The organism is Emticicia sp. (genome assembly GCF_043780375.1).
GTDB lineage: Bacteria > Bacteroidota > Bacteroidia > Cytophagales > Spirosomataceae > Emticicia.
Genome location: NZ_JAYWCU010000117.1, coordinates 1 through 57,671 on the forward strand (window position 1 = coordinate 1; position 57,671 = coordinate 57,671).

Below are 57,671 nucleotides of genomic sequence, written 5' to 3' on the forward strand. Positions count from 1 at the left end.
CAATAATTTTTCAAAAAACATTTATATTTGACCTATTAAAAACTATAATTTTACGCTAAATGGCAACCGAATACTTAGGAATTGATGTGGGCGGCACAAACGTCAAAATGGGCATTGTTGAAGCTCAAACTGGTAAACTTTCAAATTTTTATAGCCATGACACGGCAAGTTGGCGGAAATCGGGGCATTTTGTTGAACGTCTTGGCGATGCCATTTCGGTTCAATTAGTCGAAAACAAGGATGTTCTGAAAGTAGGTATTGGTGTACCTGGGCTTATATCTCGTGACCGCTCAACGCTTGTTGAAATCACGGCAATTCCTGAAATAAATGGTACGCCTATTATTCCTTATTTGAAGGAACGCTTCCCAAAATGTGGTTTTTACTTAGAAAATGATGCAAATGCTGCTGCTTTAGGAGAATATTACTTCGGCGAAGATGATAGTATTCCAGAAGATTATATCATGGTTACGCTCGGAACTGGTGTAGGCGGTGCAGCTATTCTTGACAAACAAGTATTTAAAGGGGGTGGAGGAAATGCGATGGAGCCTGGTCATGTGCCTTCAAAAAACGGAAAAGTGTTGGAACGTAATATTGGCAAAAATGAATTACTCGATTTAGCGAATATGATGCGAAAAACCTATACAGGCAAAACTCAACTTCCTAACGATGGCACGATTTCGACAACTGGTTTAGTTGCTGCTGCTGCTGAAGGTGATGAATTGGCTCAAAAAATATTTAATGAAGTAGGTGAAATGTTAGGAAATGCCTTGGTTTCGATGATCCGCATTTTAGATATTACAACTATCTTAGTCGGCGGTGGACTTTCGGCTTCATTCGATTATATAATGCCATCAATTACCAAACAATTGGAATATTGGTTGACACCTTATTATCTTAACACACTTATTATCAAGAAAGCTACGCTCGGAAACGATGCAGGTTTACTTGGTGCAGCCAGTTTGTGCTTTTAAACCCAATCACTTCCGCAAAAAGAGGCTTTTTAAAGCCCTAAACCGCTAAAACTATGGAACTCTCCCATGCTATCTCCGACGCAGTGCTTACACTTGCCGGAGTATTTGTATTTTTTCAATACTTACGTAAACTCGAATTAGCAACGTGCTTACTTTGGGAAGCCTTCATTTTATCGGTTACGGCAGCGGCTTTTTTCGGAGTTATTCGTTTTTTGGGCTACTCTCAAGCAATCGTTGTTTCTGTATTTTTTCAGCATTTGGCCAGCACAGTTGGTGCATTTTGCTTAGTTTTGGTTAGTTTTTTGTTAGTAGCACGCAAGCCTGTTGAAAAAAACATCGCTTATATTGTTGTGGCGTTAGGGTTTATGGTTTTTGCATTTGTACAGTTTACAGGTAATCAGCAAGTTTTGCAATATGTTTCTATGATTGCGATTCCATTGGTTTTATTAATTGGCATTTTTGGACTTTTTAAAGGTCAATCTGCCATTGGTCAGTGGTTAATTTTAGGCGTAATCGCCTTGGTTTTTGCAACTTATAACAAAACTTTTATGCCAAATTCGATTTTTGACACGACTGATATATATCATTATTTGGTAGCGATTAGTTTACTTTGCTTTGGAGGGGCTGCAAGACATCATCAGATAAAGTAATTTATAAATAAGCTCATACCTATCGTACAAAAAAGGCTTAGATTTTTAAAATCTAAGCCTTTTTATTAAGCCTGATTATCTAATATCTACTCAATCACCTTTGGTACTTGAAAATACTCTCCGTTTTGACTCGGTGCATTTTTCAATCCTTTTTCTCTCGAAAGTTCATTTTTTGCTATGTCTTCTCTAAATACATTCACTTCTTCACTCATGTGTGTAAGAGGTAGCACATTGGTCGTGTCAAGTTCTTTTAGTTGGTCCATCCAATTCAATATCTTCGATAAATCATCAACCATTTTTACGCTCTCATGTTCACTTAGTTCCAAACGGGCTAAATGTGCCATTTTCTCTACTGTTTTTTTATCAATTTCCATTTTTCTCCCCCTTATTTAGTCTTTATGGTTGTTCAACGTAAGTTGAATTGTTTCGTAAACTTGGTTTTTCAAAGCTTCAATATCTGCTTTCGTTTTGCCTATCGTTTCAATGGGTGCATGTACAATCACTCGCAAGCGATGCCAAGAGATAAGCGTGTTTGGCATTACTTTATAATTGTCCAACAACGAAATCGGCACAATTGGAACTTGATTTTCTATTGCCATCGAAAAAGCACCATCTTTGAATGGCTGAACCATGTCTGGAATATTTTTTGAATGAATACCTCCTTCTGGAAAAATCATGATACTTCTACCCGACTTCAACGCTTTAATTGAGCGAGTGAGTGCTTTTATTCGACTACCTTTATGGTCTCTATCAACTTGAATGTGTAGCTTGGCAAACATATATCCGAACAAAGGAATGTTTTTTGCTGAACTTTTTCCCATAAAAGCAAAGAAGTTTTTAATGACAACGCCCATCATGGCGATATCAAGGTAACTAAAATGATTGGCACAAAAAACATACGCTTTTTTGTTGTCAAGTTTGGCTTCATAAGTTACTTTGATAGGCATTCCAATCAAAAAAAAGAAAATATTCCCCCAGATTCGGTTACAATAATGTGCAATAGGTTTGCAATCTTCTCGTTGCAAAGCAATAAAAACAATAGGAAACAAAAGTAAAAAAATCAATAAAAACCAAAAAATACACCAACCTGTATAAATCCAAAAAAATATTTTCATACGCTTTTTTTACATCGTAGGGCTTCAAAATTTTGAAGCCCTACAAATATATTATCTATTTAATTTCATTGTGTAAATCAACTGGTTTTGAATTTTTACGCATTCGGATATTAAGCACCTCAACTAAAAATGAAAAAGCCATTGAAAAATAAACATACCCTTTTGGAACATGAACCTTGAAGGCTTCGGCAACAAGTAATGTTCCAATCATCACCAAGAAAGACAAGGCTAGCATCTTAATGGTTGGGTGTCGCTCAACAAAATCACCGACACTTCCTGCAAAAGCCAACATTGCAAACGTTGAAAGCACTACCGAAACACTCATCACAACGATGTTATCAGTCATACCAATAGCTGTAATTATAGAGTCAATAGAAAAAACTATGTTGATAATGGCAATATCAAAAATTGCTCGTGAGAGCTTTGAAACATTCTTTTTACCACTAATATTTTCCTCGCGTCCTTCCAATTTTTGATGAATTTCGGAGGTAGCTTTATAAAGTAGGAAAAGACCACCCATTAACAAAATAATATCTTTTCCACTAAATCCTATATCAAAAGGTAAGCCAATATCTCTTAATGTAAATAAATCTGTTTGCAAGCCCAAAATCCAACCTATTACAAAAAGCAAAGCAATACGAATAAACATCGCCATAATGAGACCAATTCGGCGAGCTGTTTTTTGCTCTTTATGTGGAAGTTTTGAAGAAATAATCGAAACGAAAATGATATTATCTACTCCCAACACAATTTCTAAGAGTGTCAACGAAAAGATGCTTGTCAAAGCTGCTGTTGTTAAAATTTGTTCCATTGAGGTTTAGTTTTTTTGTTTATATGGCGAAATTACCGTTTTTACATCTTTCTGCCAAATTTTGATTAGATAAACGGAAAGTTTGTGGATATTCTAATGTCATATTTGCTGATGAAGTTCACTGTACTTAAATGAATAAAAAGAGTAAAACAAATCAAACTAATACGCTATATCCATAAAAAAAGGCTTATTTCACAAAAAAGTATTATTATTTAACTGAATTTTGGTTGAACAAAGCCAATAAAGTACTTACTTTTGTTACATTCAACCGCTTTATTTTGTTTTTAATGAGACTTACCAAAAATTTACTAACCGAAACATCAACCCTTCAACTTCCTGAAAAAGTCCTTCAATTTGGTACGGGCGTTTTACTTCGTGGATTGTGTGATTATTTTATTGACAAAGCCAATAAACAAGGCATTTTCAATGGCAGAATTGTAGTTGTGAAATCAACTGATTCGGGTGGAGCCGATGCTTTCGCCGAACAAGATAATCTATATACATTGTGCGTACGAGGCATTGAAAAAGGTATTCCGACCGAAGAAAATATTATTTGTTCGGCAATCAGTCGAGTACTTTCTGCTCAAAGTGAATGGAATGCAATTCTTGAAACTGCTCAAAATACCAATATTGAGATAGTTATATCGAATACGACCGAAGTAGGCTTACAATATGTTGAAGAAAGTATCCGTCAAACACCGCCCACTTCATTTCCTGCAAAATTGACCGCCTGGCTTTATGAAAGATTTCAAGCAAAACAAGCTGGTGTTGTCATTATTCCAACCGAACTAATTGTTGGTAATGGTGATAAGTTGAAAGACATTGTTTTGAAATTGTGTGTTTATAATCAACTACCCGCTCGTTTTACGGAATGGCTTGAAAGCGAAAATATTTTTTGTAACTCATTAGTTGATAGAATAGTACCTGGCAAACCAAAGGGAGAAGCTTTGATTGAGCTACAAAATTCACTTGGTTACGACGATGAGTTGCTTGCTGTTGCCGAAACCTACCGTTTGTGGGCAATTCAAGGCAACGAAAAAGTAAAAGAGATTTTGACTTTTGCTGATGCTGATGGAGGAGTGAAAATTGCGAAAAATATTGAGCAATATCGTGAGTTAAAACTCAGAATGTTGAACGGTACACATACGCTCATGTGCGGAATAGCCTATTTGTCTGGTTACCAAACGGTGAAGGAGGCTTTGGCAGACGACATGATTGAAAAATTCACTACGAATTTAATGATGAGCGAAATTGCTCCTGCGATTCCTTACAAAATAGATGCAAAAGTGGCTCAACGCTACGGTAGAGATGTTTTAGATAGATTCAGAAACCCATATTTAGACCACCAATGGATAAGCATTACGCTGCAATATACTATGAAAATGCAGATGCGAAATATTCCATTGTTATTAAATTATTACAAAGAATTTAATACTGTTCCGCAATATTTTACACGAGGTTTTGCCGCATATCTATTATTTATGAAAGCCGTTAAAGTAGAAAATGGCAAATATTTTGGAGAACGTGAGGGAGAATCTTATCCAATCCAATGTGATTCGGCGGCTTATTTTTATGATGTTTGGAAAAACCCTAAAGCAGAAGAAGTAGTTGAAACCGTTTTATCTAATCAAGACCTTTGGGGAACAGATTTAACACTATTGAAAGATTTTGCTGAGAATGTAACGACACATTTATCAAATATGATGACTATAGGTGTAAAAGAAGTTGTTTCGGCCTTAAATGTTTATGCTTAGTACTAGCATTCGTGAGTCAGCAGTTGATGATTTTATTATTAAAAAGCCTCATTAGCAAAAACTAATGAGGCTTTTTTGATAAAAATGCTCTGTATAAGAAACCCCTTGTTCAGAAAATTCTAAAACCCAACCGACTTTAATTTCAAACCAGCCGTTTCTTCTAAGCCAAAAATTAAGTTCAAATTCTGTACTGCTTGACCCGATGCTCCTTTTGTTAGATTATCTATAACGCTGCTTATCAGTAAGTTATCGCCATTTTTTTCTAAATGCAATATACATTTATTGGTGTTTACAACTTGTTTCAAATCAATTTCTTGCTCACTCAAATGCGTAAACGGGTGCGAATTATAATAGTTTTTATACAATTCTTTGGCTTCTTCGAGCGTTCCCAAAAACTTAGTGTAAACATTAGCCATTATGCCACGAGTAAAATTACCTCGGTAAGGAATAAAATTTATCGAGTTTTCAAAGTTTGGTTGCAAACCTTTAATACTTTGATTTATTTCCTGCAAATGTTGGTGCGTAAAGGCTTTATAAATCGAAATATTATTATTTCGCCAACTAAAATGTGTAGTTGCCGAAAGCGATTGTCCCGCACCTGTGCTGCCCGTAATGGCACTTACATGAATATCATCTTTTATCAAACCTGCATTTGCCAAAGGTAAAATAGCCAACTGAATACTCGTAGCAAAACAACCAGGGTTAGCTACTTTTGTGGCATTTTTGATAGTTTCTCTTTGTAATTCGGGCAAACCATATACAAAACCATTACTTTCATCACGAAAATCTGTGCTGAGGTCAATAATTTTTACATTTGCAGGAATATCGTTTTGAGCCAAAAATTTTCTGGATTCGTTATGTCCCGAACATAAAAAGAGGGCATCTATATTATCAAAAGATTGTTCGTCTGTAAATAATAAATCGCTTTCGCCCAATAAATCACCATGTGTGGAATAAATAGGTTTTCCCACTTGACTTTTTGAATTGACAAAACTAATATTTACTTGTGGGTGATCGAGCAAAATACGAAGCAGTTCGCCACCAGTATAACCAGCCCCACCAATAATTCCTATGTTTATTTTCATCTGCAAAATTTTGCCTTAGCAATTGGTTCTTTTAAATTCTAACAACTATTTTCACAAAAAAAGTTAAAAAAGCAATTTTTTTAACAATCCGCAACAAAATTACGCAAGCTATCAGATAAAACTCATATTTTTGAGGAAATTTCAAATCCAAACGTTAATGATACTTTTAGAAATCCCTTGGAACGTCAATCCAATCATTGTAAAATTAGGTAGTTTTGAACTCCGCTGGTACGGACTACTTTTTGCTTCTGGCTTTTTGCTTGGTTACCAAATCATGGCTCACATCTTCAAAAAAGAACGAAAACCAGAAAAAGATTTAGATACCCTTTTGTTTGTAATGATTATTGCAACCGTTATTGGGGCAAGATTTGGACATTATTTCTTCTATGAATTTGATAGTTTTCTGAAAAATCCAGGCACGTTTCTTTTAGAGATGATTACACCTCCCTATTCGGGTTTGGCAAGTCATGGGGCTTTGGTCGGTATCGTTACTGCGTTGATTTTGTATGCTCGCAAGCACAAAGACCAACCATTTCTGTGGATTGCTGACAGAATTGTGATTTTGGTTGCGTTGGCTGGTTTTTTTATTAGAATGGGGAATTTGATGAACCACGAAATTGTTGGCAAAGAAAGTAATTTACCATGGGCATTTCGATTTAATCTTTTCAGTTTAAACCCCGACGACGGCTCGCTTAGAATGACTCCTGAAGGTTTTGCTCGTCATCCTGCACAACTTTACGAAGCACTTTCTTGTTTACTTATTTTTGGAATTTTGTATTATTTATGGAATCATTTTAAAGAAAAAACGCCACAAGGGCTTTTGCTCGGTATTTTCTTGATTTGGGTTTTTGGTTTACGTTTCTGTTATGAGTTTTTGAAAGAAAACCAAGAAGCATTTGAAGATAAAATGACTCTGAATATGGGGCAAATCTTGTCTATTCCAGCAGTTTTGCTTGGTATAGGTATTTTGATTTATACTTTTACGAAAGGGAAAGATAAGACCTTAGTGTAAAAAAACATCAAAATCGTTCCCTTCGACTATGCTTAGGGAACGATTTAATAGTTTACTCTAATGGGGAAGCGGTTCGACACTTCGATTGGGTGGGGCTATAATCGAATAAGCCCCCGTATCATACAACGAAATTAAGTGGATATGTAAACTATCGGCTTGACGCTTAAGATTTTCTACCACGTAACGTTTGTTCGAATCATCAACAATTATCAAACTCGTATGGAACTTCGAGAATGAAGGGTTTAGATTTCTGATTGCATTGTTTGAGAGTAGCACATAATCAGCACCTCCTTCCAAATTTCCTTTAAATTTTTTCTGTAACCACAAAATTCGTTTTCCTCCAAAATCTACAAACGAAACGCCTTGTTTATTGGCATATTGACCTGCGTTTAAGAAATTCTTACTTGACACACCCTGCTTATCATAGTAATTTTTAAGATGAAAATTATAAATTTTCGGACTTTCGAGCAAAGCCGAATCGGCAATGAACGTAGCCGATTTCCCATCAATAATACTAATACCCGATTTCTTAGGAATAAAGTGAAAAGTAAGGTTTTTCTGATTGCTTTGAGAATAATCTTTAAAGATATTTAGGAAAGTTAGAAGGACGAATATCAACAAAGTAAGTCGCAAATACTTGATTTCGGAACGAAGAAAAAACAAACAAATTAGCACTATTGCTGCGTAAAGCATCAACATTTCCGGAATTGAAATGGAGAAACCTTTTAGTGTTGCTAAAGGTAATTTTTCGACAATAAAAATACTTTTATTGAGCCAAAGTAAAGAGTATTTTAGAATGAAAATGATGATTGATGAGAGGATTGGAATTTTAGCAAAAAACAGCAAAGCCAAACCCGCTGGCAAAACCGAAAACGAAAAAAATGCAACAAAAGGATTAGCAATAAGAAAATAGGTAGGAAATTGATGAAAATAATAAACACTCAATGGAAAAGTAAATAATTGTGCCGAAAAACAAACACACGAACCTTCCCAAAGACCTCTAACCGCTGGATTATTTGGCGTAGCTAATTGGTTGAGGTAAGGATGCAAAAAAATGATGCCAATAATTGCCAAATACGACAATTGAAAACCTACATCAATTAGCCAATAAGGATTCCAACAAAGCAGCAAAAGTGCAGAAATTGCCAATGTATTATAAATATTTTGGCGGCGGTCGAGGGCTGTTCCGAGTTGAATAAATGAAAACATCACCGTTGCTCGAAGTACGGTCGAGGAAAGCCCAGTAAAAACAGCATACGCCCATAAAATACTGATAATCAACGCAGTAAAAAAATGTTTGCCATATTTTCCACGCTTTTTTATCCAGCCAAAAATCCAACCTAAGAACAAAAACAAGATGCCGACGTGCATGCCCGATACCGAAAGTACATGAATTGCCCCTGATGCCGAATAAGCATTGAGCAAATCGTTGTCAATGTCATCTCGCAAGCCAACAACCATTGCATTAGCCACTGCATATTCGTTGGGTGTTTGAATACTTGCCTTAAAAACACTATCGGCATATTGATTAGCTTTGTACGAAATTTCAAGAATTTTGGATGGTGGCTCGTGCCCTATTTTTATATATTCTTTTCCCCACAAAAAATGATGGGCATAAATGCCTTTGTATTGCAAAAATCGGCGGTAATCAAATTCTTCTGGATTTTTTGGAGCTTCCACCTCACGAGGCATGTTTTTCAACAAAAACACATCGCCATATTGTGGTCTTTCAGACTCTTCACGGTTGAAATAAAGCAAGACTTTTCCAGTCGATTTTTGCCATTTTCCACTAATTTTGATAGAATTTATAGTTGCTTCTACTTTGTAAGTTTTAGATTTTACTTCAACGTTGGAAGTGATAATAGCCTGATAATGAGTAAATTGAGGAAGATTTGTGAAATGATTTGGCTGGTTGATAGCAGTTTTTTGATAAGTTAAAGCCCAACCAGCCAAAAATAGTAAAAGCATTAAAACTGCTCCACGAATTAGCGGAACGCCGCCCGACGGAACGCCGCCCGACGGAACGCCGCCCGCAGATTTTCGGAAATTAATAGAAATGCCAAAAATGAGCAATAAAACGCCAAACAAGTAATAGATATTTTGGAAAAACAGCGGTACGCCGTCCGACGGAACGCCGCCCGACGATGTTTGCAAATACACAATTATTCCCAAAATAAAAAATAACAAATAACGAACTACTGGAAAAGCGGTAAATTTCATTTTTTGATTAACTTGTCTAATAACCAATTCGCAACAACTTCATTTTCTTCAGGAAAAGTCCAATGACCTGTTTCTTGATATAATTTTAACTCTTTTGGAGAAGAAATTGAGTTATATGCGGCCCACATTGACGTTGGTGGACAAGTTTCGTCATTAAAACCCATCGAATAAATACAAGGTACTTTCATTTGTTTGGCAAAATTGACTACATCATAGTAAGAAGCAGTTTTGATTTTAGCTTCTGTATTATTTTGGGCATTATTTTTATCAAAAATATGAGGCCAACCGCCTGCTCTTCCTTTCAAATAACCAACCATGTCGGCCATTGCAGGATAAGTCGGAGCGGCCCATTTCACACGAGAATCAAGAGCTGCCGTAACAATAGATAAAGCCCCGCCTTGGCTACCGCCTGTTACCGCTAAGTTTGTGCCATCAAATTGTGGCATACTCACCAAAAAGTCGTTGGCACGAACACAGCCCAAAAACACTCTTTTATAATAATAATAATCACGATTATCTAAATTATAAGTATGATAGCCATTCAAAGCACTTGCACCTAAATCAGTATAAACACTCGCATCCATCGTAACAGGCACTCCATGAATGCCAATTTCTAAAGTAATTATTCCTTTTTCAGCAGTTCTTATATCACCGCCATAAGGTCGTACGCCAGCACCAGGTACACGAAGAAGTGCTGGATATTTGCCTTCTTTTTTAGGAACACATAAAATTCCATAAAGTCGAACAGTACCATTTTCACGGTAATTTTGAAGGTTGAGGTGATAAACATTCACGGTTTCGGTGCAACGCTCAGGTAACAAAGTCATTTTAGCATCCATCGGCACTTTGGCGAGATTTGCTTTGGCTTTGTTCCAAAACTCAACAAAATCGCTTGGCATTTCAACGGCAGGTTGAATTTTTTCTGGTTCAAAAGCGGCCGTTGCCAAATTTCGATATTCTTTTCCATCAACTTTTGCTATGACAGTACATCGTAAAAAGCCTGAAGTTGTCATTGTTCCACCATCAAGTTTGATTGTTCCGTCTTTTAAAACTGAACTATCTTTCTTTGTTTCAAATTTTTCAGGACCAATTTGATAGGTAATTTTGGTGTTTTTGAGTGGATTTCCCCATTTTAAAACTGTTACCGAAAATGTGACTTTTTCGCCAATTTTGTAAGTCCAGTCATCGTGGTCGGGGGCAACAATTACTTTGATGAGTTGGGTCGTTGGTTGAGCAAAAACCAAGCTTGAAAAGATTAATAAATGAAGAAGAAAAAAGATTTTTTTCATTGATAGTAAGTGTTTTAGGTTGAATATTATGCGACGGATTTCCTAATCCATCTGAGCAAATAAAGACGGATTAGGAAACCAGTCGTAGTGAATTAATAGTTTTTCAAAAGAATAGGTCTGATAATTTTTGTCCATTCAACATAACCGCTAGGTTTCATGTGAAGGCTATCTCCTATAAAATAATCGCCATTAATGCTTCCATTGGGGCGATACATCGAAGGGCGAATATCGACATAAGTAAAGTTTTTGTGATTTTTGATATAATCATTTATCAACCCATCTGCTTTCTGAACCTTAGCCCAATCTGCCTTTCTTGAAATCGAAGGTTTCATCGAAATATAATAGATTTTGGTTTTTGGCAAACGATTCCGAATTAAAGTTGCCAACTCACCGAAGGCATCCATTACTTGTTCTGGTGATTTTTGAGGTTTTCCCATAAAAAGGTCATTTTCGCAGTAAAGAACTAATATTTTAGGCTTGTAAGGCACAACCATTCGTTCGGAATAATGAATCATTTCAGGAAAAGTAGAAGCACCAAAACCATGATTGATGACAGGAAGCGGAGCAAAATCTTCTTTCATAGTTTTCCAAAGACGAATGCTCGAACTGCCATAAAATACAATCTGACCCTTCATCTTATCAATTCCAATATCAGCATCGACTTTTTCATAATTTTTGATTTCGTTTTCAAGGCGGTCTATTTTATAATCAGGCTCATATCTTTGGGCAATTGGGGTGTAAGTCAGCGTCCTTTGGCAAGCAAAAACAATTGCTAAAAGACTCATAATTAAGAGGAAATGTTTTTTTGACATCGTTGAATTTTATGGTTATAGATTGAAATAGATATTGAATTATCAAAAATAATAAAAACTTGTTAGAATTCAGATTTATTATCAATCATTGCCATGTTTAGAGTTTTCTAATCTAAAAAATCTACTTCTGTAAATTTTATAAATCATTTTTAATCGTGTCTAAAAGGGTTAAATTTGTAGCAAAAACAAAAAATATGAACGAAAACATTGACAAACTTTATAAAATTGCCAATAAAAAAGAACGATTAATTATTGGTTTAATGTCTGGCACGTCAATGGATGGACTTGATGTGGCATTATGTAAGTTTACTGGAAGTGGTGGCGAAACAGAAGTCAAAATCGTGGCTTTTGAAACGGTAAGTTTTGAAGAAGAAGTAAAAGACGAGATAAGAAAAATATTTGCTAAAACAACCATTGATTTTCAGCAATTATGTGTACTAAATCCTTGGATTGGCAATCTTCACGGACAAATAGTAAATGATTGCTTGAAAAAATGGCAGATTTCACCCGAAAATGTTGATTTGATAGCCAGCCACGGACAAACGGTTTTTCATGCACCCCAAATTCTACACAAACTCGAAAAATTTCCTAATGCTACACTACAAATAGGTGATGGCGACCATGTTGCAGTAAAAACAGGTATTATTACATTTTCTGATTTTCGTCAAAAACACTGTGCTGCAGGTGGCGAAGGAGCTCCATTAGCCGCTTATGGCGATTATTTGATTTTTTCAAAAAAAGATGAAAATCGAATTTTACTCAATATGGGTGGCATTGCAAACTTTACATATTTGGCAGGAAATCTTGATGCTAACGAGGTTTTTGCAACCGACACAGGCACAGGAAATACATTGATTGATGCCTATGTGAAAAAATACTTTGGTTTGCCTTATGATGAAGATGCTAAAATAGCAAGTCAGGGAAAAACAAATCAAGATTTATTAAATGCGTTAAAAAAAAATACGTTTTTCAAGAAACCTTCGGGTGGCGTTCTGCTTCCTAAAACGACTGGCCCTGAGCTATTCAATTTAGAATACTTAGTAAATGCCCAAAAACAGAGCAACACAGTAAAACTCTCGCATGAAGATATTTTATCAACACTTTGTAGATTTTCGGCAGAAACAATTGCAGAGGCAATCGTTTCATTTGCACCTCAATCATATCGTATGTATGGAAGTGGAGGAGGAATACACAATCCATTGATTATGAGTCATTTGCAACAACTATTGCCTAATTGTACTATCCAAAAAACTGACGTTTTAGGAATTTCTGGCGATGCTAAAGAAGCCGTTTTATTTGCTACACTTGCCAATGAAGCAATAGCTGGCGGAAAAACAGATTTTGGTTCCAGAAAAGGTGTGCCCAGTGTAAGTATGGGTAAAATTTCTTTTCCTAAATGATTTTCACCAAATTTGTCTATTATTTTAAATGCGAAACATCTGATATCTTCGTTAAATTAGGAAGCCTAATTATTGTCTAACAACATTGTCTAAAATGACTATAAAACTTTTAACTATCAATTTTACCATTCTTTTTAGTGTTTTTTATATTAATACTAATGCTCAAATTTCAATTTCGCATCCTTTAGAGCGAATGATTTTTCAAAGAAATAATTCAAATCAAGCCAATATCAATATTGCAGGAACATATTATTCTTCTATTGATAGAGTTGAAGCAAGGGTTGTAGCTCTACAAGGTGGCACGACTACTAGCTGGACGGTTATTCAAACTAATCCAACAAATGGCTATTTTTCGGGAACACTTTTAGTTACAGGCGGCTGGTATCAGTTGGAAGTAAAAGCGTTTAAAAACAGTATATTAATTGATACTAAAATAGTGCAAAAAGTAGGCGTGGGTGAGGTTTTCGCTATTGCAGGGCAATCAAATGCACAAGGTGGGGCAGGCGTGAGTACACCAGCAACCGATGACCGTGTTAATTCGGTTAATTATTCAAACGATTATTCTAATTATAATAAACTGCCAATTGGTTTCTCGAAAATGGTTGGTGATTCGGGTAAAATAGGCCCGTTTCACTATGTGCCTTGGGCATGGGGTAAGCTAGGTGATTCATTAGCGTCAAGATTGAATGTGCCAATACTCTTTTATGGGGCAGCACACGGCGGTACATCAAGCGAACATTGGGGTAAGTCTGCACAAAATTTACCTTTCAATGGAGAGTTTTTTATACTTCAAGAACTTGGAGCTCCTTATCGTGCTTTAGAAAATTGTGTGGCCTATTACGGGAGTTTAACGGGTCTTCGTGGCATACTTTGGCATCAGGGAGAAAGTGACCGATTTACAGATTTAGCAACGTATTACAACAATGTAAAGCATGTAATTGCTAAATCAAGGGAAAATGGGGAACATAATACATTGGCATGGGTGGTTGCAAGAGTATCTATGAGTAATAATACCACCTATGAGGGCCCTATATTGGGTCAAAATGCTTTAATATCAGGTTTTAATAATGACCCAAATTATCTCCCAGTGCCGCATGTATTTGCAGGGCCAAATACCGATTTAATATCAGGTTCGGCTAATCGCACAGATGGAACTCATTTTGATACTTATGCTGGTCAAATAGAATTTGCCAATGCTTGGAATGCCAGTCTTGATAATACTTTTTTTTCAAACTCAATACCAATGACGGCTTCGCCATTGCTCTCGGTTTCGTTGAGTTGCAATCCATCTAATGCTTCTACCCCTATTTCGCTTAGTGTAGCAGGGGGATATAGTAAATATGCGTGGTCAAATCGCCAGAATACAGCACAAGAGTCAATGGGTATATCTAATAATGCTAACAAGAGGTTTTACAATTACCCACCGGTAGGTTACGAAGCTCTCAACTGGCGAACGTTGGATAGTGTAGCAACAATTACGGTAAGTTCAGCTCGATTTGCTGCTAATGTTAGAAAACCTTCTCGAAAAACACTTTTTAGTCCAGTCATAGATTTGACAGTTTTTTCGTTGCCAACAAATCCAACTTTCTCAACCTCGGCAGCTCAAGTTCGCCCAAATGAGAGTCTTACACTTACCGGAGCAAGTTGTAATGGAAGTTATTTATGGTCAACAGGGGCAAATACAAATCCACTTACTTTTGCTCCGATTTCAACGGCTGCTTACACTATTCAGTGCAAAACATTACATTGTATTAGCCTAATTTCTGCGACCCAAACGGTTACGGTTTCTTCTTGTTTTCCAAATAGCTTGTCGTTAAATGGTTCCGTAAGTAGTCTTGAATCGGCTTATGCAAGCAAGCAAAGTATTCAAAGTATTCAAAAAGTGCAATTAAGTGGTAAGGTAGATTATAATGCCAAAACCAAAGTAGAACTTTTGCCAGGATTTGAAGCCAAATCGGGATCAGTTTTTCGGGCTTTTATTTTAGGATGTAATTGAAAATTTATAGCATTAAAAGAGGCTGTTTCAAAGTATAAAAACTTTGAAACAGCCTCTTTTGTTCTTTAGAAAATAAATTAATCTTCCTTCATATTATTCAAATTGCTCTTATTTTGGCTATAAATAAAATAAACTACTAAGCCAAGTGCCATCCAAACGATAGCGTACAATTGAGCTTTGCCACTTAAAAGATACATTAAAGCAAAATTAGTGATGATTCCCAAAGGTGCAATAATCATCAACATTGGCGTTTTGAAAGGGCGTTCACGGTTTGGCTCTCGTAGGCGAAGAATCAAAACTGCCAAACAAACCATTGCAAAAGCAAAGAGTGTTCCGAAACTTGTCATATCGCTCAATACCCCAATTGGAGTGAATGAAGCGACCAAAGAAACAACCAAACCAACCAAAATCGTACTTTTCCAAGGAGTTTGTAGTTTTGGGTGAATTTGTTTGAAGAAATTTGGTAATAAACCATCTTTAGCCATTCCCAAAAATACACGTGTTTGACCTAACATCATCACCAACATAACAGAAACCAAACCTACCGTAGCTGCTGTGGTAATAATAAATACCGCCCAAGGTTGCCCAACCTTATCAAAAGCATAAGCAACTGGAGCTTTCAAAGCATCGCCTGTAATATCCTTATAATTCATCATACCTGTCAATACCAAAGATACCAAAATATAAAGAACGGTACAGATTAATAATGAAGCAATAATCGCAAACGGAACATCTTTCTTCGGATTAATAGCTTCTCCTGCCGAAGTCGAAACCACGTCAAAACCAATATAGGCAAAGAAAATAGCGGCAGCACCACTCAAAATACCTCTGATACCATAAGCCTCTTGAGAAGTCCCATCTGCATGAGCTACCATTTCAGGTGCTGGAATAAATGGACGCCAATTATCAAAATTAACAAAATATGCTCCAACAATAATTACAAAAAGAATGGCTGCCAGTTTCAAAACTACTATAATATTATTGGTATTGGCGGCTTCTTTAATACCTTTTACCAAAATCCATGTTACGAGCCAAGTTATAAGAAAAGCAGGTAAATTGAAAGAAAAAGCAGCAGGCTCTAAGTTATTGGCAGCAGCATAGCTTGCTGCCGAAAAGGGATCATTTGTTAAATAATAGGGAATCGTTATACCAAATAGATGGAGTAGCTTATTAAAATAACCCGACCAGCTCACAGCCACAGTCATGGCACCCATAGCATATTCGAGAATCAACCCCCAGCCAATTATCCAAGCGAATAATTCGCCAATTGTACCATATGCATAAGCGTAAGCAGAACCCTCTACTGGCAACATTGAAGCAAATTCAGAATAACAAAGAGCAGCAAAAACACAACCGATTCCTGCCACAACAAATGATAATGCTAATGCTGGTCCCGCATGATAATGTGCGGCAGTACCTGTCAACACAAAAATTCCTCCGCCAATAATTCCACCGATACCGATAGCTGTTAGGGTCCATTTGCCCATTACTCGTTTAAGCTGGTTGTTCTTGATGTCTGCTTCATAAGCTGACATTGGCTTTTTTCGCCAAATACTTTTTTCCATAAAGTTTTAGAGTTTGGTTTTTAGATTGTTTACGAATTATATTGCAATATAACGCAAAAAAGGCTTGGATAGCCAAACCTTTTTTGTAAAAAACAAAATATTCTTTTTATAAATCAATATTTTGGACATGATAATTCTTTTTTGTTTCTTCTTTTTCGTGGGTTATCTCGTTCAAGGGGTTCTAGCTGATAAGCTATCGAAATTTCGTGAGAACCACCCGTTGAGAATCCTAAACTCGAAATCGTTACATCATAGCTATAGCCAATTGAAAAATTGTCTTGACGAAAACCTAACAAAAACACCAACGCATCATTATTGGTACGAGTAATATTTTTCTTTTTGATAGGGATACCTCTGTACCAAAGACCAGCCGTTAAAGGCGAATATGTAGCATAAAAACCTAAATCTAATTGGTCAAATTGTCCTTGTCGTTTGTATAAAAAAGCAGGAGAAATATTAAATTCTTTGTCAGCATTGGCAGCTCCCGAATAAGGGTTTGCCAATGGGATTTTTAAACCCCCACTTATACTCAATTTTCGAGGTAAACAGTCACCAGTTGGGCAACCAGGAACCGTAGAGCTAATCCCAGAAGCAAGAAAAGAATAGGCTGGTCTATTAATGTGGTGTAAGCTAACGCCCAACCAAGTTTTGCTATTATAAAACAATGCCCCACCGCTAAAATCCACAAATTTTATGGGTGTAATATTATTCTTGTCGGCAAATGGGTCGCTTGATGGATTTCCTGTAAACCCACGATTAGTATATTGGTCGCCAAACGTAAGTCCTAAATAGTCTAAACTTTTATTAGAATATGTTGCTTGAGCCCCTAAACGCAAGAAATTTTCTTCTCCAATTTGTATTTGGTAAGAATATAATCCACTCACATCGGTACTTTTCAACCGTCCAGGCCCTTGCGAGTCATTGACAACCATAATACCTACACCACTATTTAGCTTTTCCAGATAAAGGTCAACCGAAAAGGCTGCCGTTACAAAGTTAGCATTGATAGAAGGCCATTGATTACGGTAATTGGCAATCAGACGTGGAGCATAAGCCCCTCCCGCAAATGCAGGATTCTGATATAATGGAGCCGCATAAAACTGCGAAAATTGGGGGTCTTGAGCTATGCTATTCATGCACACCAAAGACAGGAGGATAATTCCTAAATAAAGTTTTTTCATTGCTATATTAAAAGCATCTAACGAAATTATTGTTAAGCAAATTTCATTCCAAATCTTTAAAAAATACTTATTAAACAGATTTAATAGCCTATTTTACATTTTTTGTAACGTTTATTTGTAAAACTACGTCTTTGTTGTGTTATTGGTCTTATTATTGATAAATTTTAATTGCCATTCGTTATTTTAATCCTTGATTCAAATAAATTTATTTCAAAGCACGTTTATTTTAAAACCATTATCTTAACTTATCCGTTTATCTAATTGCCTAACAATTAACGAATTATGCGGGGTCGTATTGGCAACAAACTTAAGATTTTTTTTCTAATTGCCGCAATTTCATATACTTCAACCGATTCTTTCGGTCAGTTTTATGTAGGTGGCAAGCTCTGTGTCGGTTCAACGACACCGACAAACCCCTCTTTGCCCCCCACTCAGAATACGGATTGTAGCGAACCAACCGCTTTTTTTGATACCGAAAAAAATGCCACTGCCTGGCTTTGGGATTTCGGTGACCTTACTACTACAGCCGATATTTCGACCGTTCGTAATCCAAAATATAATTATGCAAGACCAGGGAAATATACTGTAACTTTGACTCATACAGTAAGTGGTGTGCTTCAAGCTCCTCTAACAAAGGAAATTACCATTAGTTCTCCACCTACACAACCTTTGTTTTTCAATAAAAAGAAAGGAGATACTACAGTTTGCGATGGTAAAACGCTTAAACTTGACCCATATAAAAGTCAATTGGGAATAGCACCCAAAGGTGCAAAGTTTTTATGGTTTCCTAAAGGACAAACAACACAAACTATTGATGTAGATTCGGCGGGATGTTATTCAGTGGAGGTCTTCGACTCGTTAGGTGCGTGTTCTCGAACAGCTCAAATCAATGTTAAGTTTTGTTTGCAACAGTCTGGAGGCGGCGGTTCAGAAAAATGGTATTTTGGTAAAGGAGCAACTTTAGATTTTCGAACGCAAGGCTCGCCTGTATTACCTAAAGATACGCTTGCAGATTCTGGCGATTTGTTTGGTAAACCCCAACAAACAGACCCTATTTTTATTCCTGCTGATGCTACAAAAAGCAATCCTATCGATTCGCCTGAAGGTACAGCAATGGTCTATGACCCTTTCGGGGCATTGCTTTTTTATACCGATGGCGTAAAAGTTTATGGCAAAGATGATAAGCCATTAGCCGCTTTCCCGCCATTAACAAATAGTGATTTGGGTGGAACAAATACTGCCACACAATCTTCGGTTATTATTCCAAAAAGTGCTTGTAATGAATGCCAACATCACGCTTATTATGTGTTTACAATTAATAAAACAACTGGGTTACTTTCATACAGTATTATAGATACACGACGAAACAATGGTGAAGGTGCCGTGGTAGAAAAAGATATTCCTGTAAACTTTCAAACATCGCAACGACTTACGGCCATAAGAACACAAGACGAAACTGGCTATTTTATTTATTCGCATGATGCAGGAACGAATACTTTTAGGATTTTGAAAATAGATTCGACGGGTACTAAAGAGATTGTACAAAATATTGGCTTGGTTCATAGCGATACTACAAGCCAAAAAGGTTATATGCGACTTTCGGGTACGGGTGCTAAAATGGCAATAGCGGTTTCGATAGGTGGTAAAAATTATATCGAAGTGTATGATGTTGACGGAGCAACTGGTCGGTTGGGGAGTTCCCCAATAACAATAGATTTGGGCATAGCTGCACCACCTTATGTTTATGGTGTTGAGTTTTCGGAAGATGAACAAAAACTATATATTACACTTCGTGGAAACCCAAAAAAAGGAGAAACTTCTTATTTATATCAGCTAAATCTCAATTTAAAAGACCCTGTTCAGATTGCTTCCAAAAAGATAGAAATTGATAAATCAAAAACACAGGCTTATGGAGCTTTGCAAATGGGGCCGATTAGTGGTGTAGGAAAAAAATTTATTTATATGGCTGTTGATGGTAGTCGTATTTTACCATATATCTCAGAACCTGATTTTGTTGGAAATGCCAGTTTTGTTGGTTATCAACCAATTAATTCTGGTTTTGGGGCCGATGTGCTGGGTAACAGTGGTTTTGGTTTTCCAAATGTTATACAAGCTAAACCTAAGCAAGAAGGTGAAGGGCTTAGTGCAACTTATACAGGAACATGCCAAGGATTACCAACGGTTTTTGAAACTGAAGGGGTGTGTAGCCCAATGAAAGGCGAAGTAACTTGGGATTTTGGCGATGGCACAGCAGGAACAGGCAAAAGCACTTCGCACACCTACGAAAAATCAGGAAGATATATTGTTAAACTAACTGTTGTAGTTTATTCCGAAACAGTTATTAGTAAAAATGTAAATATTCCGATTTTAGGAAATACTTTAAAAGAAAAATGTAAAGAGTTTAATGTAACCGATACGCTATATATTAAGCCCTCGCCAGTGCTAAACTTGCCTGATTCGGCATTTGTTTGTGTCATAGAAGGGGCTACTTTATTACTCGATCCTAAGATTCAGCGAGCATATAACCCTATCTACCTCTGGAATCCAACCAAAGAAACAACGCCTACCATTACTATCAGTGCATTAGGCAATTATAGTGTAAAAGCAACCAATAAATTTGCTAATAATACAACTTGTGCTGCCACCGATAAGATACAAATAAAAGAAGGCTGCGAACCTCGTCTTTTTACACCCGAAATTTTCACTGCCAATAAAGATAATCTCAATGAAAGGTTTGAGATTCCAAATGCTCATATCACTGACTTTGAGTTGAGAATCTTCAATCGCTGGGGAGAAATAATTTTTGAATCGAACGACCCAGACCGCTTGTGGGACGGCACATATCATGGCAAAGTTATGGCTCCGATGATGTATGCCTTTGTGGTAAGCTATAAAAGTAAATATTTCCCTTACAGAGAAAAAATAACTCGTCGTGGTGGAATTATGCTAATCAATTAATTCTCACGAAAAAATCGTATATTTGGGCTTCTAAAAAAGTAGAAAACTCCCCCGATTTCATGCGACAAGATTATATCACAGGCGATAACGAAGCCCTTTCTCCCATCGAAAAAGAAATCGAAAAAGCATTACGTCCGCTTTCATTCGACGATTTTACAGGACAAGATAAGATTTTAGAAAACCTGAAAATCTTTGTTTTGGCTGCCAAACAACGAAAAGAAGCCCTCGACCATGTATTACTTCATGGGCCTCCAGGATTGGGTAAAACCACACTTTCTAATATCATTTCTAACGAATTAGGGGCAAATATCAAAATAACATCTGGGCCTGTTTTAGACAAACCCAGTGATTTAGCAGGACTTTTGACCAATTTAGAGCCTTTCGATGTTCTTTTTATTGATGAAATTCATCGCCTAAATCCAGTTGTTGAAGAATACTTGTATTCGGCAATGGAAGATTATAAAATTGACATTATGCTCGATTCGGGTCCAAATGCTCGAAGTGTGCAGATTGGCTTGAATCCTTTTACACTCATTGGGGCTACTACTCGTTCAGGCTTGCTTACATCACCTTTGCGAGCTCGATTTGGCATTAATTCTCGCTTAGAATATTACGATGCTGTACTGCTTACTAAAATTGTAAAACGCTCTGCTCTTATCCTTAATATGCCCATTGAAGATGAAGGTGCTTTTGAAATTGCACGTAGAAGTCGTGGAACTCCTCGTATTGCGAATAATCTATTGCGTAGAACCAGAGATTTTGCCCAAGTAAAAGGCGATGGAAGAATTACGATTGCTATTGCCGAAATGGCATTAACAGCATTGGATGTTGATCAGGATGGATTAGACGATATGGACAATAGAATTTTGCTTACCATCATTGAGAAGTTTAAAGGCGGACCCGTGGGTTTATCGACCATTGCTACCGCTGTGGGCGAAGAAGCAGAAACGATTGAAGAGGTTTATGAGCCATTTTTGATTCAAGAAGGTTATTTAAAACGCACTGCAAGAGGACGTGAAGCCACCGAAAAAGCATTTAAACATTTGAATATCTTGCCAAGATATAAGGCTGGAGAGCTTTTTTAAACTTATTTACTCAAAAAAAAGCATCTTCAAATTGTATTATTTCAAAGTTTTCGCCGACAGTGATTGCAATAATATCAAATCGAACATTTCCGTGCCAATCTTTCTGATAAATGTAGTTTTCTGCAGTTTTGATGATTAGATTGGCTTTGTTTTTGGAAATAGTTTGTTCGGGGAAACCATGCGTAACCTCCGACCTTGCACGCACCTCTACAAAAACCAACCAACCATCTTTTTTTGCAATAACATCAATCTCTCCCTTGCCAAAAGTATAGTTTTGGTCAAGGATTTCATAGCCTTTTTTTGTCAAAAATTTGACAGCCATTGCTTCGGCTTTATTGCCTGTGTCGTTGTGTTCTGCCATTTAAACAATGAGTGTGCGGAACGCTGCCCGTTTTGAATGAGTGAATAATGTAAAAGCATTCCTCTAAAATTCAAGCAAATCAAAACAATCCTTCACAATCAAGGTTAAAGTTCCGCAATGACCGTTTCACCACCGACTGGTTTATCATCAATATTGACCAAAATCTTGGCATCTAAAGGCAGAAAAATATCAATTCTTGACCCAAATTTTATGAAGCCAAACTCTGATCCTTGCTCAACGGCTTGTCCTTCTTTCACATACCAACAAATTCTTCGAGCCAAAGCACCAGCAATTTGACGAAATAAAACCTCTGTTCCATTATGATGCTTCACTACAATCGTAGTACGCTCATTTTCTGTACTTGACTTTGGATGCCAAGCTACTAAGTATTTTCCTGCATGATATTTTACGTAGGTAACTATGCCTGCTATCGGGTTGAAGTTGATATGGACATTCAAAGGCGACATAAAAATAGAAACTTGTCGGCGTGGCCCCTTAAAATATTCTGTTTCAATAACTTCTTCAATTACTACAACTTTCCCGTCGGCGGGAGCAATCACATATTTTGGATTAATAATGGTGGTTCGTGTTGGTTTACGAAAAAACTGTATAACTATGGCGAATAAAAATATACTTACAATTAATAGTAATGTGTGTAAAATGGTTTGTTCAGGCAAAAAATATCTCAAAATAGCATTTGCTATTATTAGTCCAATAATTGTCAATGAAATCGTTCCCGTACCTTCTTTATGAAGTGTCATTTTTTGAGGTGTTTAGTTTTTTAGAACCGCAAATATAATCAAACAATGTTTTTACGTTATCTTCACAGCTCAAATATTTATTATCCGTGTGAACAAGCTGTGGATAAATTGGTGTTTCACGTGGAAAAACTCTTTATATTTTTATGCAAAAACTCTTTTTTTGGCAAAATTGGCTTAAAACCGAACGATTTAGTTTTCTTTCTATTCTAATAATTCTACTTTTCTCAATTACTCTTTTGGGTATTTATTGGATTCGTGGACTCGAAAATGTATTACATTGGGACATTTTGAGCGAACTTGATGAAATTCCAACAGCTTTAGATTCTTTTTCTGACGGAATACAGAACGCCGCCCGTTTAAAATTTACTGTTAATGGCAATGCTTATATAGTAAAAGAACGGTTTTTGGCTTCGGCAATGTCAATAAATATGCTTGCTAATTATGTGTTTTTAGGTTTATTTATTTTCGGATTGAATCTTTTACTTGTTGCTTTTTCGAGCATGAGCCGTTATTGGTTTTTGGGTGGAATGATAGTTTTGGCGGGAGTATTTATAACCTTTCACTTAGAAAATATTTTTAACATTATCAATCAAGTAGCTTTTTTAGGAGCTTTTGGTGTTTTTGCTGGTTCGGCTTTTTATTTTAATACATTCGCTCCTCAAACAAATTTTCTCAAAAAGTTGCTTTCGTTTCTTGTCTTGACAATTATCTCCATTATTTTAGTTACTTTCTCAACTAAAATACCTCAGCCAGCCTTGGCAATTGCTTCTTATGGTTTACTTTCGGCAATTACCTTGACCGCCATATTTATTATATTTATTTCGCATGAAATATTGGCAGGGTTGGTTTGGGTGGTTTCAAATTCGGGCGTAAAAAACCGTAATCATTTGCCACAATTTTTAATCATATCGAGCATTTATTTACTAAATGTATTAATGATTTTTCTTGAAAAATCTCAATACATCAACTGGAACATTCTTTCCATTAATCCTTTGGTTTTATACTTGTTTTCGCTTGTATTGGGCATTTGGGGTTTTAGAAATTATTGCGAACAAGCAAATTTCTTCAATTTTCGCACCATTGGTTCGTGGCTTTTTTTAGGAATGGCTATTATTTCTACGGCAACAATTGGCTTTGCTTTCGCCACAGCCAATGACCCTCTTATCGAAGCAATCGCAGATTTTATATCATACGCACATTTGGCAATGGGTTTGGCATTTTTTCTGTATGTTTTGATCAATTTTGTTCAACCCTTGCAAAAAGGCTTAGAAGTACACAAAATAATGTATAAACCTAAGTTTTTTGAATTAATGCTTTTTCGCATGGCGGCGGTTATTATAGTATTCGTACTTATTTCCTCCAAAAGTTACAATAATTATTATCAAACAAAAGCCGGTTATTATAATACCATTGGTGATTTTTATACTGCCGAAAACGATGCTCCGTTTGCCGAAACATTTTATAAAGAAGCCCTACATTTTGATATCAGAAACCATAAATCAAATTATGCTTTAGCTTCCTTGGCAATAAACTCCAACGATAAAGAAAATACAGGTCTTTTCCTGAAAAATGCTTTAGAGAAAAACCCAAGTCCGTTTGCATATATTGGTTTGAGTAAGGTTTTGCAGGAAAAGGATATGTTTTTTGATGCTTTGTTTTCGATGCGTGAAGGCGTAAGTAAATTCCCTAAAAACCAACAATTGCTAACTAACCTTGCTTTTTTGTATGAAAAAAGTAAGATTACAGATTCCACGCTTCATTATTTGACTTTGGCGAAGGAAAACTGTACACAATGCGATTTGGCAGAAACAAATTTATTAGCCTATCATTTAAAACATGGCAGCCAAAAAACAGAAGATTTGAATAAATTAGTATTTGATAAAGAAAAATCGACTTATTTGAGTCTTCAGGCGAATCGGGCTGCATTAAATAAAAAATTAAAACGTGATGCTTCTACTAATCTTGAACTTGCCCCAGATTCGGCTCTGAATGTGAGCCAATTTGCTTTACTTTATAATTTAGCTTCGTTCAATAATCGCCAGTTTCCTTATTCGAGTAAAGATTTGCAAAACATTCAGCGAAAAGAAGCCAATAATTCATTTTATGAAGACTTAGAGTTTGCGGTTTCGGCGAGGAACTTTTTCAAAGAAAATAAATTAGAGGGTATGAAACAGCTTTCGGTTTTGGCAAATGACTCAACAAAACATAAAGTTTTGTATAATCAAGTGGCGGGAATGTGGTTTTTGCAACAGGGCGTTTATGACAAAGCGGTTGCCTATTTGATTAAAGCAGGAGATTTTTCTTCGGTAGAAATTTTACAAAAACAAGATTATAAAAAAACGATTAACGATTTTCAAATAGCTCAAGCAGCAGAATTATTGGCAAATACCAAAACCAAAGCCGAATTTGATAAAGTTTTAGCAGAAAACCCTCTAAACCCATTTGTTTTAAGCAAAGTTTTAGACTTTTATAATACAACTTTAAAAAAGCCGAATGATGCGTATAACTACATTTTTAAAGCCATTGAGGTGAATGATAATTCCGTAGAATTATGGAAACTTTATACCCAACAATCGCTCAAAATCGGCATGGCTGACTACGCCGAAGATGGTTTATTAAAGTTAAAACAGTTGGCTACTCCTGCCGATTATCAAGCGTTTCTTTCCACCTATCAAGCCCAAAAAGCATTGATGGAAAAAAGTAAGGACGGTTTTAATTGATTCTATAAATTTGGATTCATAAAAACTTAAACGTGCCTTGCTTTCAAATTTTAGCTCCGCACGAAAATCAATAGGGTCTTCTGTATGAAAATTATCGAAACAACCAATATTTCTAAACGCTACATCATGGGTAGCGAAATTATTGATGCCTTAAAATCGGTAACGATTTCGGTCAATAAAGGTGAGTATGTAGCATTTATGGGGCCATCTGGCTCTGGAAAATCTACCCTGATGAATATAATAGGTTGTTTGGATTCGCCTACGGGGGGAAGATATATTTTGAACAACAATGATGTAAGTAGCATGAGTGATAATGAATTAGCTGAAATAAGAAACAAAGAAATTGGCTTCGTATTTCAGACATTTAATTTGCTCCCTCGCCAATCTGCTCTCGAAAATGTAGCTTTGCCATTGATTTATGCTGGGTATTCAAAATCGCAACGCACCGAAAAGGCAATGCTAACCCTCAAAAATGTTGGTTTAGATAATAGAGCTCATCACAAACCGAATGAACTTTCGGGCGGACAACGGCAGCGTGTTGCCATCGCCCGTGCATTGGTCAATGACCCAAGTATTTTGCTCGCCGATGAGCCAACTGGAAATTTAGATTCACGAACTTCGTACGAAATTATGGAGCTTTTCGATGAATTATATTCGAAAGGAAATACAATTGTAATGGTTACGCACGAAGAAGATATTGCAAGATACGCACATCGGATTATTCGTTTACGTGACGGTTTGGTTGAATCTGATACGACAAATTCAAACCCTACTAATCCACGAGAAATGGCAATGATTTTTGCTGAAAAAGTGAAAGAATAACGGGGGAAATCTAAATTTCTATAAATTAATAGTAATTCATCTCTCAAACTCTCAAAAAAATTGAATTTACGCAGTAAAAAAATACTTTTTTCACAAAAAGCTAATTTTTGAAAACTAAAACCTAACATTTATCGTTTATATCATATATCTCTATCTCAATATAAATCTAACTTAGAATGAAAAAAGGATTATTATTTTTTGCTTTAATGCTGACAATCAGCACCTTGACATTTGCACAAAGTCCACGAGTTTCAGCAGAAAGTGCTAATGTAAAAGTTTCTTATGGACAACCATCTAAAAAAGGTCGTGTTGTTTTTGGTGGATTAGAAAAATTTGGAACAGTGTGGCGTACAGGTGCTAATGAGGCAACCGAAATTACTTTTAAGAAAGACGGAAAATTTGGTGGTAAATCTGTGAAAGCAGGTACATATTCACTTTTCTCAAAATTAGGAGAAAAAGAGTGGACAATTATTTTGAATAGCGAATTGAAGCAGTGGGGTGCTTATGGCTACGAAAAAGTTAAAGACAAAAATGTAGTTGAAGTAAGCCTTCCTGTAAAAACATTAAAAGACGTAGTAGAGAAATTAACAATTACTACTAACGATAAGATTTTAACCATTTCCTGGGATACGACAAGTGTTGTCGTTCCTATGGAGTTTTAGGGTTTAGGTAAGTGTAGTAATAAAAAGCCGAGGCACTTGCCTCGGCTTTTTTTGTGAAAGTACAACTGGGCTTACTAAGCCGTCAATATGGTATTACTTCACCCCAATAAATCGCTCAAAAAATTCATAAATGCGTAGCATACGGTCAATTCTTTGGCGAACATTTCCTGTGCGAGAAAGTTCGTGAGTTGCCCCTGGCATTCTTACATACTCTACTTCTTTGCCCATGATTTTCATCGATTTATACATCATTTCGCTCTGAATTGGGCCAGTACGCAGGTCATTTTCTCCATGTTTAATGAGTAACGGAGTACGAATTTTATCAACAAAAGAATAGGGTGAATTTGATTCTAAAACGCCTTCGCTTTTATCATTCCACGGAAAATTGAAATAACTTGGAATCAATCGCCAAGCATTGCCCTCACCCAAAAAAGTTGTTAAATCATAAACACCACGTTGTGCAAATGCTGCTTTGAAACGATTGTCATGTCCAACAATCCAAGCTGTAAGATAGCCCGCATACGAGCCACCCGTAATTACTTGGCGAGAAGTATCAACCCAAGCTAATTTTGCTGCGTCAGACTCAGCAGCAAGTACATCTTCTGCGGGGCCCGTTCCCCAATCTTTAATATTAGCTCGCAAGAAATCTAAACCATACCCGCCCGAACCACGAGGATTGGCATAAACAACGCCATAGCCTTGCGAACAAAAATATTGTAACTCATGCCACATCGAAAACTCCCCCGGCCCCCACATAGCAGTTGGTCCACCATGCATATTAAGCAATAATGGGTATTTTTTGCCAACCTCGAAATTACTCGGTTTCATTATCCAATACTCGATTTTTTGTCCTTTTGTATTGGTATAAATTCTTTTTTCTGGAAAACTCAATGCTTTATTTTTTACCCAATCATTTACAGAAGTGAGTTTTACAGCATTTTTCATCTGTAAATCTGCTACATAAAGCTCATTTGGATTTGCTACTTCGGTTTTTGCATAAACAATTTTATCGGCAGATAAGTCGAAACCAGTAATTCCCGACTCAAAATCTGTTAGTTGCTCCGTTTTTAAAGTTTTGGCATCAAGACGAAACATGGGCTGCCCACCATTTGACTGTGCTGTAAAATAAATAAATTTTGACTCTTTCGACCAAGTAATACCGCTTATAGAGCGGTCAAACTTTATTGCCTGTGGATTACTTCCGTCAGCATTGGCAATGAATAATTCACCTATATTAACACCTTCAGATGTTGATTTAATAAACGCAACACTTTTACCGTCTGGCGAAAACGTAATACTATTGAAAGATTTACCTTTTTCACCCAAAAACATTTTTTTGTTTGAGCCGTCGGCATTCATTATCAATACTTTAGAACTTTGCTCGCGGTCGGGGTGTTGCATGGAGTCTAAATCTGTTGTCACTACCATTCCGCCATTTTCAAGCCACGTCCCACCATTATAACTCATAAAACCCTTGGTGATAGGTATTGCTTTAGCACCTTCTTTTACATCAATCACAAAAATATGGTTGAAAGTCAGTTCGGGCTGAGTTGTTGATTCTCCTTGAAAACTTAGACGATTAAAAACTTTGGCTTTTTTGTCTTCTACATCTTTATCTAAATACGCACGAATCTCTTCGATTGTACCGTCAGGATTTGGTTTTACATTTTTATTAGGTTTCAAAAACTCATTATTCTTAAAACCTGGTTTTTCTAATGACCACGCAGGAACACCCTTTTGAGGGTTTAATAAAGAATCTTTTAAAAGTTCGGTCATTGAAAGTCCAACGCTAAACGAAATCTTTGTGCCATCTTTTGACCAATTAGGGCTTGATGCTCCGTATTTTGAGTCAGTTAGTTGAAAAGCCTCGCCACCATCAAGCGGCATAACAAAAATTTGAGATTTTCCTTTGACATTTCTCGCAAAAGCAATTTGTTTAGAATCAGGCGACCAAATAGCTCCATTAACACTCTCAGGACCTCTTGTTATTTGTCTAACAGATTGATAATCAGTTAAGTAAACATGAACACGGTAATCGTATTCGAGTTTGTTTTCTTCATTTGGCTCAGAGGTTTTGACTGCAAAAATAGCTTTTTTCCCATCTGGTGATGCGGCGATAGTACCAATTTGTTTGATTCGGGTAAGGTCTGTTACGACTACTTTTTCTTTGCCTGTTTGGGCAAAAACTAAGTTTGAGAGGAAAATAAGGGTTAGGAGAATTCTCATATTTGTTTGTTTTAAAGTTTATTTTTAGAGTTTTGGTCTAAAAAGCATAAATGATAATTTGGGCATTAATATAGCTCAATTATTTAATTTTTCGATTGTTTTTATTTCTTTTGTCATCATTGCTTCGAGGTGTTCGAAACGCATATTTAGGTCTGCCATTTGCTTTTTTAGCAAATCATTTTCAGTTGTAAATTTACTTTTCAATGCTTCATTTTCCTTTGCCAATTGTTGAATGGCACTGATACCCAGCATCGAAATTGCTTCATAATCTACTGAACGGAAATCATTTACTTCTCGCCCATACACAAAGATTTTATCCGTCGGATATTGCCAATCTCTGACGGTAAAACTATTGCCCGAAACGGATTCTACAATCGCTTGAATTTTACCGTGCTTTTCGTGAACGAATTCAATTTTATCGTCGATTCTTATCTCGTAGTTTTTTGATAATGAAACAGTTAGCTTTTTATTTGTTTCGTCATAAACAACTTTTTCGGCTAAGGAATAAATATCAGGAATTGTAGAAGTCATTTTCTTGACGGCTTGTGGATAAACCTCCTCGACTTGTTGAGCGATTACTTTTTTGAAAGTTTGATTTCCCCAGTTAGCCACATCTTTGTAGTGATAATCTGTAATTTGTATTTGGCAAACTTTGGCTAAATCTTGCTGATTATTGGATAAGCCAATGATATTTTTGATACGAGCATCGGAAGTGGTAACAGTTTGGGAAGAAACAAAGGAGTTTTTGGTAACAATGTCGTATTCAGAAAGGATTCCAATATCGTGAAAAGCATTTGCTAAGGTTGTAATGCTACTTCCTGTTGCCCAACTAAAATAATGATTAGTGGAATTTGAAAGCGAGGCACTTGTAGTTACATGAAGTGGTGCAGGTGCAGTTGTTCCAATACCTACTTTTCCGTCATTCATCACTGTGAGAGCATTTGAATGAGAACCGTATGTTCCATTTCCAATCATTAGCAAAGCATTTGGAACGTTCACATTATAACTTCCCATTGCATTAGAAGAAGGCCCACTGGCAATTGTGCCCTCTCCCATTGCAGTAGAAGAAGTCCCACTGGCTTTTGTGTTCGTTCCCATAGCAGTCGAGTATTGTCCACTAGCATATGTTTGGTTTCCCAAGGCTGTAGAAACATATCCATCCGCAAGTGATCCACTACCAAAAGCTGTGGAAGAAGTTCCAAGTGCTTTTGTATCATATCCCATCGCCGTGGATAAGTAACCTTTAGCTATTGTGGCTTGACCAGTCGCCAAGGAAGCATTTCCAACATTTATGTAATCCCAATTATTAGGAGAATAAGTATCAAGTGAGCCTACCCTAAAAGCTCCTTTGCTTGGATACCAAATTAGTTTATTCCCAACACCTGTAGTGTCAGATCCCAAAAGCACTGTTTTCCCATAAGCTACATTGAAAGTTGCTTTTGGAGTAGAAGTACCAATACCCACATTGCCAGTATTATTGTTATTGATGTTGTTGCCATTTAATGCCCAACCCGTGCCAGCAGCTGCGTTAGTAATAGGTATCCAAGCCGTGCCATTCCAATATTGGAGTTGGTTAGTGCCGTTGTTATAAAATACTGTGCCACTCGTTGGATTGGTGGTTGTGGTAGCTAAAGTTACAGATTGGGCAGTAGTTAATTGGCTAATTAACAGTAAGTTAACGAGAAGATAGAGTGATTTTTTCATGGGAGTCGAGGTTTTTTAACGAAGTTCGTTAAGTTTTCGATTCCCTCCAAAAAAAGTGGATTAATTTTACTTTACGGAAAAGGTTTGTTTTTACAAGATAACTATTTGATTATCAATAAACTATACTAAATCTCCATATAAATCAAATTCTTCGGCATTGTTGATTTTTACATTTGCAAAATCACCCAAACGGACATATTGTGAGGCTGGAACAAGTACTTCATTATCTACTTCGGGTGAGTCAAATTCAGTTCTTCCAATAAAATAGCCACCTTCTTTTCTATCAAATAAAACTTTGAATGTTTTACCAATTTTTGCTTGATTCAACTCTGCCGAAATACCTTGTTGCAGTTCCATGATAATATCGGTGCGTTCTTGCTTTAATGCTGCAGGAATATCATCGGGCAACGAAAACGAATGGGTATCGTCTTCGTGCGAATATTGGAAAACACCTAATCTGTCGAAACGCATTTTTTCTACAAACTCATACATTTCTTCAAAATATTCCTCAGTTTCGCCAGGATGTCCTGCAATTAAGGTTGTTCTAATAGCCATTTCTGGCACTTTTTCACGAATTGTATTTATCAAGGCCTCTGTTTTTGGACGGTCGATGCCTCTTCGCATGATTTTCAACATTTCGGACGAACCGTGTTGCAGCGGCATATCCAAATATTTACAAACGTTCGAGCGATTTTTAATTACATCTAAAACATCCATTGGAAATCCCGAAGGATAAGCATATTGCAAACGAATCCATTCGATACCCTCAACGTCAGAAAGCTTATCGAGAAGCTCTGCTAAATTGCGTTTTTTATAAATATCTAAGCCATAATAAGTCAAATCCTGGGCAATCAGAATGAGTTCTTTTGTACCTTTTCGAGCTAAGTTTTTAGCTTCCAAAACCAATTCGTCGGCAGGGCGAGAAACGTGTTTTCCACGCATAATCGGAATAGCACAGAAGCTACAAGGGCGGTCGCAACCTTCGGCAATTTTTAGGTAGGCGTAATGAGCTGGGGTGGTTAGAAGTCTTTCTCCTACTAATTCGTGTTTATAGTCCGCTTTCAGCGTTTTCAGCATTCGAGGTAATTCATTTGTCCCAAACCACGCATCAACTGTGGGCATTTCTATTGACAGTTCATCTTTGTAACGATGTGATAAGCAGCCAGTTACGTAAACTTTGTCCACAATTCCAGCTTCTTTTGCATCCACATACCGAAGAATGGTATCTATAGATTCTTGCTTGGCATTATCAATAAATCCGCAAGTATTAATTATAACAATATTAGAATCATCCTTTTTAGATTCGTGTGTAACTTTCATGCCATTGCCTTTGAGCTGCGTAAAAAGTACTTCTGAATCAACGATGTTTTTTGAACAACCAAGCGTTACAATATTGATTTTATTTTTTACTATTCCTTTTGTCTTCATTTTTATATTTTTTGGCGATTTTGGAGAATCGCACCGCATTTTCTGCAAAGTTCGGAAAAAATAGCTTGTTTACCTAAAAGCAATACATTTTGGAAGAATTTTAACCGAAATTTACTTTATTGGAGATAAAAAAATCCTTCATTTTCAATGAAGGATTTTTTTTCTTTTGATATATCTATCGACTATTCTTTTACTTTCTTAATTACGGCATCAGCGATGTTTTGCGGAACGATTTCGTAATGAGCAAATGTCAAGTTAGCAGTTGCACGACCCGATGACATTGTACGAAGGTCAGTTACATAACCGAACAATTCTGACAAAGGCACATCAGCCTTGATAACTTGTGAGCCAGCTTTTGTATCCATTCCTTTCATCATACCACGACGACGGTTCAAGTCACCAGTGATTGGGCCTGTATATTCGTCGGGAGTCAAAACTTCTACTGCCATGATTGGCTCAAGAATTTTTGGACCAGCATTACGAGCCGCTTCTTTGAAACCTAAACGTCCTGCCAATTCAAAAGAGATTGAGTCTGAATCGACATCATGGTAAGAACCGTGAAACAAACGAACTTTCATTGAATCAACTGGAAAGCCAGCCAAAGGGCCATTGACCATTGCTTGCTCAAATCCTTTTTGTACTGATGGAATAAATTCTTTAGGAATAATACCACCAACAATATTGTTTACAAATTCTAAACCAGGAAGTCCATCTTCACGAGGGCTAATTTCAAATGAAATATCAGCAAACTTACCACGACCACCCGATTGTTTTTTATAAACTTCACGGTGTTCGTAAGACTTCGTAATTGTTTCTTTATAAGCTACTTGCGGAGCACCTTGATTGATTTCAACCTTAAATTCACGACGCATACGGTCAATGATAATTTCGAGGTGAAGCTCGCCCATACCACGCATGATAGTTTGACCTGTTTCTTCGTTAGTTTCAACTGTAAGCGTTGGGTCTTCTTCGATTAGCTTAGTGATAGCTTTCGAGAAATTATCTTGGTCAGCCGATTTTTTAGGCTCAATTGCATAACCAATTACAGGCTCAGGGAATACCATTGATTCTAACACGATAGGGTGTTTTTCGTCAGATAAAGTATCACCAGTCTTAATATCTTTAAATCCTACTACCGCACCGATATCACCAGCACCTAATCTTGGAATTGAGTTTTGCTTATTAGCGTGCATTTGGAAGATACGAGAGATACGCTCTTTGTTTCCCGAACGGTTGTTCAAAACATAAGAACCTGCATCCAAACCACCTGAGTAAGCACGAATAAAGCACAAACGACCAACATAAGGGTCAGTTGCAATTTTAAATGCCAAAGCTGCAAATGGCTCGCTTTCCGAAGGCTTGCGAATTACTTCTGCACCAGTATCGGGGTTTGTTCCGATGATTGCTTCCTTGTCCATTGGTGAAGGCAAAAGAGCCATCACGTAGTCAAGCATTGTTTGAACACCTTTATTTTTGAAAGAAGAACCGCAAAGCATCGGAACGATTTTCATCGAAACAACTGCCGCACGAAGAGCTGCCAAAATTTCAGCCTCTGTGATAGATGCTGGGTCTTCAAAATATTTTTCCATCAAAGTGTCGTCAAATTCGGCAACAGCTTCGAGTAATTTTTCACGGTATTCGGTTGCTTCTTCAAGCATATCGTCAGGAATAGGAACCTCCGAAAAAGTCATTCCTTTATCATCTTCATTCCAAACAATTCCACGGAAGTTTACCAAATCAACTACACCTTTAAAGTTTTCTTCAGCACCAATTGGTAATTGTAATGGCACAGCGTAGCTACCCAACATTTCTTTAACCTGCTTACACACGTTCAAGAAATCGGCACCAGAGCGATCCATTTTATTAACAAAACCCAAACGAGCAACGTTATAATTGTTTGCCAAACGCCAGTTAGTTTCTGACTGAGGCTCAACACCATCAACGGCACTAAACAAAAACACAAGACCATCTAATACACGTAATGAACGATTTACTTCAACCGTAAAATCAACGTGACCAGGTGTGTCAATAATATTGATATGGTATTTGTCGCCACGGTAGTCCCAATCTACGGTTGTTGCTGCCGAAGTGATGGTAATACCTCTTTCTTGCTCTTGTTCCATCCAGTCCATTGTTGCTGCTCCATCGTGAACCTCACCAATTTTGTGACTAACGCCAGCATAATAAAGGATACGCTCAGTAGTAGTGGTTTTACCCGCATCAATGTGGGCTGCAATACCGATATTTCTTGTGTATTTTAAATCGCGTGCCATTGTTTTATTTTAAAATTATTTTTGATTTGTATATCTTACTTGAAAAGACTTTTTTTGTTAAAAACACAGTCTTTTTAAATTAGGGTGCAAAGGTAGTAGTTTTTTTCTTAAAATCATTAGTATTCTTTAAATATATTCGTAAAGGTGGAACGGTGCATTTTTTAACGAAGTAGCTGTTTTGTGTTATTTTTTTTCTTATTTTTGTTGAAAATATTATTAAGTATGGTACAGACAAAAATACATTTCACAAATCTGCAACAAGAGCTACTACGTTTGTTTGCTCATCAAGTTGATGAAAAAGACCTTACGCAAATTAAAGATTTGATAGGTAAGTATTTTGCTAATAGGCTTTCTTCGATTGCCGATGATGCTTGGCAACGCAATAAATGGACTGACCAAGACATGGAAGATATATTGAATGACTCAAACCAATAAACCATGAATATTGTTTTGGATACTAATGTTTTGCTTGTTTCGTTGCCTACTTATTCTAAATACTACGCCATTTATCAAGCCTTGTTAGACAAAACCTTTGATTTATATGTGAGTAATGAAATTTTAAGCGAATATGAAGAACAGTTAAGCCTAAGACTTGGTTATGACCGAACTGATTTGAAACTTCGTGAATTACTCAATCTTTCTAATGTATTTTGCATTGAACCTTTTTACTACTGGAAATTGATTACCCAAGACCCTGACGATGATAAATTTTGCGACTGTGCCGTTGCGTGTGGTGCTGACTTTCTTGTTACGAATGACAAGCATTATGATATATTGACACACATTCCTTTTCCTCCAATTACTATTATTAAGGCTGATGCTTTTCTTGGTGTTTTAGCGAGCATTAATTAAAAAATATTCTTAGATATTGTTTTAAAAACGGCTGAGACGCCAACTGGATACAGAACTCATTGACTATTTCGCCTATATATTTTAGGTTTTAATAATTCGCTTAATGAATCATATTTACTCATTGATGTTGAGTCCATTGATACATAAAATGCGTAAGTATCTTGCCCCCACATTCCATCATTAGAAACATTGGGATAATCAATTAAACCCTCTTCGCCAGCACTATTAATTTGATAACTATTTTTTTTTGAATAATAAAAATAGTTTACATCGTATTATCCTGTTTCATAAAAAGGCTCATTTATACAAAATGTTAGGGGGTTTCCCAAAACTTGTATTTGATAAATCCCATTTTCAACTATTATATGATTTGATGATGAATCCTCTGCAAATTGAATTTTAACCTAGCCTTCATAGTTTTCGGGAATAAGAATATTTAATGTTTCACTTTTTTTTCGACATGATGAGAATATCGAACATATTAGCAAGAGTATGCAAAATCTTTTCATGTAAATATCAAATCTATGAGGTGGTGATAAGTTAAATTTTCTATCTTCTCCTGAAATGTTACACAAAACTAAGCAAACATTACATCAAGAACATATCTAACACAAACATTTTGTAGCATCATTTCATGCGATTGTCTAATATTTGATGAAAACATTGATTACTATTTTTTATTTTTTCATTTTTACTGTTTGTATCAACAATTATCTTCAATCAACCACCTTAAAGTTATGAAAAGACGGGATTTTATCCAGTTGTCGGGTATGGGTTTGGGGGCAATGATGGGAGCTTCGATTCCAGTTCTTGGCAATGAAGTTTCAATCGAACAATTGCTCAATCCAGTGGCAGACAATGCCATGAAAAAGAAAATGGCTGATGTAGCTCTCAATGCTGCCAAGTCGAAAGGTGCAACCTATACCGATGTTCGTATTGGTAGGTATCTTCAACAGTTTTTATTTACTCGTGAAAAAAATGTGCAGAATATCGTTAATGCCGAATCTTACGGCATCGGTATTCGAGTAATTGCCAACGGAACTTGGGGTTTTGCCGCTACGAGTGATGTCAGTAATGACGGCATTGCCAAATGTGCCGAAACAGCCGTAGCAATTGCCAAAGCAAATGCCAAAATACAAAAAGAGCCTGTCATTTTAGCTCCACAAAAAGGCGTTGGCGAAGTTGTTTGGAATACGCCCATCATTAAAAATGCCTTCCAAATACCAATAAAAGAAAAAATAGATTTATTAATGAATGTAAACGGCAAAGCCATGGAAAATGGAGCAGGCTTTGTTACATCAAATTTGTTTTTTGTGAATGAACAAAAATATTTTGCTTCAACTGATGGTTCATACATTGACCAAGATGTGCATCGTATTTGGCCCACATTTACAGTAACCGCCATTGATAAAGCCGCAGGAAAATTCAAAACTCGTGATGCCATCAGCTCGCCAATGGGCATGGGTTACGAATATTTGGATGGTTTGGCAAGCGAAAAAATCGCTGGACCAAATGGACTCGTTGGCTACCGAAATTCGTATGATATGGTAGAAGATGCCATTACGGCAGCTAAACAAGCAAAAGAAAAACTAACAGCAAAAACAGTTGCAGCAGGAAAATATGATTTAGTTCTTGACCCCAATCATTTAGGCTTAACCATTCATGAGTCGGTTGGGCACCCAACCGAACTCGACCGAGTGTTAGGCTACGAAGCAAATTATGCAGGAACAAGTTTCTGTACGTTGGATAAATGGAAAACCAAAGCCTTTAATTTTGGTAGCAAACAAGTAAATATTATTGCCGATAAAGTACAACCTTATACTTTGGGAACTGTCGGCTATGACGACGAAGGTGTTCCTTGCAAAGAGTGGGATATAATAAAAGATGGTATTTTGGTAAATTATCAAGCCATTCGTGACCAAGTAAATATCATTGGTGAAAATGCTTCTCATGGTTGCTGCTATGCCGACAATTGGAATTCGGTACAGTTTCAAAGAATGCCAAATATATCGCTTCGTCCAGGAAAAGAAAAACTGAGCGTACTTGATATGATTAAAGGCGTGGAGAAAGGTATATACATTGTTGGGCGTGGTTCTTATTCGATTGACCAACAACGCTATAATTTCCAATTTGGCGGACAGTTGTTCTACGAAATTAAGAATGGCGAAGTTGTTGGAATGTTAGATGATGTAGCTTATCAGTCAAATACGCAAGAGTTCTGGAACTCATGTGTTCAGATTTGCGACAAAGATGATTACCGAACTTTCGGGTCGTTTTTTGATGGCAAAGGGCAACCTTCTCAAGTAAGTGCCGTTTCGCACGGAAGTGCCACCACTCGCTTCAATGGCGTGAATGTAATTAATACTGGAAGAAAAATCTAAAAAGAGGCTCAGAGGGGCAAAAGACACAAAGCCACAGAGAATAGTTTGATATTTTAAAAAGCTTTGTGCCTCTACCACTTTGAACCTCATTTCTAAAAAACTAAACAAATGGCTATATTAACAAAAGAAGAAGCTAAAAAGATAATAGATAAAGTTTTGGCATTTTCAAAATCAGACGAAATGAGCGTGGCTGTCAACGGCGGTCGCACAGGAAATATTCGTTATGCTCGAAATTCAGTATCAACCAGTGGCGAATCAACCGATTTATCATTGGCAGTTACAGCAGTATTTGGCAAACGTTCGGGCACATCAACCATCAACGAATTTGATGATGCTTCCTTAGAGAAAACCGTTCGTAGGGCAGAAGAAATTGCAAAATTAGCTCCCGAAAATCCTGAATACGTGCCGATGCTAGGACCCCAGACTTATTCTGACACAAGCACTTATTCAGAAAGTACAGCAAAAATAAACCCAGACTTTAGAGCAAAAGCGGCATTTGATAGCATTGACCCATGCTCAAAAAAGAAGTTAACAGCCGCAGGATATTTGGAAGATACCACTGGTTTTTCGGCAATTGGCAATAGCAAAGGGCTTTTTGGCTACAATAAATCTACGTCGGTAGATTTTTCGATTACAGTAAGAACAGACGACGGATTGGGTTCTGGATATGCAATTCAAGATTATAATGATGTTTCCAAACTCAATACAAAAGTTTCTACTGAAGTGGCGATGCAAAAAGCAATGGCATCAAGCACGGCCCAAGCATTAGAACCTGGAAAATATACGGTAATTCTTGAACCTGCGGCAGCCGTAGATTTGCTTCAAAATATGATGCGAAGCATGGATGCTCGAAATGCTGACGAAGGCAGAAGTTTTTTGAGCAAAAAAGGTGGTGGCACTCGTTTGGGTGAAAAACTTTTTGATGCAAACGTAAATATTTATTCTGACCCGACCAATTTAGAAATTCCAAAAGCTGGTTTTGCGGGAGATGGTCGTTCGCAAGAAAAAATTTCTTGGATAGAAAATGGTGTTGTAAAAAACCTTTATTATTCAAGATTTTGGGCTGAGAAAAAAGGCGTTAAGTCTGTTCCCCCACCATCAGGATTTATCATGGCTGGCGGCACGCAATCTTTGGCAGACCTCATCAAAGGCACAGAAAAAGGCATTTTAGTCACTCGCTTTTGGTACATTCGTGCCGTTGACCCACAAACATTGCTCTACACAGGTCTTACTCGTGACGGAACTTTTTATATCGAAAAAGGAAAAATAAAGTTTCCTATAAAAAACTTCCGATTTAACGAAAGTCCAATAATTATGCTTAATAATTTAGAAGCAATGGGCGTTCCAACTCGTGTTGGCGGTAATTTGATTCCTGCATTAAAAATTCGAGATTTTACATTTTCAAGTTTATCAGATGCCGTTTAAAATTTGGTAATGACTAAAACGTTTTTTAAAATAGGAATAACCCTGAATGGGTTAAACCGCGGCGGCGGGCCGCATGAATAGCCACGATTTTCAATCGTGGCTATTCATAACTTAACACCTTCGGTGTTTTATAGACTTTTGGATACTCAAATAGGGTTAGAATTATCTATGGAAATTCATTAAGATCGTGCTTTTTTTCAAAAACATCAACCACTTATCTGCACAATTTGTCCATTCATCAAAATCACCAATAAAGTATTATTTCCAAATGGTGTTTAATACTTACTTTTATATTTCAGCAAATAATACCTATTCATCATTATATACACAAAAACTAAAAAAAAGCTTTGAAAAGAAGAAATTTTATTCAATTATCCAGCTTAGGTTTTGGGGGACTGGTGTTGCCCAATATGCCTATGGGCGGTATTCCAATTATTGGAAATGCTGTTTCGCAAGAAGCAATACTTGATAGTGCTATTGATGTTGCTATCAAAAAACGTTTAGCCGATGCTGCTCTCAATGCCGCCAAAGCGAAAGGTGCAACTTACACCGATGTACGCATTGGTCGCTACCTTCGACAATTTATCGTTACTCGAGAAGACAAAGTGCAAAACATTGTCAATACCGAGTCTTATGGTGTTGGCGTTCGTGTGATTGCCAATGGTTGTTGGGGTTTTGCCGCAGTTGTAGATGCAAAAAGTGAAGCAGATACTGCCAAAGCCGCCGAAGAAGCAGTAGCGATTGCGAAGGCAAATGCCAGATTAATGAAAGAACCCGTTCAACTTGCTCCACAAAAAGGTTTTGGTGAAGTAAGTTGGAAAGCACCGATTCAGAGAAATGCTTTTGAAGTGCCAATCAAAGAAAAAGTTGATTTGCTTTTGGGCGTAAATGATGCCGCCATGAAAAATGGAGCAAACTACGTAAACTCTGTGCTTTTCATGGTGAATGAACAGAAATATTTTGCCTCGTCAGACGGTTCATATATTGACCAAGATATTCACCGAATTTGGCCCATTGCTGCGGTAACTGCCATCGACCCAAAATCAGGTAAATTCGAAACCCGTCAAGCATTGTCAGCTCCTGTAGGTATGGGTTACGAATATTTGCAAACCAATCCAAGTGATAAAATTGCTGGTATCACCACTCGCTACAATAAAGGTTATGATATGCTGGAAGATGTAACTGCGGCAGCCAAACAAGCCAAAGAAAAACTCACAGCAAAATCGGTAGAAGCAGGTAAATACGATTTGGTACTTGACCCATCTCACTTATGGCTTACAATTCACGAATCGGTTGGGCATCCACTCGAACTTGACCGTGTTTTAGGCTATGAAGCCAATTTTGCAGGAACATCATTTGCTACTTTAGATAAATGGCAAAGCAAAAACTTTAATTATGGTAGCAAAGAAGTAACACTTTTTGCTGATAAAACGCAAGTTGGTTCGCTCGGTGCAGTTGGTTGGGACGACGAAGGTGTTCAAACCAAACGTTGGGATTTAGTAAAAGATGGTACTTTGGTAAATTATCAAGCCATTCGTGACCAAGCCCATATCATTGGCGAAACCGCCTCTCATGGCTGTTGCTATGCCGATAGTTGGTCGTCAGTTCAGTTTCAACGTATGGCAAATGTGTCGTTAGCGGCTGGAAAAGCACCGCTTTCGGTAGCTGAAATGATAAAAGATGTAAAAAAAGGTGTTTATATTATTGGTGATGGTTCGTTCTCGATTGACCAACAACGATATAATTTCCAATTTGGCGGACAGCTATATTACGAAATAAAAGACGGGCAAATTGCAGGAATGTTGAAAGACGTAGCCTACCAATCTAATACACAAGAGTTCTGGAATTCTTGCGTAAAAGTTTGTGATGAGAGTGATTATCGTTTGGGAGGCTCTTTCTTTGATGGAAAAGGGCAACCTTCGCAATCAAGTGCGGTGTCGCATGGTAGTTCAACGGCACGTTTTAACGGCGTAAACGTCATTAATACTGCTCGTAAAGTCTAATCATTTCTCAACAATTAATCTCGAAAAAAAATGTCTGTAATATTAAATGAAGCAGAAGCTAAAGCCTTGCTAAAGAAGGTTCTAAGCTACTCAAAAGCAGATGAATGCGAAGTAAATCTGCTGGGAGAAACACGTGGAAATCTACGTTATGCCCGAAACGAAGTATCAACAAGTGGTACCTTGATTAATCAAAACTTATCGGTTCAATCAGCTTTTGGTAAAAAAGTTGGTGTAACTACAATTGACGAATTTGACGATGCTTCGCTTGAAAAGGTAGTTCGTCGTTCGGAAGAATTGGCTCGCCTTGCTCCCGAAAACCCTGAATATGTAGGTGTTTTAGTTCCACAAGAATATGTTAAATCAAGCGGCTATTTTGAATCAACTGCTAACATTACGCCCGATACACGTGCTGATGCTGTTGCCAAAAGTCTTCAAATTTCAAGCGGTCAAAAATTGGCGGCGGCGGGTTTTTTAGAAGACCAAAGAGGCTTTTCGGCGATGATGAACTCAAAAGGTTTGTTTGCTTATTATCTTGACTCCAGTGTAAACTTTTCATTAACCGTTCGAACTGATGATGGGACGGGTTCGGGCTATGTAGCAAAAGGTTATAGTGATTTCAAAAAATTAGATACAGCTGCTGCAACAAAAATTGCTTTGCAAAAAGCATTAGGTTCAGTTGGTGCAAAAGCCCTCGAACCAGGTAAATACACCGTAATTTTAGAACCAACGGCAGCAGTAGTTTTGCTCGAAAATATCTATTTCGATATGGATGCCCGAAGTGCCGATGAAGGTCGGTCGTCTTTCAGCAAAGCGGGTGGAAAAACTAAATTAGGCGAAAAAATAGTAGATGAAAGAATAACATTTTACTCTGACCCAACACATCCAGAATTGCCAGCGGCTGCATGGGCAGGTGATGGACAACCGCAAACAAAAAGATTTTGGATTGAAAAAGGTGTAGTTAAAAATCTTGCGTACTCACGTTATTGGGCAGAGAAAAAAGGTGTGAAGCCAGTACCAAATCCTAACAATATGATTATGGAAGGTGGCTCTGCAACCTTAGATGAAATGATAAAAAGTACTAAAAAAGGCATTTTGGTAACAAAACTATGGTATATACGCACAGTTGACCCTCAAACACTCTTGCTCACGGGGCTTACTCGTGACGGAACGTTCTTAATCGAAGACGGTAAAATTAAATACCCAATCAAAAACTTTCGATTCAATGAAAGTCCTTTGATTATGTTGAATAACCTTGAAACATTGGGCAAGCCCGAACGTGTAGTTAGCACCGAGTCAAATCAAAACTATATGGTTCCACCGATGAAAATTCGGGAATTTACATTTTCAAGTTTATCGGATGCAGTTTAAAAGCCATAAGCATTAAGCTTTAGCAATAGGCTCAATCTACATTGATAAAAAGCCTATTGCTAAAGCTTAATGCCTAAAGCAAAAAATATGAAACCATTTATTTTCACACGAATTCAATACAACTCTGGAGATTGGGACACTGATCAGCGAATGCCTGCCAATATTTTGAATTCATTAGTAGAATATACTACGATTCCGATTGATGAAAAAGAAAAAGTAGTGCTTTTGAGTAGTAATGAAATATTTAAAAGCCCTTTTTGCTATTTAAGTGGGCATAAATTGGTAGAATTTTCGAGTCAAGAAAGAGACCATTTTCGCAAATATGTCGAAAATGGCGGATTTGTTTTTGTCGATGATTGTAATCATGATATTGATGGACTTTTTGCCAAATCTTTTGAACAAGAAATGGCTCGTACTTTTGGAGCAAAAGCTTTGCAGAAAATACCAAATACGCACGACATTTATAACTGTTTTTTTAAGTTTGAAGGTCCACCCACAACCAGTTTTGAGTTGAATGGCTGGGGAGATGACCTCGTGCATGATTATTTGAAAGCCGTACAAATCAATGGAAGAATTGGCGTTTTATATAGCAATAAAGATTACGGCTGCGAGTGGGATTACGATTTTCGGAATAAACGCTTCTTAGCCGAGGATAATACTAAGTTTGGAGTGAATATTATTAATTACGCATTAACAGTATAGAAATTGGAAACCAAAGAACTTACACACTATAAATTATTGGTAGCAAAATTACCACACTTAAAAAAAGAAATTGGCAAAGTAATCGTGGGGCAACATGAGGCAATCAATGAGATTCTGATTTCCTTGTTGGCTGGTGGTCATTGCCTGTTGGAAGGCGTACCAGGACTAGCTAAAACATTGATGGTAAGTACATTAGCTAAAACTCTCGACATGAAGTTTAAGCGAGTGCAGTTTACGCCAGACTTAATGCCAGGAGATATAATCGGCACCGAAATTTTGGAAGAAGACCACGAAACGGGTAAAAAATTCTTCAAGTTTAATCAAGGACCAATTTTCGCCAATATCGTTTTAGCTGACGAAATCAACCGAACACCTCCCAAAACGCAAGCGGCTTTGCTCGAAGCCATGCAAGAGTATAAGGTAACTTATGCAGGTACAAATTACGCCTTGCCACTTCCTTTTTTAATCATTGCTACACAAAACCCCATCGAACAAGCTGGAACCTACCCTTTGCCAGAAGCTCAATTAGACCGCTTTTTGCTGTATATCAAGTTAAATTATCCTTCAGAACAAGAAGAATTGGAGGTTTTGAAAAGCACCACGGGTTTAAGCAAACCAGACCTTCAAACGATTCTGACCGATAAAGATATTTTGGATTTACAAAAACTCACTCGCCAAGTTCATATCAGCGACGAACTGATTACTAAAGTAAATCAATTAGTTAGAGGTAGTCGTCCCGCCAACTCAACATCTGCTTTTGTGAAACAATGGTGCGAATGGGGTGCAGGACCTCGTGCGGGGCAAGCATTAGTACTTTGTTCGAAGGCACGAGCGGTGCTGAATGAGCGTTTTTCAGTCATTCCAGAAGATATTGAGACTTTAGTATATCCAGTTTTGAGGCATCGCATCGCCCTGAATTTTAGAGCAGAAGCAGAGAATATAACGACCGACGATGTGATTAGAGACTTACTGAAGAATAGTAGATAATCATGCTCTCATCCGAACTCATTAAACTCAATAACTTACAACTCGCTGGAAAATTAGTCAGTGATGAATTATTGTTGGGTATTCACGGCAGTAAAAGATTTGGACTTGGAACTGAGTTTGAACAATATCGACATTACGAACCTGGCGACGACCCCAAAAGAATAGATTGGAAACTCTTTGCTCGTACTCAAAAACATTTAGTTCGAGAATCTGCCACCGAAAGCAATTTTCAGATTAGGTTAGTGTTAGATTTGTCAGGCTCAATGAATTATGCTGAAAAAGAAGTCAGTCGCCTACAATACGCTAAAGTTTTATTGGCTTCGTTGGCCTATTTAGGATATAGACAAAGCGACCTTTTGAGTTTATATTCCTTACAAAATGGGGAATTACAAAAACTCGTTCCATCAGGAAAAAAGGCTTTTGAGCGAATTTTATATGCACTCGAAAAAGCAGAAGCACATGGCATTTGGCAAAATGCTAATCCTAAATTTCCCGAATTTCAACAAAAGCGGGACGCCGCCCGACAAAAAGAGTTAGTCATTATTGCCTCTGATTTTTTACAAGTGGGCGATGAATGGCTAAAATTGATTCAAAATATAGCAAACCCACGCCGAGAGGTAGTTGTTTTTCAAATATTGGGCAAGGAAGAACTTAACTTTGATCTAAAAGGATTTTATCGTTTCAAAGATTTAGAAACAGGAAAAGAGATAGAATTGGAGGCCGAAGCTGTTAAAGACGACTTTAGAAAATCAGCAGAAAAATATCTCACAAATCTGGAAGAATCGCTCAGAATACCCAATGTTCATTTGATAAGAACAACTTTGCAAGAACCAATTGCCAGCGTAATTACAGAATCATTGAAGAAAAGAAAACTATAAAATGGAATTTATAAATCCTTTCATGCTTTGGAGTGCTTTGGCGGTTGCGATACCGATAATTCTCCATTTTTGGCATCAAAAGAAAGGAAAATTACTTAATTGGGCTGCCACATCTTGGCTAATCGAAAAGAACCTCCAACAATCAAGAGGTATTCGATTGGAGAACATATTGCTTTTATTACTTCGGTGTTTATTGCTGATTATTTTGTCTTTCTTTTTGAGTAAACCAATATTTAATTGGCTGAATAACAATGGTTTAGTTAAAAAAATACATTTGGTTCAAGCCAATAGTTTGCTTGTTAATAATTATAAATTTGAGTTAGAAGAAGCAAAAAAAAAGGGAGAAAAAATCTTTTGGATTAACTCAAAAACAGAACAAATAGATGATATTTCAAAGCTGTCATCGTCGCAAGAATTTAATTCTTTGATCTTTCAATCATCGATCAATAAAGTTTTTCAAAAAAATCCAAAAGAGCAATTTGAGCTGTATTTTATAAATAATCAAAGTTTGAGTGATGTACCAAATATCTTTGTTCCAAACAAGTTTTCACTTCATACAATCATTGATTCGCTCAATATTCCTTTGAAACCGTATTTGAATTTTTCAAATAAAAGAAAACTATTTATCAATGCTTCCAATCAATTAAGCAGTGCTTTTGCTTTGGAAGCAAATGGAAGGTTTGAACAAAAACCAACTCATTCGGGAGCGATAAATATACTTGTTGAAAACCCAAATAAGGCAGAAAAACAAGCAATAGAAGCAGCTTTAAAGGCTTTAGCACAAGTTTATCAGATTGAAATCGCCATAGATTTTGAAAAGAATACGGCAAAGAAGTATGATTTTGTTTTTGATGAAAATTTTACAGAAGATATTTCAAACTTAGTTTTTAGTGGGCAACTCCCCGAATATTTGGGCGAAATATTGATAAAACATTACCAATTAAAAACCATTCAAAAACCACTAAGTCAGCAACAATTGAGTTCATTATTTAAAATATCTCAAAATCATTCTAAAATATCGGAAGAAAGTGGTTTTTCAAAAATCATTTTACTGCTTTTTATTATCATTTTAGGAATTGAACGCTGGATGGCACTAAAGAAAAACGCATGAACCAAGTTCGCAAAATAATTTCTTGGGTAAACTACCAACTCTACGCTACGGCTTTTGTAATGTGTATATTGGTGGCTGGGGCTATTTATTTATTTATTTCGACTTTTTCTTCATTTTTTCTGTCAATTTTAGGAGCTATGGTCGGTTTTGGAATAATGGCTTACAAAACCCGCCTTTTCCAAAAAAAACGTAGTTTATCCCTTCAGTTGATTCATCAAAAACTAAATAATACTGAGTATAGTCTTCAATTATTAGATATTTCAAAACCTAATATTGCCGAGCAATTACAATTAGAAAGATTATTGTCGAACATTGAAACTCAGCCAATACCCAATGTCATTTCTCCGAAATTAGGTATATATTTAGTCATTTTTTTAGCAGCTTTAGGCATAAATTATGCTTATCCTCTTCTGAAAAAAGCATCGCTACCAAATGCTGAATCTAAAGAAACACTGACTCCCAACTCTATTATCTCAAATCTTAAATCTCAGTTCATTTCTGCTAAATTGACTATTTCTCCTCCTACTTATACTAAATTTCCAATCAGAGTTGTATCAGATTTGAATGCTTCCGCTATAAGTGGCTCGGTCTTAAAATGGCAATTAAATTTTACAAATTCGACCAATTTAGACGTAAAATTGATAAATAATAGAGGAGAAGAGTTGAATTTTAAGAAAATCGGAGATGAATTTGAATATTCTGACCAATTATTGACTTCGGGTTTATATGCTTTCAAAGCCTATTTCAAAGACTCTTTGGTCTATCAGTCAGATTATTATAGATTAGAAGCTATTCCAGATTTTGCACCTAAAATCGAACCAAGTTCTAAAGAATTATACACGTTTCATTATCTCAAAGACGCTAAAAATATTTCAATTTCTGCCAAAATATCAGATGATTTCTTGGTAGATCAGGCGTTTATTGTGGCAACATTGGCACGAGGTTCGGGCGAAAACGTTAAATTTAGAGAAGTGAAATTTCCAATTGCTGCAAATAATTTTAAAGAAGCAAATGTTTCTAAAAACATCGACTTAAAAGCCTTAAATTTTTCGCCTGGCGATGAACTTTATTACTATTGGGCAGCGATTGACAACAAAAGACCCGAGGCAAATTTTACTAAATCAGACACCTATTTTATTGTTTATAAAGATACGGCAAATGTTGAAGAAGCAGAACTTTCGACAATGGCTATGAATATTATTCCAGAATATTTTAGAAGTCAGAGACAAATAATTATTGATTCAGAAAAACTTATTGCCAAGCGAAAAAAGATTAACATAAAAGAGTTTAATAGCATTTCAAATGAGATTGGTTTTGACCAAAAAGCCCTAAGATTACGATATGGACAATATTTGGGTGAAGAATTTGAAAATACAATTGGCGGGGCAAACGCTTTGCCAAGCGATGTGGAAACAGATGGCGATTTGCTAAAAGGCTACGTGCATGACCACGACGGAGGCGAACACGAAGCCGAATCGGGCGGACAAAAAGACGAACATGAACACAACAACACAGGAAATAAACAAGATGAAAAAGACCCCGTTGCCGAGCTTTTGGAAGGTTATATACACTCGCACGATGATGGAGAAGCCAACACTTTTTATGAACAATCGACTCGTAGTTTATTGAAAATGGCTTTGGAACAAATGTGGCAGTCGGAGCTACATTTGAGATTATATGAACCCGAAAAAGCAATGCCTTTCGAGAAAAAAGCACTCGAATATTTAAAATTGGCACAGCAAAAAGCCAGAGTTTTTGTAAAAAAGACCAGTTACGACCCTCCTCCGATTAAAGAAAAAGAGAAACGCCTGACCGGAGAATTAACAAAATTTAATGAAGCATTTAGTAGCGAAAAAAACTATTCTCAACAGCAATTAGAAAAACTGATTGCCGAAGTAATGGGCATCATCGAAGCGAAAACTCCTACACAAAAGCTCAATTTTATTCAAAAACAAAAAGTATTAACGCTCGAAAATAGACTCAGTGGTAATGTAATAAATAGTAGAATCTCGAATTTGGCAATCTTGAGTTTATTACAAAAAATTATTAACGAAAAAGAGCTTTCTGCTAATGAAAAGAATGAGTTAAAAACTAAGCTTTATCAATTAGTTGGTAGCATTTTGCCAAGCAAAAATAATAGCAGTAATAAATCGTATTCGAGCGAAAGCATTTTGGAAAAAGCATTTTGGAAAAATCTTCAAAAGTAAGAAATTTCTTTACATTTTATTAAAAAAATGAATCTATTAGTAATCATATTAACCATTTTTTCAAGTTTTGATTGGCTCATTTATTTGGCTTTGATCGCTATTTTGGGACTTCAAATTTGGTTGACTTCAAAAGCTAATTCAATTTCAAAACAACGAAAACGAATAAAATTAGCACTTAATCTGTTTCTTTGGTTGGCGGTTTTACTTTTTGTCATTCAACCTCAATGGAAATCGGCTACAAATGCAAGTCGGGTGTTAGTGATAAGCAAAAATATCCCCTCAGAAAACATTAAAAAAGTCAAAGATAGCCTTAAAATTACTGAGTTTTTTTACAAAAAAGATTTTCAACAAAGAATAATCGAAGACCCCAATTTTGTTGAGCATTTAGGAAATATTTATCTTCTTGGGCAAGATTTCGATGCTGAACTTTTGAGCCAATTGAGCGAAAAACAAATGACTTGGTTGCCGTTTTTTGAGCAAAATGAGTTGCAAGATATTCGTTGGAATGGCATCGTCAGAAAAGGAGATATGCAAGAAATTTTTGGAAAAATAGAAGTTTCGGCCACAAATACACTCAAAATAAAGTATGCTGACCAAGTTTTAGATAGTGTTGTACTTCAAAAAGGGATTAATAATTTCAAACTGCGTTTTTCAACATTTTCAGTAGGAAGAACAGAAACCGAACTATTTTTGGGCAATGAATCACTTCAAAAAATTGCTTTCTTTTCGAGGAAAAATCCAGCAATTGCTATTCAATTTATTTTAGAAAACCCTGATTTTGAAAATAAATCTTTGGCCGAATGGTTAGGAAAAAATGGTAATCATGTTGAAATAACAACAACTGTTGCCAAAAACTCTCAAAATCAAACATCAATAAATAAATTAATATCAAAAGAAAAATTTGCACCCGATATCATTATAACCGACCCAAGTAATGCGTCAAATCAAGTCGTTAAAAAAGCAATTGCAGAGGGAAAATCTGTTTTGTTTTTGAATCTCACAAATCCTGAACAAGAATTGAAAACCATTAATCAGGCACTTGATTTACATTACTTTGCTAAGAAAACCACAAATGAGGATTTTATCAAAATTTCAGAAAATTTAACTGCTTTACCCTATCATTTTGAAGGAAAACCCAATCAAAAAAATATTTCAGACTATCCGGTAGCCATTCAAAAAAACATTGGAAAGATTGGAGTAAGTCTATTGAATGAAACCTTTCCACTAAAACTAAGTGGAGATAGCTTAACTTATGGTAAACTCTGGACAAGTGTTTTTCAGCAATTAAATCCCTCTTTTCAAGATAATATTGAAGTTGCCGCACCCATATTTCAAGACACAAAAGCAACGATTTATCTAAATAATCGCTCGATTTCTGCAAAAGATTTAAAAATTGCTAATGACACCATTGAAGTAGAAAACTCTGCCATTAACTCGCTTTCGAGTGAAACGAATTTCATTTTTAGAAAAACAGGTTGGCAAACATTGCAAGATTCTTTGGAAGTTTATGTAGAAGGAAATCCAACAATTTTGTGGAAATGCAAGCAAATTAATGAGTTTTTAAGGGTAAATTCAAAAAATAATGCTCAAAATAAAGGAACGTTATCACAAGTTTTAACAGCAAAGCTACCAGATTGGGCCTGGTTTCTGATAATTTTAATGTGCCTTACAGCCGTTTGGATAGAACCTAAGTTGTAAGTTTTAGATAAAAATAAAAAAGCTTCAGATTTCTCTGAGGCTTTGGTGGGAATTACTGGGTTCGAACCAGTGACCCTCTGCTTGTAAGGCAGTGAACAAGGTTATTTGTTAGCTATGAAATAGTTTGTAAGTAATTGATAATGAGTAAATTATATTTTATCAATTTGTTTCTACTTGTATGTTTTTTCTTATATTTGCCGATATTGTTTACACCATGTTTACACCAATATTAGCAAAATGGCATCAATTAGAGTAATATTATACACACAAAAGCTACTAAAAAATGGCGAACACCCTATCGTTATTCAAATAATAAAAGACAGGAAAGTCAAAAAAATGACTGTTGGTAGTTGTTTACCAACCCTTTGGGACTTCAAGCTACAACTACCTAAGCAAAAACATCCTCAATATAGAGAGCTGGAAATTTTGATTGAAAAGAAGAAATCAGAAGCTAAAACTATGCTCCTTTCTTTGGAAAATGAGAAAGGAGATTTTTCTTTAGAGGATTTTGAAAAGAAATTTCAAGCTAAAAATGAAACAAAAACGGTTTTTGCATTTTTAGATTTATTGATAGAAAACCTTATTAAAGATAAAAAAATAGGAAATGCTAAAGTTTATAAAGACCTTAAACGAATCTTAAAACGGTTTAGAGCAGGTAAAGATCTCAATTTTACAGACATTAATGGAGATTTTCTGAAAAAATTAGAACAAGATTGTAGAGAAAGAGACATGACAGAGGTTTCTATAAGTACCTACTTTCGTACGCTGAGAGCTTTATATAATAGAGCAGTTTCAGAAAAATACGCAAAAATGATAGACTATCCCTTTTCAGATTTTAAGGTATCAAAATTTAGCACTAAAACTGTAAAAAGGGCAATAAATTGGGAAGAAATACAAAAAATAATCAATTTATCTCTCTCAAAAGAATCGAAATTATATGATACCCAACAATTATTTATTTTTAGCTACTTTGCTTGGGGGATAAATTTTGCGGATATGGCTGTTTTAGAATGGTCTGATATAAAAAACAATGTTTTGAAATATGCAAGAGCAAAAAATGGAAGGCATTACTCTATTGAATTGATTCCAGAAGCCATTCGTATTAATGAACATTATAAGCAATATCGAAGTGATGATTATATTTTTCCAATTCTATTCAAAAAAAGACATCAAACACCCATTGCTGTTCACAATCGTATTAAAAAAGTGAATCGCCAAATAAACGATAATCTTAAAAAAATTGCTGAAATGGTAGGAATTGATAATGACATTACTTTCTATGTAGCACGTCATACATTTGCAACGGTCTTAAAGCGAAAAGGTTTAGCCACATCAGTTATTCAAGAAATGATGGGGCATGATTCAGAAAAAACCACACAAATTTATTTGGATGATTTTGAAAACAAAGTGCTCTATGATGCTTCTAAACTGCTTGTGGGTTAATTTTTAAAGGGTGAGATTACAATGATGTTTTGTATCCACATCAAAAATTAATACAATTATCAGCAGTATGTTCATATCCAATTAAGCAAAATATTGTTTTCGGTATATTTTATCTTTTGTCTTCTTCAAAGTAAAGTTACATGTAAAGCAAATTGCCCAGTTGAGATAGAAAGTATCTTGTATTTTCCAAAGGCATTTTGCCCAAATAGGGATGGTTTGAATGATTTTGGGACATATCTAACATTGAAACTTTTCCCGATTCGGAGGTTCTCGTCTATAACCGCTGGGGAGAAATACTATTTTACTCAAAAGGCTATACCGAGAAATAGGACGGTACATTTAATGGAAAAAAAGTACCTGCCGATAGCTATTCCTCTGTTATCAAATCAAATTTTGAAAATAAACCTGAAATTAAAGGAGTTGTTTATGTAGTTTATTGAGTAATAATTTTAAAAAAATAATAGGATATTACATTGTTTCCATTGCTCTCTCATTATTTTTTTTATTAAATTTAAGTGTTGTTTGTTCGTAATTATCCGTATATATCCGCATTTATTCGGATAAATTTAGACGAAAACAGATATATGTAAAAAGTAAAGTAAGCCATAGTAAAAGTATAGAAAGTGTGCCTGAATGGTTGTAGGTTCGTGTCCTGTTTCCGCTACATTTAGAAACCCTAATCACTTGATTGTCAATGAGTTAGGGTTTTTATTGGTCGGTTGGTTACGCATTTGGTTACGCAGCAGAAAAATCCCTAAGCCTTATTGATGTTTTAGGCACATTATTATGAATCGAATTTTTGTTTAGTAAAAACCTAATCAAGCGGTAATACCAGTAAAAGATACTCCAATTTTGAACGGCAATAATTCTACTCGTTATATAGATGAAATCAAAAAACTATTTAAAATAAAGTGAACGTATCGCAAACAACGCTTCAAAATATATATTTGCAAATTATTTTGAGAACAAAAAGTTTGACTGTCCACGCTCAATACCTTTTGACTGTGGCGATGCTGATTTAAAACAACTATTGGGGTACACCATACTTTGTAGTGATAACGACTACACTATTTTATTTTTTAGTTTACTTCATAGCAAAGTTTTAATTTTTTATACCGTCAGCAAAAACTGGTGGAAGAAAAGCATTCGAGATACTCTACCCAAAGGAAAAAGATTTAGTGGTTATCTTGCCTTTGGAACTGATATTTCAATGCTGGGAAAAGGCTTAGATAAACTATATTATTGATTTTATCAAAGACCTATATTTAAAGCTGGCTGTCGGTATATTTAGCTTGATGCCAATAAACAATCAATAAAATTCAACCCAAAAAAGGTTTTCAATCTCTCACCTCCTCTGATGAAAAAGAAGGCATACGATTAATTTATTTTGATTTGACAAATGATTAATGACGTATTATTCTTATTTCACTTACTTTTCTTCTATTTGCATCTGAACAAATCTTCAACTAAAATATTGTGGTAAATTTTTTAGTTTGAAGCAAATTCATACATTTGTAATTAATGAAACCTGCATATTAAAACCCTAACTTTATGGATACAACTACTACACAAAATTTTTCAGACTTTTATTTTCAAATGGGTAAGAAGGCATCGTTAGATAATATGTCTAACCCTGATACCTTAAAGCCAAGTTTGAACTCGGCATATCAAATTTTCTGCCAAGATTTGAATAATTCTACAAATAGTAGAATTGCTATTTTATCAGCGGATTCTGAAATTCTTTTACGAAGAATTAATCAAAAACAAGGCGAATTAGACCCTTTAGATTTAGAAAGAACACAAATTAATGAAAAAATAGAAACAATAGATGAAGAAATCCTAAAAGTAAAAAGTGGACAGGTTACGCAAAACTATGCATCTTTCGTAATTGGAGCATTTATTACATTTATGCTTACTTTGTATCTTTTTGTTTTTTATTCTTCTATTGCATACTCCGCTATATTTGGAACTTCTGAAATAGCTATACAAGCTCTTTTAAGTACAGAAATCTTTAGTATGGCAACTCAACAAGGGGGGGGAACTCTTACTTTAGTTTTTCTTTTACCCGCTATCTTCTTAGGCTTAGGTTTTTTAATACATGATGCCATTGAAAAAAAGAGATTTGCCATCCTTGGGTTTATCATTTTAGCTACTCTTATTTTTGATGGATTAATGGCGTATAAAATTGCTCAGAATAATTATAATGCCCTTTATAATAATGGGAACTATACAAAACCTTGGCAATATTCTTATGCTTTCAAAGATATTGATTTTTATTTAGTCCTTGCATTAGGATTTGTAGTTTATATAATCTGGGGTTATTTATTAGATTATTCAATAAAGAAATGGGATGAAACCCAACCTAATAATGCAATTACATTAAAAGTGACAAGTCTCATTAATCAAAAAAATGCTTTCCAAAATAAAATATTAGAAATAACCTCTAATATTAATCAACTTAAAGGCGAAATCGAAAGTTTGAGAGAAGAAAAGAACAATAAAGATGAATTATTAATAAGATTAAACAACGGTGCAAGTGCCGTTAGTGAATCTGAGCTAAATGGAATGGTAGGTGCCTTTACAAAGGGATGGGTTACTTTTATTACATATCATTTTAATGATGATGATATAAAAAAAATCAAAACCGAGGAGGCAACAAATATTTCAGAAGCTTGGTTTAAATCTACGTGGACTAACTTATCTATCAAGTAAAATTATTAAAATGAAACAGCGAAATAATAAGCCCCTATTTATTTTAGGGGGATTAATTGTACTTTTTATTGTATTTTTTTGGATAATTACAATTGAATCAACGTTTTCAAAATTCAAAAAAGATGCCCTGAAGTCGGTTTCATTTATACAAATTAAAAATGTTTATAAAACTTACAATGAGGAGCTAAGCAATAATCCTGATTTTTTGTCTGAAATTTCAAAACGATTAGATATTGTCAACCAAGAACAAGAATTCACAGAAGAACAAAGAATAGAAGCTGAGAGTTGGATTGGCAATCAAACTATTTATTTAAATTTAATTATTGTTCCTGATTTATCCCGAAGATTGGGTCAAATACCCAATCAAGAAGAAAAAGATAAGGAAATGATTTCTGAAATATATGATATGTTTCAAGAATCAATCAAAAGAAAGGCGGCATTAAAATCTGGGTACAAATCAAAAGATAGACTTATTATTGACGTTACCGACGATAAACAAGCGGGAGGAAACTTTAGAAAAATAGCCAATGAATTAATAATTGACTTAGCTAACCAAAAACCCCCTTATTGGAAACACCTTGATGATTCTAAAAGAGCATTTTCTAATAACGTTGAAAAGCTTTATAAATTAGGAGAACAAAAGGGAGCCGATTACTGGAATTATTTTGAAAAAGACTTTTTAATTAACACCCAAAAATCTACATTTTCAGAAAAATACAGAAATGTTGTAGTTATATTAACAGATGGTTATTTAGAAAGTGAGACTACTTGCTATACTTGTCAAAATAATATTCAACCATTAACAAAAAATTTATCGGATTGGGAAGTTTTAATTCTTGAAGTAAAAGAGCGAAAAAGTGGAGATTATGAGATATTAAAGAACAAGTGGAAAACTTGGCTTACTTATTCTGGCATTAGTTTGGACGACAACTTTTTTCAAATGACTCAAAATGCTTCCAAGAAAACAAAGGATATTATTAAGAATTTTGTAAATAAAAAAAAAACTATAGCTATATCCAATAGCTCAAATACAGGCGATTGTAAAAGCGATTACGATGGAATAATCTCAAGAGTAGAAAGCTTAATTCTGTCTCCACAGTCAAGCTATTCTCAAATAGCAAGTGCAAAAGACTTATTAAAACAAGCATCAGAGAAAAAGACAGAATGTAAGTTATCAACAGGTAAAAAAGCAGGTAAAATACATGATTATTGCATTGAACAAGCAAAAAGTGCAGAAAAAGCATTTAATGAATTGAAAGATGATGACTTTAAAAAACGAATGAATTTATATAATGAGTTGGCAAATCTAATAGTTGATGTACAATAGAATCTCCACATATTTAATAATTATACTTTGTTTAGTATCAAATATTTCAAACTCACAAAAGCCACAAAGTGGTGAAAGTGAGTTTGATTTTTTTATGAACAAAGGCGAAGTATATTTCCAAAATGGAGATTATTTAAGAGCGAAAAATGTATTTGATTACTGTGCTAAAATGTCACATCCACTAAGGGCTTTTGCACTGAAAAAGAAAGAGACTGCTATAAATTTATATTTACTGAAAGAAACTGCCAATCGAAAATTTGCAGAAGGAAATGATTTTGAAGAGAGAAATATTTTACGTCAGATATTAGCAGTAAACCCATTAGATAAATATTCAAAAGATAGGTTAAATACAAATCAAAATGAATCAGAAAAACCTGTAATTACCTTTAAACCGACTACTACAAATACGCAAAAACCTACTCCATCTAAGATTGTTATTTCTAAACCTAATCACGAAAATGAGGAAAAAATTGAAATGGAAAAACATTTGGCAGAAGCAAAAAAAGCTATTAAAGATGGAGATACTAAAAGAGCAAGAACTCAACTACGAATTTTACAAATAGCTGGTTATAAACCCAACGACATCAAAAATTTAGTTGCGGTGGTTAATAAAATAGAAGAAGAGGGGAAACCTAAACCTCCACCTAATGGCTTAGATGAATTAAAAAAACAATATAATAAGCTACTAACCGAAGCAAAGAGGGGATTTAAGCAGGAGAATTACAGTTTAGCAAAAAGAAAGTATCTTGAAGCCCAAAAAGTTGGTTACGGCAACAAAAAAGCAGTTGATGATAAGGTAAATCAAATTGTAATTATTGAACGTTATTTACAGGATATACAAAAAATTAAAAATAATTCAAGTCTTGAAGAAGACTTATTCAGCCTTTATAGTAAAGTTTTAGCTAAGAATAGCGATGCAAACAAACTGAGAAAAGAGTATTTCGATTTAATTGCAGATAAACTATCAATTGTAAACACTTATGATGAATCTGGTTGTTTACGAAAACAAAAACTTGTTTCTAAACTCCAAGAAATAGATAAGACGAGGTTTGAAGGAAATCCAGATTATAGCAGGGTTATAAAAGATTGTGAAAGTTGTAATTATAATAAATTTGCTTTTAGCGAAAAGTTAATTGTAGCTGACAGAACACTTCAAGCAGGAAACTATACATTAGCTATTGATTTTCTTAATGAGGCAAAATCACAATTAGAGACAATTATGTGTTTCAAAGATGCCGAAAAAGTCAAATTTAATAATGATATAGACACTAAATTGACAAATATCAATAATTTGCTTGCTAATGGTAAGTGCCGTTCAGAATCTGAGAGAATAGTGGTTTTGTTAGATTCATTAATTTTTAATAAGCAATTTGAGGAGGTTAAAGAAATATCAGCAAAAATAGACACAAACTGTCTATTAAACCCATACAAAATCAAATTGAAAGATGTTTTGAAAAGCAGCAAATGGGGCTTAAATGATATCGCAAGAAAAAAAATATTAGACAGTGCCGATAGAAGCAGAAAATTGAGTTATAATTATGATGAATGTAGTTTAATTTTAAAGGCAAAATTATTCTGTAATACTAAAAGTGATAGTATAGATATTGATGCTAAATTTAAAAATGGAGAGTGTAATTGCGTAATGTACAAACAAAATTGTCCCGAAATTAGAAATGGTAAAATGGTTATTTGTAAAGACACTTCAACAAAGTTTAA

The 57,671-nt window shown here is 35.7% G+C and carries 43 protein-coding genes (1 of these 43 running past the window's edge); 28 read left to right on the forward strand and 15 right to left on the reverse strand.

Translation table 11 applies throughout. The features are described from left to right. Positions 1-59 precede the first annotated feature (59 nt). Together ACH2CJ_RS08700 and ACH2CJ_RS08705 are read left to right on the forward strand one after the other, a co-directional pair. The gene (locus ACH2CJ_RS08700) at positions 60-971 is read left to right on the forward strand and encodes an ROK family protein (RefSeq protein WP_394992134.1); all 912 of its coding nucleotides are present in this window, start codon (positions 60-62) and stop codon (positions 969-971) included. A gap of 53 nt (positions 972-1,024) precedes the next feature. Further along, complete coding sequence (locus ACH2CJ_RS08705) at positions 1,025-1,621, forward strand: DUF6962 family protein (RefSeq protein ID WP_394992136.1); 597 nt, start codon at positions 1,025-1,027, stop codon at positions 1,619-1,621. A gap of 86 nt (positions 1,622-1,707) precedes the next feature. Here the strand turns inward: ACH2CJ_RS08705 and gatC are convergent, their stop codons facing one another. From gatC to ACH2CJ_RS08720, 3 genes are read right to left on the reverse strand one after another with little or no spacing between them, the layout of a single operon-like run. Beyond that, positions 1,708-1,995 (reverse strand): Asp-tRNA(Asn)/Glu-tRNA(Gln) amidotransferase subunit GatC, encoded by a 288-nt coding sequence (gene gatC / locus ACH2CJ_RS08710; protein ID WP_394992138.1) that lies wholly within the window; start codon positions 1,993-1,995, stop codon positions 1,708-1,710. Positions 1,996-2,010: 15 nt separating this feature from the next. Continuing rightward, a complete protein-coding gene (locus ACH2CJ_RS08715) occupies positions 2,011-2,736 on the reverse strand; it encodes a lysophospholipid acyltransferase family protein (protein ID WP_394992139.1) in 726 nt (241 codons plus the stop codon). A 55-nt stretch (positions 2,737-2,791) separates the two neighbouring features. Further along, positions 2,792-3,547, reverse strand: a complete 756-nt coding sequence (locus tag ACH2CJ_RS08720) for a TerC family protein (RefSeq protein WP_394992140.1) — start codon at positions 3,545-3,547, stop codon at positions 2,792-2,794. A gap of 287 nt (positions 3,548-3,834) precedes the next feature. Between ACH2CJ_RS08720 and ACH2CJ_RS08725 the strand changes: the two genes are divergently transcribed. Beyond that, positions 3,835-5,301, forward strand: coding sequence for a tagaturonate reductase (locus ACH2CJ_RS08725; RefSeq protein WP_394992141.1), 1,467 nt, complete (start codon positions 3,835-3,837; stop codon positions 5,299-5,301). Between the two features lie 119 nt (positions 5,302-5,420). Here the strand turns inward: ACH2CJ_RS08725 and argC are convergent, their stop codons facing one another. Continuing rightward, positions 5,421-6,386 (reverse strand): N-acetyl-gamma-glutamyl-phosphate reductase, encoded by a 966-nt coding sequence (gene argC / locus ACH2CJ_RS08730; RefSeq protein ID WP_394992143.1) that lies wholly within the window; start codon positions 6,384-6,386, stop codon positions 5,421-5,423. 157 nt (positions 6,387-6,543) lie between these two features. Here argC and lgt point away from each other — a divergent pair, with 157 nt between their 5' ends. Then, positions 6,544-7,398, forward strand: coding sequence for a prolipoprotein diacylglyceryl transferase (lgt, locus tag ACH2CJ_RS08735; protein WP_394992144.1), 855 nt, complete (start codon positions 6,544-6,546; stop codon positions 7,396-7,398). 57 nt (positions 7,399-7,455) lie between these two features. On the opposite strand, the gene ACH2CJ_RS08740 is transcribed toward lgt, so the two are convergent. The 3 genes from ACH2CJ_RS08740 to ACH2CJ_RS08750 form a co-directional block, all read right to left on the reverse strand. Further along, complete coding sequence (locus ACH2CJ_RS08740; protein ID WP_394992146.1) at positions 7,456-9,618, reverse strand: ComEC/Rec2 family competence protein; 2,163 nt, start codon at positions 9,616-9,618, stop codon at positions 7,456-7,458. Then, positions 9,615-10,907 carry an acetylxylan esterase gene (locus tag ACH2CJ_RS08745; RefSeq protein WP_394992148.1) on the reverse strand — a complete coding sequence of 431 codons (1,293 nt, stop codon included), beginning with the start codon at positions 10,905-10,907 and terminating at the stop codon, positions 9,615-9,617. Before ACH2CJ_RS08745 ends, ACH2CJ_RS08740 begins: the two co-directional genes overlap by 4 nt. Before the next feature lie 92 nt (positions 10,908-10,999). Beyond that, complete coding sequence (locus ACH2CJ_RS08750) at positions 11,000-11,692, reverse strand: hypothetical protein (RefSeq protein ID WP_394992150.1); 693 nt, start codon at positions 11,690-11,692, stop codon at positions 11,000-11,002. A 221-nt stretch (positions 11,693-11,913) separates the two neighbouring features. Between ACH2CJ_RS08750 and ACH2CJ_RS08755 the strand changes: the two genes are divergently transcribed. Both ACH2CJ_RS08755 and ACH2CJ_RS08760 read left to right on the forward strand, forming a co-directional pair. Continuing rightward, the gene (locus tag ACH2CJ_RS08755) at positions 11,914-13,119 is read left to right on the forward strand and encodes an anhydro-N-acetylmuramic acid kinase (RefSeq protein ID WP_394992151.1); all 1,206 of its coding nucleotides are present in this window, start codon (positions 11,914-11,916) and stop codon (positions 13,117-13,119) included. Between the two features lie 94 nt (positions 13,120-13,213). Continuing rightward, a complete protein-coding gene (locus tag ACH2CJ_RS08760) occupies positions 13,214-15,115 on the forward strand; it encodes a 3-coathanger stack domain-containing protein (RefSeq protein WP_394992152.1) in 1,902 nt (633 codons plus the stop codon). 77 nt (positions 15,116-15,192) lie between these two features. Here the strand turns inward: ACH2CJ_RS08760 and ACH2CJ_RS08765 are convergent, their stop codons facing one another. Both ACH2CJ_RS08765 and ACH2CJ_RS08770 read right to left on the reverse strand, forming a co-directional pair. Further along, positions 15,193-16,680, reverse strand: a complete 1,488-nt coding sequence (locus tag ACH2CJ_RS08765) for an APC family permease (protein WP_394992153.1) — start codon at positions 16,678-16,680, stop codon at positions 15,193-15,195. Positions 16,681-16,793: 113 nt separating this feature from the next. Next, on the reverse strand, positions 16,794-17,861 hold the full coding sequence (locus tag ACH2CJ_RS08770; RefSeq protein WP_394992154.1) for a type IX secretion system membrane protein PorP/SprF: 1,068 nt from the start codon (positions 17,859-17,861) through the stop codon (positions 16,794-16,796). 282 nt (positions 17,862-18,143) lie between these two features. Between ACH2CJ_RS08770 and ACH2CJ_RS08775 the strand changes: the two genes are divergently transcribed. Further along, a complete protein-coding gene (locus ACH2CJ_RS08775) occupies positions 18,144-20,819 on the forward strand; it encodes a PKD domain-containing protein (RefSeq protein ID WP_394992156.1) in 2,676 nt (891 codons plus the stop codon). Positions 20,820-20,878: 59 nt separating this feature from the next. After that, the gene (gene ruvB / locus ACH2CJ_RS08780) at positions 20,879-21,904 is read left to right on the forward strand and encodes a Holliday junction branch migration DNA helicase RuvB (RefSeq protein WP_394992158.1); all 1,026 of its coding nucleotides are present in this window, start codon (positions 20,879-20,881) and stop codon (positions 21,902-21,904) included. Between the two features lie 10 nt (positions 21,905-21,914). On the opposite strand, the gene ACH2CJ_RS08785 is transcribed toward ruvB, so the two are convergent. Together ACH2CJ_RS08785 and ACH2CJ_RS08790 are read right to left on the reverse strand one after the other, a co-directional pair. Then, a complete protein-coding gene (locus ACH2CJ_RS08785) occupies positions 21,915-22,265 on the reverse strand; it encodes a YraN family protein (protein ID WP_394992160.1) in 351 nt (116 codons plus the stop codon). A 104-nt stretch (positions 22,266-22,369) separates the two neighbouring features. Beyond that, the gene (locus ACH2CJ_RS08790) at positions 22,370-23,026 is read right to left on the reverse strand and encodes a phosphatidylserine decarboxylase family protein (protein WP_394992161.1); all 657 of its coding nucleotides are present in this window, start codon (positions 23,024-23,026) and stop codon (positions 22,370-22,372) included. A 143-nt stretch (positions 23,027-23,169) separates the two neighbouring features. Here ACH2CJ_RS08790 and ACH2CJ_RS08795 point away from each other — a divergent pair, with 143 nt between their 5' ends. The 3 genes from ACH2CJ_RS08795 to ACH2CJ_RS08805 all read left to right on the forward strand — a co-directional run bounded on the left by ACH2CJ_RS08795 (position 23,170) and on the right by ACH2CJ_RS08805 (position 27,230). Continuing rightward, positions 23,170-25,746: a hypothetical protein gene (locus tag ACH2CJ_RS08795; protein WP_394992163.1), complete on the forward strand. Its 2,577-nt coding sequence runs from the start codon at positions 23,170-23,172 to the stop codon at positions 25,744-25,746. Positions 25,747-25,830: 84 nt separating this feature from the next. Next, positions 25,831-26,568 carry an ABC transporter ATP-binding protein gene (locus tag ACH2CJ_RS08800; RefSeq protein ID WP_394992164.1) on the forward strand — a complete coding sequence of 246 codons (738 nt, stop codon included), beginning with the start codon at positions 25,831-25,833 and terminating at the stop codon, positions 26,566-26,568. 176 nt (positions 26,569-26,744) lie between these two features. After that, positions 26,745-27,230: a DUF2911 domain-containing protein gene (locus tag ACH2CJ_RS08805; RefSeq protein ID WP_394992166.1), complete on the forward strand. Its 486-nt coding sequence runs from the start codon at positions 26,745-26,747 to the stop codon at positions 27,228-27,230. Positions 27,231-27,323: 93 nt separating this feature from the next. On the opposite strand, the gene ACH2CJ_RS08810 is transcribed toward ACH2CJ_RS08805, so the two are convergent. The 4 genes from ACH2CJ_RS08810 to fusA form a co-directional block, all read right to left on the reverse strand. Further along, positions 27,324-29,456, reverse strand: a complete 2,133-nt coding sequence (locus ACH2CJ_RS08810) for a S9 family peptidase (RefSeq protein WP_394992168.1) — start codon at positions 29,454-29,456, stop codon at positions 27,324-27,326. A gap of 75 nt (positions 29,457-29,531) precedes the next feature. Then, the gene (locus tag ACH2CJ_RS08815) at positions 29,532-31,160 is read right to left on the reverse strand and encodes a tail fiber domain-containing protein (RefSeq protein ID WP_394992169.1); all 1,629 of its coding nucleotides are present in this window, start codon (positions 31,158-31,160) and stop codon (positions 29,532-29,534) included. 120 nt (positions 31,161-31,280) lie between these two features. After that, positions 31,281-32,588, reverse strand: coding sequence for a 30S ribosomal protein S12 methylthiotransferase RimO (rimO, locus tag ACH2CJ_RS08820; RefSeq protein WP_394992171.1), 1,308 nt, complete (start codon positions 32,586-32,588; stop codon positions 31,281-31,283). 182 nt (positions 32,589-32,770) lie between these two features. Then, positions 32,771-34,861, reverse strand: coding sequence for an elongation factor G (gene fusA, locus ACH2CJ_RS08825; protein WP_394992173.1), 2,091 nt, complete (start codon positions 34,859-34,861; stop codon positions 32,771-32,773). A gap of 222 nt (positions 34,862-35,083) precedes the next feature. Between fusA and ACH2CJ_RS08830 the strand changes: the two genes are divergently transcribed. The 17 genes from ACH2CJ_RS08830 to ACH2CJ_RS08910 all read left to right on the forward strand — a co-directional run. Continuing rightward, on the forward strand, positions 35,084-35,296 hold the full coding sequence (locus tag ACH2CJ_RS08830; RefSeq protein ID WP_394992175.1) for a hypothetical protein: 213 nt from the start codon (positions 35,084-35,086) through the stop codon (positions 35,294-35,296). Positions 35,297-35,299: 3 nt separating this feature from the next. Next, positions 35,300-35,713: a putative toxin-antitoxin system toxin component, PIN family gene (locus tag ACH2CJ_RS08835; RefSeq protein ID WP_394992176.1), complete on the forward strand. Its 414-nt coding sequence runs from the start codon at positions 35,300-35,302 to the stop codon at positions 35,711-35,713. Between the two features lie 737 nt (positions 35,714-36,450). Next, positions 36,451-38,094: a TldD/PmbA family protein gene (locus tag ACH2CJ_RS08840; RefSeq protein ID WP_394992177.1), complete on the forward strand. Its 1,644-nt coding sequence runs from the start codon at positions 36,451-36,453 to the stop codon at positions 38,092-38,094. A 108-nt stretch (positions 38,095-38,202) separates the two neighbouring features. Beyond that, entirely contained in the window at positions 38,203-39,519 is a 1,317-nt protein-coding gene (locus tag ACH2CJ_RS08845) for a TldD/PmbA family protein (RefSeq protein ID WP_394992178.1), read from the forward strand. 347 nt (positions 39,520-39,866) lie between these two features. After that, positions 39,867-41,522, forward strand: coding sequence for a TldD/PmbA family protein (locus ACH2CJ_RS08850; RefSeq protein WP_394992180.1), 1,656 nt, complete (start codon positions 39,867-39,869; stop codon positions 41,520-41,522). Between the two features lie 30 nt (positions 41,523-41,552). After that, positions 41,553-42,890, forward strand: a complete 1,338-nt coding sequence (locus ACH2CJ_RS08855) for a TldD/PmbA family protein (protein ID WP_394992182.1) — start codon at positions 41,553-41,555, stop codon at positions 42,888-42,890. Between the two features lie 87 nt (positions 42,891-42,977). Further along, positions 42,978-43,592 (forward strand): DUF4159 domain-containing protein, encoded by a 615-nt coding sequence (locus ACH2CJ_RS08860; RefSeq protein WP_394992183.1) that lies wholly within the window; start codon positions 42,978-42,980, stop codon positions 43,590-43,592. A 3-nt stretch (positions 43,593-43,595) separates the two neighbouring features. Beyond that, on the forward strand, positions 43,596-44,579 hold the full coding sequence (locus ACH2CJ_RS08865) for an AAA family ATPase (RefSeq protein WP_394992184.1): 984 nt from the start codon (positions 43,596-43,598) through the stop codon (positions 44,577-44,579). 2 nt (positions 44,580-44,581) lie between these two features. Next, a complete protein-coding gene (locus tag ACH2CJ_RS08870) occupies positions 44,582-45,457 on the forward strand; it encodes a DUF58 domain-containing protein (protein ID WP_394992185.1) in 876 nt (291 codons plus the stop codon). Position 45,458: 1 nt separating this feature from the next. Beyond that, positions 45,459-46,568, forward strand: coding sequence for a BatA domain-containing protein (locus ACH2CJ_RS08875; RefSeq protein WP_394992187.1), 1,110 nt, complete (start codon positions 45,459-45,461; stop codon positions 46,566-46,568). After that, positions 46,565-48,775, forward strand: a complete 2,211-nt coding sequence (locus ACH2CJ_RS08880; protein ID WP_394992188.1) for a hypothetical protein — start codon at positions 46,565-46,567, stop codon at positions 48,773-48,775. Before ACH2CJ_RS08875 ends, ACH2CJ_RS08880 begins: the two co-directional genes overlap by 4 nt. Before the next feature lie 27 nt (positions 48,776-48,802). Then, on the forward strand, positions 48,803-50,473 hold the full coding sequence (locus tag ACH2CJ_RS08885) for a hypothetical protein (protein WP_394992189.1): 1,671 nt from the start codon (positions 48,803-48,805) through the stop codon (positions 50,471-50,473). A gap of 237 nt (positions 50,474-50,710) precedes the next feature. After that, a complete protein-coding gene (locus tag ACH2CJ_RS08890) occupies positions 50,711-51,916 on the forward strand; it encodes a site-specific integrase (protein ID WP_394992190.1) in 1,206 nt (401 codons plus the stop codon). A 233-nt stretch (positions 51,917-52,149) separates the two neighbouring features. Continuing rightward, positions 52,150-52,245 (forward strand): hypothetical protein, encoded by a 96-nt coding sequence (locus ACH2CJ_RS08895; protein ID WP_394992209.1) that lies wholly within the window; start codon positions 52,150-52,152, stop codon positions 52,243-52,245. Positions 52,246-53,467: 1,222 nt separating this feature from the next. Next, positions 53,468-54,628 carry a hypothetical protein gene (locus ACH2CJ_RS08900; protein ID WP_394992192.1) on the forward strand — a complete coding sequence of 387 codons (1,161 nt, stop codon included), beginning with the start codon at positions 53,468-53,470 and terminating at the stop codon, positions 54,626-54,628. Positions 54,629-54,638: 10 nt separating this feature from the next. Beyond that, positions 54,639-55,955, forward strand: coding sequence for a hypothetical protein (locus ACH2CJ_RS08905; protein WP_394992193.1), 1,317 nt, complete (start codon positions 54,639-54,641; stop codon positions 55,953-55,955). After that, positions 55,945-57,671, forward strand: the 5' portion of a protein-coding gene (locus tag ACH2CJ_RS08910) for a hypothetical protein (RefSeq protein ID WP_394992194.1). The gene runs 604 nt beyond the window's last position; the window shows 1,727 of its 2,331 coding nt (coding positions 1-1,727); it begins with the start codon at positions 55,945-55,947; its stop codon lies beyond the right edge, outside the window. Before ACH2CJ_RS08905 ends, ACH2CJ_RS08910 begins: the two co-directional genes overlap by 11 nt.

What these genes read in the sequence shown, in the direction of transcription:
- ACH2CJ_RS08745 (WP_394992148.1), bottom strand. Translation starts at nt 10,907, where the DNA reads ATGAAAAAAATCTTTTTTCTTCTTCATTTATTAATCTTTTCAAGCTTG.
- ACH2CJ_RS08905 (WP_394992193.1), top strand. Translation starts at nt 54,639, where the DNA reads ATGAAACAGCGAAATAATAAGCCCCTATTTATTTTAGGGGGATTAATT.
- ruvB (WP_394992158.1), top strand. Translation starts at nt 20,879, where the DNA reads ATGCGACAAGATTATATCACAGGCGATAACGAAGCCCTTTCTCCCATC.
- ACH2CJ_RS08860 (WP_394992183.1), top strand. Translation starts at nt 42,978, where the DNA reads ATGAAACCATTTATTTTCACACGAATTCAATACAACTCTGGAGATTGG.
- ACH2CJ_RS08800 (WP_394992164.1), top strand. Translation starts at nt 25,831, where the DNA reads ATGAAAATTATCGAAACAACCAATATTTCTAAACGCTACATCATGGGT.
- ACH2CJ_RS08810 (WP_394992168.1), bottom strand. Translation starts at nt 29,456, where the DNA reads ATGAGAATTCTCCTAACCCTTATTTTCCTCTCAAACTTAGTTTTTGCC.
- ACH2CJ_RS08870 (WP_394992185.1), top strand. Translation starts at nt 44,582, where the DNA reads ATGCTCTCATCCGAACTCATTAAACTCAATAACTTACAACTCGCTGGA.
- ACH2CJ_RS08830 (WP_394992175.1), top strand. Translation starts at nt 35,084, where the DNA reads ATGGTACAGACAAAAATACATTTCACAAATCTGCAACAAGAGCTACTA.
- ACH2CJ_RS08815 (WP_394992169.1), bottom strand. Translation starts at nt 31,160, where the DNA reads ATGAAAAAATCACTCTATCTTCTCGTTAACTTACTGTTAATTAGCCAA.
- ACH2CJ_RS08725 (WP_394992141.1), top strand. Translation starts at nt 3,835, where the DNA reads ATGAGACTTACCAAAAATTTACTAACCGAAACATCAACCCTTCAACTT.
- ACH2CJ_RS08845 (WP_394992178.1), top strand. Translation starts at nt 38,203, where the DNA reads ATGGCTATATTAACAAAAGAAGAAGCTAAAAAGATAATAGATAAAGTT.
- ACH2CJ_RS08750 (WP_394992150.1), bottom strand. Translation starts at nt 11,692, where the DNA reads ATGAGTCTTTTAGCAATTGTTTTTGCTTGCCAAAGGACGCTGACTTAC.
- ACH2CJ_RS08785 (WP_394992160.1), bottom strand. Translation starts at nt 22,265, where the DNA reads ATGGCAGAACACAACGACACAGGCAATAAAGCCGAAGCAATGGCTGTC.
- ACH2CJ_RS08715 (WP_394992139.1), bottom strand. Translation starts at nt 2,736, where the DNA reads ATGAAAATATTTTTTTGGATTTATACAGGTTGGTGTATTTTTTGGTTT.
- ACH2CJ_RS08890 (WP_394992190.1), top strand. Translation starts at nt 50,711, where the DNA reads ATGGCATCAATTAGAGTAATATTATACACACAAAAGCTACTAAAAAAT.
- ACH2CJ_RS08765 (WP_394992153.1), bottom strand. Translation starts at nt 16,680, where the DNA reads ATGGAAAAAAGTATTTGGCGAAAAAAGCCAATGTCAGCTTATGAAGCA.
- ACH2CJ_RS08720 (WP_394992140.1), bottom strand. Translation starts at nt 3,547, where the DNA reads ATGGAACAAATTTTAACAACAGCAGCTTTGACAAGCATCTTTTCGTTG.
- ACH2CJ_RS08790 (WP_394992161.1), bottom strand. Translation starts at nt 23,026, where the DNA reads ATGACACTTCATAAAGAAGGTACGGGAACGATTTCATTGACAATTATT.
- ACH2CJ_RS08760 (WP_394992152.1), top strand. Translation starts at nt 13,214, where the DNA reads ATGACTATAAAACTTTTAACTATCAATTTTACCATTCTTTTTAGTGTT.
- ACH2CJ_RS08880 (WP_394992188.1), top strand. Translation starts at nt 46,565, where the DNA reads ATGAACCAAGTTCGCAAAATAATTTCTTGGGTAAACTACCAACTCTAC.
- ACH2CJ_RS08775 (WP_394992156.1), top strand. Translation starts at nt 18,144, where the DNA reads ATGCGGGGTCGTATTGGCAACAAACTTAAGATTTTTTTTCTAATTGCC.
- ACH2CJ_RS08840 (WP_394992177.1), top strand. Translation starts at nt 36,451, where the DNA reads ATGAAAAGACGGGATTTTATCCAGTTGTCGGGTATGGGTTTGGGGGCA.
- lgt (WP_394992144.1), top strand. Translation starts at nt 6,544, where the DNA reads ATGATACTTTTAGAAATCCCTTGGAACGTCAATCCAATCATTGTAAAA.
- gatC (WP_394992138.1), bottom strand. Translation starts at nt 1,995, where the DNA reads ATGGAAATTGATAAAAAAACAGTAGAGAAAATGGCACATTTAGCCCGT.
- ACH2CJ_RS08795 (WP_394992163.1), top strand. Translation starts at nt 23,170, where the DNA reads ATGCAAAAACTCTTTTTTTGGCAAAATTGGCTTAAAACCGAACGATTT.
- ACH2CJ_RS08755 (WP_394992151.1), top strand. Translation starts at nt 11,914, where the DNA reads ATGAACGAAAACATTGACAAACTTTATAAAATTGCCAATAAAAAAGAA.
- ACH2CJ_RS08835 (WP_394992176.1), top strand. Translation starts at nt 35,300, where the DNA reads ATGAATATTGTTTTGGATACTAATGTTTTGCTTGTTTCGTTGCCTACT.
- rimO (WP_394992171.1), bottom strand. Translation starts at nt 32,588, where the DNA reads ATGAAGACAAAAGGAATAGTAAAAAATAAAATCAATATTGTAACGCTT.
- ACH2CJ_RS08740 (WP_394992146.1), bottom strand. Translation starts at nt 9,618, where the DNA reads ATGAAATTTACCGCTTTTCCAGTAGTTCGTTATTTGTTATTTTTTATT.
- fusA (WP_394992173.1), bottom strand. Translation starts at nt 34,861, where the DNA reads ATGGCACGCGATTTAAAATACACAAGAAATATCGGTATTGCAGCCCAC.
- ACH2CJ_RS08875 (WP_394992187.1), top strand. Translation starts at nt 45,459, where the DNA reads ATGGAATTTATAAATCCTTTCATGCTTTGGAGTGCTTTGGCGGTTGCG.
- ACH2CJ_RS08770 (WP_394992154.1), bottom strand. Translation starts at nt 17,861, where the DNA reads ATGAAAAAACTTTATTTAGGAATTATCCTCCTGTCTTTGGTGTGCATG.
- ACH2CJ_RS08805 (WP_394992166.1), top strand. Translation starts at nt 26,745, where the DNA reads ATGAAAAAAGGATTATTATTTTTTGCTTTAATGCTGACAATCAGCACC.
- ACH2CJ_RS08900 (WP_394992192.1), top strand. Translation starts at nt 53,468, where the DNA reads ATGGATACAACTACTACACAAAATTTTTCAGACTTTTATTTTCAAATG.
- ACH2CJ_RS08855 (WP_394992182.1), top strand. Translation starts at nt 41,553, where the DNA reads ATGTCTGTAATATTAAATGAAGCAGAAGCTAAAGCCTTGCTAAAGAAG.
- ACH2CJ_RS08885 (WP_394992189.1), top strand. Translation starts at nt 48,803, where the DNA reads ATGAATCTATTAGTAATCATATTAACCATTTTTTCAAGTTTTGATTGG.
- ACH2CJ_RS08705 (WP_394992136.1), top strand. Translation starts at nt 1,025, where the DNA reads ATGGAACTCTCCCATGCTATCTCCGACGCAGTGCTTACACTTGCCGGA.
- argC (WP_394992143.1), bottom strand. Translation starts at nt 6,386, where the DNA reads ATGAAAATAAACATAGGAATTATTGGTGGGGCTGGTTATACTGGTGGC.
- ACH2CJ_RS08700 (WP_394992134.1), top strand. Translation starts at nt 60, where the DNA reads ATGGCAACCGAATACTTAGGAATTGATGTGGGCGGCACAAACGTCAAA.